We start from the raw sequence: 56,784 nt of genomic DNA on the forward strand, positions 1-56,784 counted from the left end.
AAATGATAATTTTGTGACATTAGAGTTAAAATATGATATAATTAAGGTATAATTTATTAAGGAGGAATAATTATGGATGATATCCCTATTGTTTTAGAGGATTTTTTAAACTATTTAGACACTATTAAAGGCAAATCAAAAAACACTATAAAAGAATATTATTATGATCTCAGAACATTTTTAAGATTCATTAAAAAGAGATATGAATTAGTAGATAAAGATATAGAGTTTAACGACATAGACATTAGTGATTTAGATATAGCGATAATAAGAAAGATAAATTTACAAGATTTGTTTTCTTATATTTCCTTTGTAGATAAAAAAAGAAATAACTCTACAAACACTCGTGCACGTAAAATTGCAAGTATTAGATCTTTTTTTAAATACTTACATAATATAGTTGAATTAGTAGATGTAAACCCAACTATAAATTTAGAAACACCTAAATTAACTCAAAGACATCCCTCTTACCTTACTCTTGATGAATCACTTGAATTAATAGAAAATATCGAAGGTGAATTCAAAGTTAGAGATTATGCTATAATAATGATATTTTTAAATTGCGGCCTTAGGCTTTCAGAACTTGTTAGCATCAATATAGATAAAATAAAAAATGATACTTTAACAGTTATAGGTAAGGGAGATAAAGAAAGAACCATATATTTAAATGAAAGTTCCCTAAGAGCAATAAATGAATATTTAAAAATAAGACCAAATGAAAATATAAAAGATAAAAAAGCTTTATTCTTAAGTAAAAGAAAAAATAGATTGAGTGTACGTGCAGTTCAACATTTAGTTAAAAAACATTTAAAAAATGCAGGGCTTGATACAGATGACCTATCAACTCATAAATTACGTCACACTGCAGCTACTTTGATGTATAAGCATGGTAATGTAGATATAAGAGCCTTACAACAGATATTAGGCCATTCTAGTGTATCTACTACTCAGATATACACTCACTTAGATGATGATAAATTAAGAGAAGCCGTAAAAAGTAATCCCCTATCTAAAAATACCAAGAGATTTTAATCTCTTGGTATTTTTAGAATATCTCCTGGCTTTATCCATTCATTTTCTATATCATTTACTTCTCTAATTTCATAAACTATTTTTCTTATATCTTCTCCATTGGGATTATTCTCCTTAGCAATATTCCATATACTATCACCCTTTTGTACAAACACCTTATTGTAATCCTTATATGTATCACTAGCAAAAACTATTCCTAAAACATTATTTAATAGTAAAGCAAGTACTAATGTAATTACTGATAAAAACATTGTAAACCTAACCCTATTTACTATAACTATTTTTTTATTATGCATTTTAAGCCCTCCTCGAACGTTAGTTCCTTATATTAACTTAATTATAGCAGAACGCACGTTCTTTGTCAACATAAAGTCGAACGAATGTTTGATAAAATTTATGTCTTGTGGTATAATAAATTAAAATTGACATTGTGAGGTGCTATATATGTATGAAGAACTATCAACTAAACAAAGTAATATATTAAAATTCATAAAAAAAGAAATTATGCAAAAAGGTTATCCACCATCTGTAAGAGAAATTTGCAAGGCTGTAGGATTAAAGTCAACTTCAACTGTACATGGACATTTATCTCGCTTAGAAAAAAAGGGTTATTTAAGACGTGATGCTACTAAACCAAGAGCAATAGAAGTCTTAGATAGTAAAAATGAAAATATTTTTAGTAGAAAAGAAATAATAGAGGTGCCAATAATAGGAAAAGTTACAGCAGGTATCCCTATATTAGCTACTGAAAATATAGAAGATACTTTCCCACTTTCTATAGATATAGTAAAGAATGATACAGTTTTTATGCTTTCAGTAAGCGGCGAAAGTATGAAAGATGCTGGTATATTAGATGGTGATTATGTACTAGTTAAACAGCAAAACACTGCAGAAAATGGAGATATTGTAGTTGCTTTAATAGAAGATGAAGCTACTATTAAAAGATATTTTATAGAAAAAGACCATATCAGATTACAACCAGAAAACTCTAGTATGGATCCTATAATAGTAACTGATGTCTCTATTCTTGGAAAAATAAGAGGAGTATTTAGAACTATAGATTAAAGGCCAAAGAAGGCCTTTTTTATTATATTAATTTTTCTTTTTCAAATTGAGCTAATACATTCATAAGAGCATATTTACTATGGTAATAATTCAGTCCTCCTTGAAAATAAACTACATAAGGTTTTCTTATAGGGGCATCAGCACTTAGCTCTATAGAAGAGCCTTCTATAAATGCTCCTGATGCCATAATTACTTTATCTTCATAACCAGGCATATGCCAAGGCTCTAATCTAACATGAGAGTCTACTGGAGAGGAAGATTGTATGGACCTGCAAAATTCAACTACCTTTTTTTCATCTTCCATCTTAATTGCTTGAATTATATCACCTCTCTTATCTTCCACATCAGGTATTATTTCATAACCTAAGTCTTTAAAAACCCTACCTATAAGTAGAGCACTTTTAAGAGATTCCTTTACTATCATAGGTGCTAAGAAAAATCCTTGTAAAGTATTTCTAGTAGTTCCAAAAGTAAGACCACAATCTTTACCTACGCCAGGAGCAGTGCTTCTATTAGCAATTCTTTTAACTAAATCACTTCTACCAACTATATATCCACCTGTTAAGGCTAATCCTCCACCTGGATTTTTAATTAAAGAACCAGCTATAATATCAGCTCCTACTTCAATAGGTTCTTGAGTATCAACAAACTCACCATAACAATTATCTACCATGCAAATTATATCTTCTCTGACTCCCTTTATCTTTTTTATAATATACTTTATCTCATTTATAGTAAGAGCCTTTCTAAAGCTATACCCTGTAGATCTTTGTATTAATACAATTTTAGTTTTATCAGATATGCTTTTTATTAAATTGTTAATATCCACACTATTATCACTTTTTAATTCGATTTCTTTATATCTTATTCCTCTTTCTAATAATGTTCCAGGTTCATCCCCTTCAGTCCCGATCACTTTTAATAAAGTATCATAGGGACTACCCACAGCAGATATAAGTTCATCTCCTTCTAATAATATCCCTGATAGTGTAAGAGATAAAGCATGAGTGCCAGAAACTATAGTTGGTCTTACTATTGCATCTTCAGCACAGAAAACTCTTTTATAAATATCTTCAACTTTATCCCTGCCTATATCACCATAGCCATAGCCTGTAGTCCAATTAAAATTTGTAGAATCTAAACGTTCTTCTTGCATAGCATTTAATACTTTAATTTGATTGTATTCACTTATTTCATCAATTTCAATAAATCTACCTTTTAATTTATCTTCAGCATTTTTAACCTTTATAATTATATCTTTGCTTATATTTTGTTTACATAATATTTTTTCTGTTAACTCATTCATAATTTCACCTTCTTAGAGTATTTAAAAAATTAAAAAGCATTCTATCCGAAGAAGAATACTTTTTAATCAATTATAGTATTACTTTTCTGTTAAATCAACATTTTTTGCTGGTATCATAGTAGATATAGCATGCTTATAAATAATATTTTGAGTCCCTTCATTTTCTAAGGCAATAGTATAATTATCAAAGCCTTTTACTATACCTTTGAGCTGAAAACCATTTACTAAAAAAAGTGTTACTGGAACGTGTGCTTTTCTTAACTTATTTAGAAATACATCTTGCAGATTAATGTTGCTTTTCATAAGCTATACACTCCTTAACAAATTTTTATTTATAACAGAAACCATAGTTTCAATTATATCATTTTCGCTTTCAAAATCTACTTTATTTAACCAATTAATTCTCTCATCTTTCTTAAACCATGTAATTTGTCTTTTAGCAAACCTTCTGGTATCTCGTTTTAAAAGTTCTATAGCTTCTTTTAAACTATATTTACCTTCTAAATACCCTATAATTTCTTTATACCCCAAACCTTGCATAGAAATTAAAGATTTATCATATCCCATATCTAATAAACTTTTAACTTCTTCAACCAATCCATCTTCTAACATTATATCTACCCTTTTATTGATTCTTTCATATAGTTTATCTCTATTCATAGTTATTCCAAATATAATTAAATTAAAATCAGTGTTTGGTTTTCTAAAATCATCGTAACTATCACTCATTGCTTTACCAGTCTCATAAAAAATTTCAAGTGCTCTAACTATTCTTTTAGTATCATTTTCATGTATTCTAATATATGATTTGTAATCAACTTCTTTTAATAAGTCATGTATATACTTGTTACCATGTTGTTTTGCCAAATCATAGTATTTATCTCTTAATTCATTATTGGATATAGCTTTTTTAAAATCTAAATCATATACTAATGAATTAATATATAATCCAGTTCCTCCAACTACAAGAGGTAATTTATTTCTTAAATAAATATCATCAATATATTTATAAGCATTATTTTTAAAATCAGAAACACTATATTCTTCATTAGGATATTTTTCATCAATCATATGATGATTTATATCATTCATTTCCTGTTTAGAAACTTTAGCAGTACCTATATCCATGTATTTATATATTTGCATAGAATCGGCAGAAATTATCTCTGCATTAATTTTTTTAGCTAAGTCTATAGATATAGAAGTCTTACCAGAAGCAGTTGGTCCTACTATAATTATTAAATCTTTTTTCATAAAATCATCCTTAAATTATTGTATTCTTTTAAACATCTTTTCAATTTCATATCTAGTTATTTTAATTGTAATAGGTCTCCCATGAGGACATGTAAATGGATTGTTACACTTTTTTAGGTCACTTATCAAGTTGTTTATTTCAATATCACCTAAAAAATCACCTGCTTTGATTGCATTTGTACAAGCCATTTTTATTATCTTCTCTACCCTTAATTCATATTTATTACTTAAATCATTATTTAAATTATCCAAAATATCAATAAACAAATCGTTATCATTAGGTAATCCAAATAACATAGGAACACCTCTTAAAAGTATACTATTATGACCAAAATCAGATATATCAAAGCCTAAACTTGTAAATAAATCCATGCTTTCTTTAACTAGTTCATAATCATAGTGATTTAAATTAATAGTTCTAGCTACAAGCAAAGGTTGAACTACAACTTCTTCTTTTTGAAATTGTGTTCTAAATTTTTCATACATAACTCTTTCGTGAGCTGCATGTTGATCTATCATATACATAGAATTATTAATTTTATCTTCTCCAATTATATAAGTATTAAATATCCTACCTACTATATTTAAATCAGGGAATATTTTAGAAACTTTTTGTTCTTGTTTTTCCTCATGCTTTTCTTTATTATAATCTTTTTTTTCTTTAGTATAATTATTATTGAATTTATCACTATCATTATTTAAGTTTTCATTTACTAAGTCTATATTCTTTTCTTTTTTTCCCTTATAGAGTGTATTATTTATATTTATATTTTCTTTTGTATTGTCATCTATTATATCTATAATATTTTCTTGTTTTTCTTCATTCTTCTTTTTATTAAAGTTTATTTTAGGTATTAAATTTTTTTCTAGTAATTTTTCTCTGATTATGTTTTTAATTATAGATATAATTTCTAAATCATTATTGAATCTAACTTCAATTTTTGAAGGGTGGACATTTACATCTATATTTTTAGGATCTATATTAATATATAAATAAGTTATTGGATATCTGTTAACAGTAATAAGAGAGCTATATGCATCCTCAATAGCTTGTGATAATGATATACTACTAACATATCTACCGTTTATAAAAATTAATTCATTGTTCCTATTACCTCTAGTAAAATTAGGCTTTGAGATGTATCCTGTTAATGAAAAGTCTTTGTTTTTAAAATTAATATCTATTAAAGATTCTATATGTTCTTTACCATAAATGCTAAATATTGTTGACTTAATATCATTATTTCCAGGAGTCTTTAATACACTTTTATTATCCTTTATATAATTAAAAGATATATGTGGATTTGATAATGATAATTTATTAATTATATTTGATATATTAGCAGTCTCTGCAGAGATGGATTTTAAAAATTTACGTCTTACAGGAGTATTATAAAAAATATTTCTGATTATAACTGTAGTTCCATCAGGGGCACCTACTTCAGCTTCTTCTTTTAGGACTCCTCCATGTATTTCAATCATATTTCCTATGTTTGTATCATTTGTTTTTGTGATTAATTCTACCATAGATACAGATGCTATACTTGCAAGAGCCTCTCCCCTAAAGCCTAAAGAGTGAATTGTCATTAGATCATCAGAATTATTTATTTTACTAGTAGAATGTCTCAAAAATGCTAGCTGTATATCATCTTTATAAATTCCATCACCATCATCAGTGATTCGAATATAATTTTTACCGCCTTCTTTTATTTCAATTGTAATATTTTTTGAATTAGCATCTATAGAATTTTCTATTAGTTCTTTTACTATAGAAGAAGGTCTTTCAATAACTTCACCAGCTGCTATTTTATTTATAGTATTGTCATCTAAAATATTTATTTTATTTGCCATTAAACCACCTAAATTTCCTTTGTTTTATCTATCAAATCATTTAATAAGTTCATGGACTCAAGAGGAGTTAAATTTATTAAATCTATATTTTTAATACTTTCTATTATTTCTTCTTTCTTAATATTAAATATATCTATTTGATTGCTATCTTCTTTAACTTTTTCTATCTTAGTGGATTTTGCTTTATTTTTATAATTTATATCATTTTTTTCAAGATTATCTAAAATTTCTTTAGCTCTAAGAATCACCTCTTGTGGTACTCCTGCTAAATTGGCTACTTCTATTCCATAGCTTTTATCAGCTTCCCCTCTTACAACTTTCCTAAGAAATATTATGTTTTCACCAGATTCTTTTACAGTTATCTTATAGTTTTTTACACCTTCTAAACTACCTTCAAGTTCAGTTAATTCATGATAATGAGTAGAAAAAAGAGTTTTGGCTCCTAATTTATTTTTATCACTTATATATTCAATAACAGCCCAAGCTATACTAAGTCCATCATAAGTACTAGTTCCTCTACCAATTTCATCAAGTATTATTAAACTATTTTTAGAGCTATTATTAAGGATATTTGCAACTTCATTCATTTCTACCATAAAAGTACTTTGACCAGAAGATAAATCATCACTTGCTCCAACCCTAGTAAATATTCTATCAACTAAAGATATATTTGAATATTCTGCCGGTACAAAACTTCCAATCTGAGCCATTAATGAAATTATAGCAACTTGTCTCATATAAGTAGATTTACCTGCCATATTAGGGCCTGTAATTATATTTAACCTATTGTCATCATTATCTAAAAATGTATTATTTGGTATAAATATCTCTTCCTTTAGCATATTCTCCACTACAGGATGTCTCCCATTTTTTATATTAATTATATTTTCATTATTAATATTTGGTTTCACATAATTATTTTTATATGCGACTTGAGATAATGAGTTTAAACAATCTATAGAAGCAAGGGTTTTTGCTGTTATTTGCATTCTTTTTATTTTATCCTTTAACTTCTCTCTTACTTCATTAAAAAGCTTATACTCTAGTACAACGCTTTTTTCTTCAGCTCCTAATATTTTATCTTCCATCTCCTTTAATTCAGGAGTGATGTATCTTTCAGAGTTAGATAAAGTTTGTTTCCTTATATAGTTATCAGGAACAGAATCTATATTAGATTTTCTTATTTCTATATAATACCCAAAAACTCTATTAAATCCTATTTTTAAAGATTTTATACCTGTTCTTATTTTTTCATTACTTTCTAATTTATTTAACCAATTTTTACCTTCATTGGATGCATCAATTAAATCATCAAGTTCTTTATTATAGTTTTTCTTTATTAGCCCTCCATCCCTTGTTTGCATTGGAGGGTCTTCATTTATAGATTTATCTATGAGTTCATAAACATCTTTTAGTAAATCAATATTGTCTGATAATTCATTTAAAAAATTAGAATTAGAATCAAACAATATCTCTTTTATTTGTGGTAATACAAAAATTGAATTTTTAAGAGCTATCATATCTCTGGCATTACAACTTCCATATGATATTTTACCTATTAACCTTTCAATATCATAGACCTTATCTAGTTCTTTTTCTATTTCATCCATTAACATTATATCTTTAAATAAATTTTCAATTGCATCCAATCTTTTATCAATCATTTTAATATCTAAAAGTGGTTCTTCCAACCACTTTTTTAACATTCTAGCTCCCATTGCTGTTGATGTTTTATCTAATATCCAAAGTAAAGATCCTTTTTTTGAATTATCTCTTATAGTCTCAGTAATCTCTAAATTCCTTCTTGTATTTATATCTATTACCATAAAATTTTCTATATTATATTTAGATATTTTATTTATATGACTTAAAGATGTTTTTTGAGTTTCATTTAAATACTCAAGTAAAGAACCACAACTCTTTATAGAATAATCATCATATGATAATCCAAAACCTTCTAAATTTAAAATATCAAATTGTCTTTTTATTACTTTTTTACTTTCATCAATATTAAATATCCAGTCTTGTGATATATCAATAAAAATATTAAATCTATCTTCAATAATTTTTGATATATTATTTTCTTTTAAGTATTTATTAGAAATGATTTCTTTAGGTTTTATTTTAGCTAATTCATCCATTAATACTTTTAAAATATTTTTATTATCATTATCTACTTTTTGAGTAGTATAAAATTCCCCAGTAGTTATATCCACATATGAAATACCTACACCTTTTTTATCTAAAAATATGCTTGCTAAATAATTATTATTATTTTCATCAAGCATATTAGAATCCGTTATTGTTCCTGGTGTTATTATCCTGACAACATCTCTTTTTACTATTCCTTTAGCTTCATTTGGATTTTCTACCTGTTCACAAATAGCAACTTTATAACCCTTATTAACTAATCTTGCTATATAACTATCAGCTGAATGATAAGGGACCCCACACATAGGGGCCTTTTCCTTTTTACCACATTCTCTACCTGTTAAAGTAATTTCTAATTCTTTGGAAGCAATAAGAGCATCTTCAAAAAACATCTCATAAAAATCTCCTAATCGAAAAAACAATATTGATTCTTTATTTTTATTCTTTATTTCCATATATTGTTCCATCATCGGTGTTAACTTAGACACATAAATTCCTCCCACTAAAACTAAATAAATAGACTAAGATTTACTTTATCCTATTTGTTACATCCTTTATTGCAACCACCACAATTAGATTCTTCACTTATACCTGTATAGTATTCTAAAATATTATTAATATTTTTCATTGTTTTTTTTATATTTGATTTAGAGTTAATATATTCTAAATAGGTTTTTTGCTCCATTAATTTTTCATTTAATTGTTTTATTTCTATATTTAGTAAATCAACCTTTTCTTCATCAGATTTAGCTAATGACTTTTTATATAATTTATTTTTTTCATCTAATTCTTCTTGTATATTTAATGCTTTAGAATCATTTTCATAATCTGCTTCTTTTTTTAAAAAATCCTTATATTCATATGAATCTTTAATGTTTTTACCAAGTTCCCTAGCTATATCTAATATTTCTTTATTCAACAAGTTCACCTTCTAATGTCCAAGTTTTAGCATCAATTACACATACATCAACAATTTTTCCTATTAATGATCCATCACCTTTAAAATGAATAAGTTTACTTGTATCAGTTCTACCAGATAATTTACTCGAATCATTTTTACTAATATCTTCCACCAAAACTTTAACCTTTTTACCTATTAAGCTTGTATTTCTTTCCAAACTAATAGGTTTTAAAGTATCAAGTAATTTATCAAATCTCTTATGCTTAACATCATCAGGTACTTGCTCTTCATCTTTAGCAGCAGGAGTTCCTTCTCTTATTGAATAGAGGAAAGTAAACGCAGAATCAAACTTAGATTTCTTCACTACATCAATAGTTTCTTGAAAATCTGCTTCAGTTTCACCTGGAAATCCTACAATTATATCTGTAGTAAGAGCTATATCAGGTATTTCAGTCCTTACTTTTTCTACTAGATTTAAATATTGTTCTTTATTATATTTTCTATTCATTTTTTTTAGTATTCTATTGCTGCCTGATTGGAATGGTAAATGAAGATGATTACATACCTTATCACAATCTTTCATTGCACTTATAAGCTCATTTGATAAATCTTTAGGATGTGATGTCATAAATCTTATTCTTTCTAAACCTTCCACATCATTTAACATATATAAAAGTTCTGGGAAAGTAGTTTTATCTTCTAAATTTTTGCCATATGAATTAACATTTTGGCCTAGTAATGTAATTTCTTTATATCCTTCTTTGCTTAATTTTATAGCCTCTTCTAAGATATCTTTAGCTTCTCTACTTTTCTCCCTACCTCTAGTGTAAGGAACAATACAATAAGTACAGAAATTATTACAGCCATACATAATATTTATAAATGCTTTAAAATCATATTTTCTTTTAGTTGGTAAATCTTCAATTATTTCTTTGCTATCTTCCCATACATCAATTAACATATTTGTTTTTTGATCATGGTCTAAAATTAGTTGTGGTAATTTATGAATATTATGAGTTCCAAATATTATATCTACATGAGAATATTTTTTCTTTATAACATCTCTTACCTCTTCCTTTTGCATCATACAACCGCATACAGCTATTATTAAATTTGGATTTTCTCTTTTAAGCCTTTTTAATTCTCCTAAATTTCCATAAACCTTTAATTCTGCATTTTCCCTAACTAAACAAGTATTATATATAATTAAATCAGCTTCTTCTTTATTAGAAGCTTCTATATATTCTAAAGAATTTAATATTCCTTCAATTTTTTCTGAATCATGCTCATTCATCTGGCAACCCCAGGTTTGAATAAGGTATTTTTTTTCTTTATTCATATGTCTTACCTCCTATTGTATCAATCCTTTCTATTATATCAAAATTATAGGCTTTTGTTAAATAAATAGAATTAATATTATATTTTAAAATATAATATTAATTCTATTTATTAAGAATAGTAAGAAATATATATACATTTCAACTTGAATTTATGATATTATGAAATTATACAAAATATATTTTTAGGGGGAATACAATGAAATTTTCTAAAAGAATTATTGATATGCAGGAATCACCTATACGTAAGTTAGTGCCTTTATCTGAAGAGACTAAAAAAAATGGTAAGAAGGTTTATCATCTTAATATAGGTCAACCTGATATTAAAACACCAACAGAATTTATGGATTCAATTAAAAAGTATGATGAAGAAGTTTTATCTTATTCTTTTTCTGAAGGTTTACCTGAGTTAATTGATAGTTTTATTAGTTATTATAAAACTTATGATATTAACTTTGAAAAAGATGAGATTTTAATTACCAATGGAGGTAGTGAAGCTATATTGTTTTCTATTCTTGCAATCAGTGATGATGGTGATGAAATTTTAGTGCCTGAGCCATTTTATACTAATTACAATGGATTTAGTAGCTCAGCAGGTGTGAATGTTGTACCAATAACTACAAAAGCTGAAAACGGATTTAAATTGCCAACTAAAAAAACTGTTCAAAGTCTGGTTACAGATAAGACAAAAGCAATTTTAATATCTAATCCAGGAAATCCTACTGGAACAGTTTATACAAGTGAAGAAATGAATATGTTAAGAGATATTGCAAAAGAAAATAATTTATATATAATTGCTGATGAAGTATATAGAGAGTTTATATATGATGGGTTCGAATATAGAAGTTTTGCTACCTTTGAAGACATAAAAGATAGAGTTATATTAGTAGATAGTATATCTAAAAGATATAGTGCATGTGGAGCAAGAATTGGTATGATTGGATCTAAAAATAAAGACTTAATTAAACAAATATTAAAGCTTTGTCAGGGAAGGCTATGTGTTCCAACTTTAGAACAAATAGGTGCTGCAAATCTTATAAATGTAACTCCAAAGTATTTTAACGAAGTAGTAGCAGAATATAAGAAGAGGCGAGATGTGGTATATAATGCTCTTTCTAACATGGAAAACGTTATATGTAAAAAACCTCATGGAGCATTTTATATCATAGCAAAATTACCTGTAGATAATGCCGAAGACTTTGTTAAATGGTTGCTTACAGATTTTGATGTAGATGGAGAAACTATAATGCTTGCACCAGCCGAAGGCTTTTATTCTACAAAAGGTTTAGGAATTGACGAAGTAAGAATTTCTTATGTTTTAAATGAAGAAAGTTTGAAAAAGTCCATGAAGATATTAGAATTAGGTTTAAAGAAATATTCATAAAAAAATAACACCCTAAAGGTGTCTACTTAAAAAATACTTATTAGAGGAAGTTTTTCTTCCTCTTTTTATTATGTTTAATGTTCTTGAGGTAACATTCTTTCATATATTTCGCATTTCTCAACATTACAATATCCATCAATATTTTGAATACAAGTTATAGCACCGCATTTTTTAAGTCTACTAACTTGCTCTCTTTTATTTATAACATTAATATTTTCATTCATATCAATTCCTCCTATTTAATTTAATTATACCACTTATTTAAAATTTCTGTCAATGGTAATTTCAGAATTATGCAACTATATATTATATATTATGCACTATACTAGTATTATATTACATATACCCATAAATATTGCATGATAAACATAGTGAAGTTGCAAAAAAATGAAGTAGAATTTTTATCCTACTTCATGAAATCATTTATTTTATATAGACCATATTTTTTTCAAATAATAATTGAATTATTTTATAAATTATCATTTCTTCATCCATTATTATTTTCATACTTTTATTGTCTTTAATTGATTTATTTATATAAAACTCTATTTCATTATTTATATTTTTAGAGATAGTTAAAATTCCTTTTTCAAATAATTTTAAATTTGCTAAAACTAAAGTTGGCAAATTAATATTTTCAAAATTTTCCTCATCAATATTATTTAATTCAAATTCACTAAATTTAATTAATAAGATTATTAATTTATTTAATGTATCTTCTGGTATATAAGAAGTTGTAAAATTTTCTGATTCAATAATATTAGTAATATATTTCTTTATTGATAATCTTGGATATATTATCAAATATTTTTCATTAATATTTATGGGTTTAAATATGTCATAAAACTTATTTATTAATTTTATAGTTAAATATATTGATTCTTTATCTATTTCAAAATTTTTATTTATATTTTTTAGATATTCTGAGCAAACTAATTGCAATAATTTAGAAATATCTCTTTGTTTATACAAGGTATTAAAATATTTATCTTTTTCTATATATAGTGGTGGTATATTATTTAAAATTGAAATCAACTTATTGAATTCATAAATATCTTTCCTTATAATGTCTTGTTCATAGTTATTTAATGAAAAATATAATTCTTTTTTATATTTAATATTAGTATTCATTTAATATCCTCCTCTAATATTAGTATTTGTATCTTCAAAATAAATATAGTATTAGAATAATTCTATATTTACTTTAAAATATTAAATAACTCAAATATTACTATACATATATATGTATAGTAATATAAAAGAAAGGATTTGATTTATATTTTTTTCATGAAAAAAATGCACGTCTTAATGAAAAGCACAAAACTTTATAAATCATTAATTATAATAATAAGTTGTATTATCATTTTATCATTAGCATTTTATCTTTTTGAATTAGAAGAAAATTCAAAAATAGATAACTTAACAGATGCACTATGGTGGGGATTTATTACTAGTACTACAGTAGGATATGGAGATGTATTTCCAATAACTTTTTTTGGAAGAATAATAGCTATATTATTAATATTAATAGGGATAGGAGTATTTGGTTTTATAACTGCTTCATTTGCCTCAATATTTGTTGAGAAAAATTTCAAAAAAGGGATGGGACTTATGGATGTGTATTTTAAAAATCATATAATTATTATAGGTTGGAATTATAAATCTAAATCTATAATTGAAGAATTAATTAATGAAAATAATGAAATGAAAATAGTAATAATAGATAATATAGAACAAAACCCTTATGACAATAAAAATATTTCATATATAAAAGGGAACCCTTGGAGCGAAGTAGTTTTAAAGAGGTCTAATATTGACTACTCTAAAACTATAATGATACTTGCAGATAAAACTTTAGATGATTTAGAAATGATGGATGCTAAATCTATACTTACCTGTTTAGCAATAAGAAGGTTAAATAAAGAAATATATATTATATCTGAAGTAGTAAACCCAGAAAACTCAGATAACTTTTTGGAATTAAATGTAGATAATATAATAATAAGCAATCAAATAGAAAGTAAGGTTTTAGTTAGAAGTATATTATATAAATCTATAAATAATACAATAAATGAACTTATAACAAATTCTAGTGGATCAGAATTATATGAAATAACTGCACCAGAAATTTATATCAATAAAAAATTTATAGATATATCTTGTGATTTTTTAAATAAAAATATAACTTTAATAGGAATTAATAGAAGCGGAACTATAAATTTAAATCCAGAAAAAGATACTATAATAAATGCAAAAGATATATTGATTTATATATCTAAAAATAAATATTACAATCCAAAATAATTTATAGGATGATTAAGAGTTTTATTTGAATTATCTTTCATAAATTCTTCTATGAATTCAAATAATATAAGTATTGATTTTCCAATATTTTCCAATTCAATTGAAGATATGTTTATACGAAAATATTCCGTATCATTATTATTGGCATAAAATATACTTCCAGAATATATTAACATTTTCCTCTTTCTTAAATATTTTTCTAGTTTTTTAGAAGAATAACCATCAGGAAGAGAGAACCAAAAATTTAAACCTCCTTCTGGTCTATAATATCTTAATCTTAAAGGTTTATATTTTTTAATATATTCTTTTGTTAGATTATATTTTTTATTATATATATTAGTGATTTTATTTATATGATTATCCCACATTTTTTCTTTTAAATACAGTTCAAATATTCGTTGGATAAATCCAGACGTGGATATATCAGAAAATTGTTTTCCAAGTAAAAATTTTCTTTGAATTTTTATAGGCAATATAGCAAAACCTAGTCTAATACCTGGCATAAATGTTTTAGAAAAGCTTTTTAAGTATATTACTCTATTATTTGTATCTAAACTTTTCAATACATTTACTTTTTTATTGTTAAATTCAATATCACTTATATAATCATCTTCTATAATATAAGTATTATATTTTTCAGCAAGCTCTAACACTTTTTTCATTGTTTCTATTGAATATGAAAAACCAGTAGGATTTTGATAATTAGGCATAGTATAGATTACCTTTGGTTTTAAATTTTTAATTTTTTGTTCCAATATAGTAGTATCTATACCATCTCTATCTACTGGTATCTCAATAATTCTTGATGATCTTGACTTAAAGGAATATAAAGCGCCTGAATATGTTGGAGATTCTGTTATTACTATATCTCCATAGTCAAGTATCGTTTTAGTTAATATATCAATTCCTTGTTGGGTACCGGATATTATTTGAATAGAATCTAAAGAAGTAAAAATATTTTTTTCTTCTAATTGTTTCTTTATAGCTTTTCTAAGAGGTAAATATCCTATACTTTGCTGATAATCAAATGTAGTTCCCTTATCTCTATCTATAACTCTATTCATTAATTCTTTAAATTCATCTATAGGAAATAAACTAGAATCTGTAGTTGCATTTGTAAAATCATATAATATATCTGAATTAATAAATTCAATATCAACTATATCATTATCTATTTTCTTTACAAATGTACCACTGCCTGCTCTTTTATATACATAACCTTCTTTTTCTAATAATTTATAAGCACTTACTATAGTGGAGTTATTTACTTTTAATAAATCAGATAATTCTCTAATAGATGGTAATTTGTAATCACATTCTAATTTATTAAAAGTAATTAATTGTTTAATTTCATAATATAATTGTTTATAAATAGGTGTTTTTTTACCCCTATCTAACCTTATCTCATTAAACACTCTCATAGTAAACCTCCACTTATTTTTTATATTTCAAATTTATTTTTCAATACTTCTTTAAGTAATCTAATAGAGTTTAATACATCCTCCTTATATACAGTTTCATTAGAAGAATGTATATATCTTGTTGGTATAGATATTACTCCAGAAGGTACACCTTCTCTATTTAAATGAATACTTCCTGAATCAGTTCCACCATATTCTAATATTTCCAACTGATACTTAATATTATTCACCTTTGCAGAATCTATCATTATATTTTTTATTTTAGGATGAACTATAATAGATTTATCCATTATTTTTATAGCCGTACCTTGGCCAAGACTTACTGCTAATCTTTTAGCTTTAGGTGTATCACCGGTAAGAGTTACATCTACTGCTATACCTATGTCAGGATTTATTTTATAACTAGCTGTTTTAGCGCCTCTTAAACCCAACTCTTCTTGTACTGTAAATGTAAAAAACAAATCATGATTTGTTTTTTCTAATTGCTTTAAAGCCTCTATCATAACAAAGCAACCAACCCTATCATCTAAAGCCCCACAAGTAACCTTTTTATCATCTTCATAGAAATTACTAATATACACACAAGTATCACCAATAGTTATCTTTTCCTCTGCATCTTTCTTATCTTTTGCACCAATATCAATATAAAGATTATCTAATTTTAATTTATTCTTATCATCTAAATCTTCATTTGATATTATCCCTACTATTCCATTTTCAAAAATTACTCTTTGATTTATACTTAAAAAAGGAGAAATTCCTCCAATATTAGTAAATCTTAAAAATCCTTTTTCATCTATATCTATAACCATTAAACCAATTTGATCCATATGTCCTGATATCATTACTTTTTTACCAGAACCTTTTTTTCTTGCTATTACATTACCTAAGACATCAATATTTATTTCATCCACATAATCTTTAATTTCATCTATAATTATTTCTCGCACTTTTTCTTCATTTCCAGATGGGGAAAAAGCATTTGCTAATTTTTTTAATAACTCACTATTGAATTCCATTAATTGTTCACTCCCTTAAATATATTTTCTATAAATGCATCTAATAATTTCTTAGTATTATTATAATCAGATTTACTCATTACACTAATAGGAGAGTGAATGTTTCTACAAGGAACAGATATAGTCGTAGTCTTCACACCTTCCTTTGATAAGTGTATAGAACCTGAGTCATTACCTCCAGCACTGGTCTTTCTAAACTGATAAGGTATATTATGTTCTTTAGCTGTACTTATAAGTAAATTTCTTAAATCTTTATCAAAATAAGTAGAACTATCCATAAGAGAAATTACAGGCCCTTTACCTAGCTCAGTAGCTTTTTTATGATTGTCAACATCTTCTAAATCAGCGCAAGTTGTACCTTCTAAAATGATTGAAATATCTGGCTCCATCCTATAACTTGCAGGCCCAGCTCCTCTAAGTCCAACCTCTTCCATAACTGTAAATGCAGCATATATATCATATTTTATATCTGATTGTAATAGTTCTATTAATAAAGAACATCCTATCCTATCATCTAAAGCCTTAGCTTTTATTAAATTATCACCAAATTCTCTATAATCGCTATCAAAAGTAATATAATCACCTATTTGTACTTTTTTATCTGTTTCATCTTTTGAATAAGTACCTATATCTACATATAGTTGATTTATATCTAGAGATTTCTTTCTTTCATTGGCTTTCTGAAGATGAATTGGTTTAGCACCTATGACACCTGGTATTTTATTTACACCTATCCTTACAGTTTTAGATACCAATACTCTTTTATCAATTCCTCCTACAGTCATAAATTTAATTAAACCCATATCATCAATATCAGATACCATTAAACCTATTTCATCCATATGAGCTGCAATCATTATCTTTTTAGAATCCTTATTCTTTCCCTTTTTATGAACAATTATATTTCCAAGTTTATCGATTTCATAATTATCCACATGATTTTTTATTTCATTTATAATTATATCTCTTACTTCTTTTTCATTGCCAGAAATCCCACTAGCTTGTGTTAGTTTTTTTAATAACATAGATATCCCTCCAAGTTTTCACTAGTAATCTCTGATATAAATCTTGCTATAAGTTTAGCAGAGTTTATAACATCATCCATATTAATAGTTTCAACAGAAGTATGCATATATCTTAATGGTATAGATATAACTAAAGTAGGAACTCCACATCTAGATATTTGAATGCTTCTACCATCAGTGCCAGTAGGTCCTGGATCTATTTCTGTCTGATAAGGTATATTGTTTTCTTTAGCTACACTAATGATTTTCTTTCTTAAATTTGGATGAATATTTCCACCAAGAGTTACAGCAGGCCCTTTACCCATATCTATAGAGTCAGCCTTTTCAAGTTCAGGTGTCTTACCAAAACCTACATCTATAGCAATACCAATATCTGGATCAATCTTATAAGTACTTGTCATAGCGCCTCTAGTACCTACTTCTTCTTGTACTGTAGCTACAAAATATACATCAGATTCATGCTTTAATTTTTGAAGTTCTTTTGCACATTCTAAAAGTGTTGCTACTCCTGCTTTATCATCTAATGACTTTCCTGTAACTGTTTTTTTATCCAAATCTTTGCTATTCCTATGAATAGTTATAATATCACCTATTGAAATCATATTACGAACATTATCTTCCTTATAACCTACGTCTATATATAAATCATCCATTTTAAAAGCATTATCTCTAGAAGACGCATCTTGTAAGTGGGGAGGCATAGTACCAATAACTCCAAAAAACTCTTTATTTCCATGAATAATCACTTCCTGAGCTACTAATGTTCTTGGATCTATACCCCCAATAGAAGTAAACTTAATTGTTCCATTTTTCTTTATATCTTTTACTATTAATCCTATTTCATCCATATGAGCTGCTAACATAATTTTAATATTTTTATTGTTGTTCTCACCATTTTTTATTGCTATTAAACTTCCTAATTTATCATAAGTAATAATATCTGTAAAATTAGTAAATACACTTTCAATATATTTAGAAATTTTTTCTTCATATCCAGATACACTAGTAGTATCTGATAATTTTTTCAAGAATTCTTTAGTATCCATTATATACCTCCAGTTTTATATATATTATAGCATAAATTTTCTAAAAATTATGTGTTTTCTTACTATAAAAGAATGTTTTTATTGATTCCAAATTATACTTATGAGGAAATATAATTTGTTCAGTACTACCTACAAACAACACACCTTTATCATTTAATGAATCATGAAATTTATTATACATTATAGATTTTGCATCTTCTGTAAAGTAAATCATTACATTTCTACAGAAAATCAAATCACAATCTTTGGGATACTCATCCTTTAATAAATTCATATTTTTAAATTCAACTTTATTTTTATTATTTCTTTTATTCTATATGTATTTTCTATTTTTTCAAAATATTTATTTTTAAATTCCTTAGGTAATTCCTTTAAACTTTTATCAGAATATACACCTATTTTAGCTTTATCTATAGCACTCTTATCTATGTCAGTAGCTAAGACTTTAATATCTTTAAGTTCCATAAATTTAGATAAAAGCATAACCATTGAGTATGGTTCTTCACCTGTAGAACACGCACTGCTCCAAATCTTTAATTTTTTATTATTTTTAAGTAGTTTAGGAATAATGTGTTTTTCTAGGACATCCCATTGTTCTTTGTTCCTATAAAACTCTGATACATTAATAGTAAGATAGTTCATAAACTCATTTAATAATTTTTTATCACTTTTTAAAGCTTTAAAATAATCATCAAAATCATTGAAATTATTTCTTGAGATTAAAGAAGATATTCTTCTTTTCATTTGTTTTTCCTTATAACTAGATAAATCAATGTTTATTAATTTATAGATATTAGTTTTAAAAACCTCATAACTATTCAATTGATTTCTCCCTTCTTTAATATATTAAAACAAGGAAGGAAGACCTTCCTTGTTTATATTAATTTTACTTATCTTCTTTTATTATATCTCCTACAGTTAATTCTGTGTCTCCTTCATCCTTATAACTAATTTCTTCCTTTTCACCAGTTTCTTTAATGCTTAAACTCAATCTATTTTTTTCTTCATCAATATCTAATATTTTAACATTTACATCCTGGCCTTTTGAAAGTACTTCTGATGGATTAGCAACATGATCATGAGATATTTCTGATATATGAACTAAACCATCTAATCCTGGTGCTATTTCTACAAAAACACCAAAGTCAACTAATTTAGCAACCTTACCTTCAACTATATCACCAATTTTATATTTATCCTTTATATCTTTCCATGGATGAGATGTAGTTTGTTTATATCCTAAAGATATTCTTTCTTTTTCTTTATCAAAATCAAGTACAATTACTTCTACTTTATCCCCAACACTTACTATTTCTGAAGGATGATTAGTTCTTCCCCAAGATAATTCAGATATATGAACTAAGCCATCCATTCCTCCTATATCAACAAAAGCTCCAAAATTCGTAAGTCTTTTTACTTCACCTTCTATTTTCATATCTTTTTCAATACTATTCCATAATTCATCTTTCTTTTCTTGTAGTTCATCTAATTCTACTTTTTTTCTAGATAAAACTAATCTCTTTTTAGAAGGATCAAACTCTATTATCTTTAAAGATAGTTCTTTATCTAAAAATTCATTTAAATCCTTTACAAAATTTGAAGAAATATGAGATGCAGGTATAAATCCTCTTATACCTTTTACTAGGGCTATAACTCCACCCTTTACTACTTCTACAATTTTCCCATCTACTAAATCTTCTTCTTTATAAGTATCTTCTAAATCATGCCATCCTTTAATATCTTCAACCCTTTTTTTAGATAATAAAACATTACCTTCACCATCATCTAATTTTAAAATATAAACTTCAATTTTATCTCCTGTTTGAAATTTAGATTCAATATCTATATTACTATCATTAGATAATTCATTTTTTTTGATTATACCATCTGATTTATAACCTATGTTAACCATAACTTCATCTTTATTAACTGATATAATAGTACCTTCTACAATGTCCCCTCTATTCATTTCCACTAAAGTTTTTTCGATTTCTTCCATCATTTTATCCATTTCATTATTTACATCACTCACTATATTTACAACCTCCTTGATTATCCAGTCAGGTGTTGAAGCACCTGCTGTAATACCTACAATATTATATTTTTTAAATTCTTCTAAATTTAAATCATCAATAGTCTCTATATGATAAACATTCTTACACATTTCTTTGCTTATTTCTACTAATTTTTGAGTATTTGAACTATGATATCCACCTATTACTATCATAGCATCTACTTGAGATGAGACTTCTTTACATGAACTTTGCCTCAATTTGGTGGCATTGCATATAGTATTAAATTTTAATACTTCTTTTGCATTTTGGCTTATTATTTCTGATAATAATTTGAATTTTTCTTCATTCATAGTAGTTTGTGATACAATACATATTTTATCATATTTTTTATCTTCTACAATATCTTCTTTGCAATTAATTATATCAGCATTATTTTCACACCAACCATTTATACCTATAACTTCAGGATGATTGGGGTCCCCTATTATTATAATTTTATATCCTGTATTATAATACTTTTCTACTTTTTTTTGAATTTTTCTTACAAAAGGACAAGTTAAGTCCAAAGTTTTCATTTTCTTTAAATCTATAGAGTCATGAATATCTTTAGGTACACCATGAGATCTAATTATTATAGTTCCAGATTCAACATCGTTAATACTATTAATTGTATTAAGTCCTTTTTTATTTAATTTATCTATAACTTGTTTATTGTGTATTAAAGGTCCTAAAGAACTAACATCTTCTTTAGTATTAATAGCATCTAAAGTACTATCTATAGCCCTTTCTACACCAAAGCAAAACCCAGAATTTTGGGCTAGAATTATTTTCAATTTTTAACCTCCTTATGAATTTCTTTTAATGCATAAATTTCTTGAAGAATGTTATCACTTAGTTTCTTATATTCCTCTAATGTTATCTTACCTTTTTTCTCTGCAGATAAAAAAATAGGCTTTCCTATATATACATTTACTTTGCTAAAGATTTTATAGTTTGTATCTATATAAACAGGTATTACTGGAGATTTAGATTTTACTGCTATCATAGCAACTCCAGGTTTAGCCTCTGACTTACGATCTTTTATAACTCTAGTACCTTCAGGAAATATTCCTAATACTTTATCTTCCTTTAAGATTTTAAGAGCCTTTTTTATAGCACTTAAATCAGCACCCTCTCTATCTACAGGGAAAGTACCTAATTTTCTTATAAATGCCCCTATTGGCTTGTATTTAAATAAACTTTTTTTTGCCATAAAATGCAAATGTCTTTTATTAAAAGCTGTAGCTAAAATTATGGGATCAAAATAGTTAGTATGATTAGAACATACAATCATTTTTGAATCTTCAATTATATTTTCTTTGCCAAAATAATTTACCCTATAAATTATTTTCAACATGCCACCTATTAAATTTTTAAAAAAATGATAAAAATTCATAATTCCTCCTTAATTCTCAACAAAGCTATTTATTGTTTTTTATATAATTTATTATTATTTCAACCACTTCTTCAATACTTTTACTTGTAGTATCTATTTCTATAGCATCTTCAGTTTTAATCAATGGAGAAATTTCTCTTGTACTATCTATCTCATCTCTTCTTTTCATATCAGAAATAACATCCTCTAAAGAAACATTTGTATCTTTTAATTCTTTATACCTTCTAATTCCTCTTTCCTTAGCTGTTGCATTAATATAAAATTTAAAATTTGCATCTTTTAATACGTGACTTGCTATATCTCTCCCATCCATAATAACATCTTTGTTTTTTGCAATATTTCTTTGTATATCTACAAGTTTCAATCTAACTTCCTTTAATCTAGAAACATTAGAAACATTTTTGTTGATAATATTTTTCCTGATTTCATTATCTATTATCTTACCATCTAAATATATATGATTATCTTTAAAATCAATATTTGTATTCTTCAAAAGATTTTCTATTTCTTTTATATCAGTTAATTCTATATTGTTTTTTAATATTTTATGAGTAATTGCTCTATACATAGCACCAGTATCTATATAATTTATATTTAATTTCTTTGAAATTAATTTTGCAATAGTACTTTTACCCGCACCAGATGGACCATCTATTGCTATTACTAAATTATTCAATTATTTTCTTCCTTCCATAGATATTATTCTAAAGATTATTCCTTAGACTACTTGCTCCCTTAAGATAAATATTTTTTACATCATCTTGACTTGTATTAGAATTTAATAGAATTAAAATCCTAATACATTTATTTAAGCTATTTTTCACATGCATTTCTTGAAAACATAATAAACTACATTTTAATAATCCCAATTTTCTTGCAGCTTTTGCAGGATATTCTTGATCTAAATCTCTTGTAGCAGTAAAAAGTATGGAGATTATATCACTTTTTTTAATGTTATTTAACTTCATTATTTCTTCAAGTAATAATGAAGTATTTTTCAATATATTAGAAGAGGTATTTTCTTCTACTGTTATTGCACCTCTTATACTTATAATATTTATAAATATCACCTCTATTTATATTATATCTTAATTTAATATTATGCTCAACTTTAAAATTAACAGCTAAGACCTGCCAGATATCCAGTGGAATATCCAATTTGTAAATTAAATCCTCCAGTATATGCATCTACATCTAATACTTCTCCACATAAAAATAAATTTTCAACTATATTCGATTCCATAGTAGAAGGATTTACCTCATTAATATCTACTCCTCCGGATGTAACATATGCTTCCTCAATAGATCTAAGCCCCAAAACTTGAAAATTGATATCTTTAAATGTTTTAACAATCAACTTTCTCTTTTCTTTTGTTAAATTATTAGCTTTTAGACTATCATCTATTTTAAGTATTTTAAAAATAAATAGTAATAAGTTATTTTGAACTATTGAATTTAATATGTTAATTATATTTTTATTAGGATTACTATTTAATAAACTTAATATTTTTTCATCTAACTCCTTGATATTAAGATTACTAAATAAATCTATAGTAATATTTAAATTATCATTATATCTTATAAATCTATTATTCCTACAGGTTAAATTAAATATAGCTGGACCAGATAAACCAAAGTGAGTAAATATAATGTCACCCATTTCACTATCAACTAATTTGTTTTTCTTTTTTAAAGAAAGTTTAATATTTTGAAGACTTATACCTCTAACATCTTCTATAGATTTTTCTTTTAAGTTAATTGGAACTATGGAAGGAATTAAAGGAATTATATTATGTCCTAATTTTTCTGCAAATTTAAACCCATCTCCTGTAGAACCAGTAGAAGGATAAGTTTTTCCTCCTGTAGCAATTATTACTTTATCAGCTAGCAAAGTATTTTTTATATTTTTATTACTATAATTTATTATAAAATTTTCTTTTGTTTTTATAACTTCATCTACGTTTGAATTTAGAAATAAGGAAACCTCTTGATCTAATAAATATTTTTTTAAAGCCTCTATTACATCCATAGCTTTATCACTTTTAGGAAAACATCTCTTATCTTTTTCTGTCTTTATTTTAACACCATAATCTTCTAATATATTTATAATATCATTATTTGAAAAACTATAAAATGCAGAATATAAAAATTCCTTATTCCTAGATACATTATCAATTAATTCATCTATTTCACATGCATTAGTAACATTGCATCTTCCATTACCGGTTATAAGCATCTTCTTACCTATAAACTCATTTTTTTCAATTAAAATTACATTATTACCATTTTTACTTGCTGTAGCCGATGCTATAATACCCGCTGGACCAGCTCCAATAACAACTACATTGTTTTTCATCATTTCACTCCAAACTTATTTTAAATAAAAAAAGTAGCTTAAGCTACTTTTTTTATTCTTCATCATATATATCATATTCTCTCCATAAATTTTCTAGCTGGGAAAGATATGTACTAACATCATCATGGTTTTTTATACCAACACCAATAATTAAAGCATTTATTATACTAAGAGGTGCTACCAATGAATCTACAAATGAAATCATATTGCTCTTTACCTCTAAGTTATAATCTGACATCTTAGATACAGGAGATAGATTGCCATCAGATATTCCAACTATAGTAGAACCTTGCTCTTTTACATATTTAAGAGCATCTAAAGTTTTTTTAGAATACCTTGGATAACTAATTCCTATAACAACATCATCTTCAGATACTTTAAGCAATTGTTCAAATATATCACTCATACCAAAACTAACCACTTTTACATTTTCAAGAATAAAACTTAAATAAAATCCTAGATAACCTGCTAAAGCTGTAGAACTTCTAAGACCTAAGATATAAACTCTTTTAGCATTTGAAATTTCATCTATTATTTTATAAAAAATTTCATTATCTAAATTTTCTAAAGTATCTTTCATATTATTAATATCGGTTCTGACTACTTGCTTTATAAGATTTTTCTTATCAGAAAAATCTTCCATTCCTAATCTTTGAACAGTAGTTAATTTATTTTTAATAAGCTCTTGTAATGATTCTTGTAAACTAGGGTATCCAGAAAAGCCTAAAGCGTTAGCAAATCTAACAACTGTAGATTCACTAACGCCAACTGTATCTCCCAATTTAGCAGCAGTCATAAATGCTGCTTTATCATAATCAGAAGTTATATATTCTGCTATTAACTTTTGTCCCTTACTTAATTTCGTATAATTTAATTGAATCATTTTTATTAAATCATTTTTATTTTCATTCATTCAAATCGTCCTTATTAAAAAATATTTAGTCCATATTCATATGCTTTTTCATTTTTTTCTTCAGTTCCTGGCGGTACTCTATTTAATATGGCCTTCTTTAATTCTTCTTTATCAACTATTTTTGTTATTCCATTTATAGCTCCTAAAGCAACAATGTTAGATACCATAGAACTTCCTATATCATTTTTTGCTCTTTCAAGTATAGGTACATGATAAATTTTTATATCATCTCTTTCAGGAATTTTAACAGTATCATCTATAATAAGAATACCATCTTTTTTCAAAGAATCCAAGTACTTATCACAAGATTTTTGAGTTAAACTTAATAATATGTCACATTTATTTATTTTAGGATAGTTTATATCAGTATCACTTATAATAACTTCTGCTCTACTAGCGCCTCCACGAGCTTCCGGTCCATAAGATTGAGTTTGGATAGAATTTTTTCCATCATTTAAAGCTCCCTCTGCTAAAATTATACCTGCTAAAATTAATCCTTGGCCTCCTGAACCACTTAATCTTATTTCAACTTGAGAATCCATACTATCTCTCCTTTTTAAACATATCTATGATTTTTTGATATTTCTCAGTATACTCATTTTCCATACTACTATATAGCTCTCCTATAACTATTTTATCTTTAATGTCAGCTTTAGGAAGTTTATTAGCAGCTTTTATATTTATTGAGTTATCCTTTAAATTTTTCATCATATCAGGAGAATCACCTTTTTTGTTTTTCCTACCATAATATGTAGGACAAATACTAATGGCCTCAATAAAAGAAAATCCTTTGTTCTCAATTCCTTTTTTAACTAAATCTGTAATCATTTTAGCATGATAGGCAGTAGCCCTACCTGTATAAGTAGACCCTGCTGCTTTAGCAAGTTCACATAAATCAAAATTTTTATCAATATTTCCATAAGGAGCAGTACTCCCTTTATCATTAGTAGGTGTAGTAGGAGAATATTGTCCTCCTGTCATTCCATATATATTATTATTAAATACTACAGTAGTAATATCTATGTTTCTCCTTGCGGCATGAATTAAATGATTTCCACCTATAGCAGATGAGTCACCATCTCCTGTTACTACTATAACATGTAATTCTGGATTTGCCATTTTAATTCCAGTAGCAAATGCAAGCGCTCTTCCATGTGTAGTATGAAGAGTGTTGAAATCCATATAACCAGGAGCTCTAGAAGAACATCCTATACCTGAAACTATACATACTTTATCCTTTTCTAATCCAAGACTATCTATAGCCTCAACTACAGATTTCATAATAGTACCATGACCACATCCCGGACACCATATATGAGGTAATTTATCCATTCTAAAATATTGTTCTACTAATTGACTAGGCATATATATCCTCCTTAATTTTATTAAGAATTTCATCTGGAGATATTAACTTGCCATTTATTCTATTATAACTATAAACAGTTGAATTCTTATCTGCAATTCTTTCAACTTCTATTAGATATTGACCAAGATTCATTTCAACAACTAATATTTTATTTACTTTTTTTGTTAAATTCTCTATTTGTTTACTCAAAAATGGCCAAATGGTCATAGGTCTAAATAATCCTACTTTAAGTCCATTTTCCCTTGCCATTTGTACTGCAGATTTAGCAGATCTTGCAGTAGAACCATATGCTATTATAGCTACTTCTGCATCATCTAGCATATATTCTTCAAAATTAGCTAAATCATCTACATTATCTTCTACTTTATTTACAATTCTATTAACAAGATTTTCAGCAATAACTGAATCATTACTAGGAAAACCTGTTTCATCATGAACTAAACCTGTTACATGATATCTATAACCATCTCCAAACGAAGCCATCTTTGGAACAATATCATTCTCTTCTAATCCATATGGTTTATAATCATTAGGATCACAAGATGGTTTTACTCTATCTATAATTTCTATATTTTCTTTTTCAGGAATTTCTATTTTTTCTCTTAAATGTCCTATAACTTCATCCAAAAGCAATATTACAGGAGTTCTATATTTTTCTGCATAATTAAAAGCTTTTACAGTTAAATCAAATGTTTCTCTAACAGAAGAAGGAGTAAGAGCAATAACAGGATGATCACCATGTGTTCCCCACTTAGCCTGCATAACATCACCTTGTGATGGTGATGTAGGAAGACCTGTACTTGGACCTGCTCTTTGAACATTGACTATAACACATGGAATTTCAGTTATAGCAGCAAAGCCTATGTTTTCTTGCTTTAAGGAAAAGCCTGGTCCACTTGTAGCTGTCATAGATTTGAGGCCAGCTAATGATGCACCAATTGTTGCAGCCATACCCGCTATTTCATCTTCCATTTGTATAAATTTTCCACCTATTTTAGGAAGTCTTAAAGATGATATTTCTGCAATTTCTGTAGAAGGAGTAATAGGATAACCTGCATAGAATTTCATACCTGCTGCAAGAGCTCCTTCTACACAAGCTTCATTTCCTTGCATAAGTTTAATATTAGATTTCATCATCTTCCTCCTTTTTTATATATATAGCATAATCCGGACATCTAAGTTCACATAGTCCACATTTGATGCATAATTCTTCATCTTCAACATTAATGACACCGTTTTCCAAGGTTAAAACACCCTTAGGACATAACTCCACACAAATTCCACAACCTTTGCACCAATCTTTGCTAACAACTAATTTTTTACTGCTTTTGGCGGTCACCATAAAGCCCCCTTTAATTATTTATTAACTAAATACTATCAAAAATAATACAGTTTTGCAAGTTTAATTTCATTTTTTTGATTTGTTTGTTAATTTTGCAAGTTTAATTTCATAAAATGCAAAACAGTATAAAATTATTTAAAATATAATTTATAAAACTCATTTATTAGGGATTTAACACAATTTATAACTTTATATAAATATAATTCTGCAAGTTTATTTTTCATAATTTCATCTAGTTTATATTAAAAAAACAAAAAGACTTAAATTTAAGTCTTTTTGTTTTTTATTATACTACTGGATAAGTATTATCTTCTTTATTTAATAAATCACTATCAATATTATATTTTTGAGCTTGGCGATATTTAAAATATTTTATAGCAACTTGAGGAAATAAAGCATATGATAAAACATCTTCTTCCTGTTCAATATATTCTTTTATTTCCTCTCTATAATTTTCTAATTCTGGTTTTAATAAATCAGCAGGCCTACCAGTATAAATTTCTTCATCTCCTACTATTTTTTGTTTTATTTCATCCTTTATAGGAATTGTAGGCTTTCCATATAATCCTTTAACATAATTTTTAATCTCTGTAGGAATCATTTTATATCTTTCACCTAGTACAACATTAAAAACAGCTTGAGTTCCTACCATTTGACTCATAGGAGTTACAAGTGGTGGATATCCTAAATCTTCCCTAACCTTTGGAACCTCTTCTAATACCTCTTCAAATTTATCAATAGCTCCTTGCCCCTCGAGTTGAGATACAAGATTTGACAGCATGCCTCCAGGAACTTGATATATCAAAGTTTTAGTATTTACTCCAAGTACCTTACTATTTATTAATCCTTCTTTTTCATATTTATTTCTTAAGGTAGTGAAATATTCAGCTATTTCATTTAAATTATTAATATCATAATCAGGTTCTCTTCCCGACCCTTTTAAAGAAGATAACATTGGTTCAGTAGCAGGTTGACTTGTTCCATTACCTAGAGGTGATAGAGCTGTATCAATAACATCTACTCCTGCTTCTACACCTTTCATATATGTCTGATTTGCTATACCACTAGTGAAATGTGAGTGTAATTGTATAGGTATACTTATAGTTTCCTTCATTTTGGTTATTAATTCATATGCATTATAAGGCAGTAGTATACCAGACATATCTTTAATACATATTGAGTCTGCACCCATTTCTTCCATTTCTTTAGCTAAGTTTAAATAATAATCTATGTCATGTACAGGACTTGTAGTAAATGATATAGCCGTTTGAGCATGACCTCCTGCTTCTTTTGTAGCTTTTAAGGCAGTTTTCAAATTTCTAGTATCATTTAAAGCATCAAATATTCTTACTATATCTATACCATTTTCTATTGATTTTTTTACAAATTCAATAACTACATCATCAGGATAATTTTTATATCCTAATATATTTTGTCCTCTTAATAGCATTTGTAGTTTAGTATTCTTAATTACTTTCTTTAAACTTCTAAGCCTCTCCCATGGGTCTTCATTTAAAAATCTTAGGCAAGCATCAAAAGTAGCTCCCCCCCACATTTCTAAAGAATGATATCCAACCTTATCAAGTTTTTCAGCAATTGGTAACATCTCTTCAGTTTTCATTCTAGTCGCCATCAAAGATTGATGCGCATCTCTTAAAATTGTTTCAGTAAACTTTACATTTTCCATTGTATACCTCCTCAAATTATCTTTTCTATACAAAATAAAATCGGTGGACTATTAATTTGATTTAAAAAATTCATTTTTAAAACTGTGAATTTTTTTTGATCTAATTTTTCCAAATAATTTTCTAATTCTTCTTTTTCTTCTTCTCCTCCAAGATGTCCATAATATGATACTATAATCAGTATACCGTTTTCATTCAAATATGACAATACTGATTCAATTGCTTTTAAAGTTGATTTTGCTTTAGTTATAATAGAATGATCACCTTTTGGCAAATACCCCAAATTAAATATAACTAAATCTAATTTTTCATTAATATATTTCAATATATTTTCATGGGAATCTTTAATTAATTTAACCCTATTATTTAAATTATTATCTTTTAAAGTTTTTAAAGTGTTTTTTATAGCTATGTCTTGAATATCAAAACCATAAACTTTGCCACAATCCCCTACTTTTTTTGCTAGAAGTAAAGTATCATTTCCATTACCTACAGTAGCATCAACAGCTATCATACCTTCTTTTAATTTTAAATCTATTAATTGATGGGATATAAGTCTTGAGTTTTTTAAAAATCTGTTTTTCATATTAATGTCACCACTTTTTTAAATCTTTTTATCTTCTTTATGTGATTTTTTAAGATAAGTTAACTCTGTTTTAGTTAAGCGTCTATAATTACCTTCTTTTAAACCATTTAAATCTATAATTCCAAATTTTATTCTTTTTAATTTTAAAACAGGATGGTTGATTTTTTCACACATTTTTCTAACCTGTCTATTTTTACCTTCATGTATAGTAATTTCTAATAATGATTTAGTATTATTTTTCTCTATAATATTGATTTTTGCTTTTGATGTTACATAATCTTCAATAGAAAGTCCATTTCTAAAGTTATTTAGTTGATCTTCACTAGGTATGCCTTTTACTTCCGCTAAATACACCTTTTCTACTTCATGACTCGGATGAGTCATTTTATAAGTTAAATCACCATCATTAGTTAATAATAGTAGTCCTGAAGTATCATAATCTAACCTTCCAACAGGGTAAACTCGCTGTTGGATATCTGGTAGTAAATCCATAACTGTTTTTCTATCAAATTGATCTGAAACACTAGTAATATAATTTACAGGTTTATTCAATAATATATATATCTTTTCTTCTTCTATATATATTATTTTATTATCTACTTTAATGATATCTTTATCAGGATTAATTTTAAATCCTAATTCTTTTATGATTTTATCATTAACCATTACTCTTTCATCTAAAATTATCTTTTCTGATTTTCTTCTAGATGCTATACCTGCTTTTGCCATGAATTTTTGTAATCTCATATTAATCAACCTTTTCATTATATTATATATATCATAACATAAATTATAATAATTATAAATTTATTCACAAAAAAAGGACTTATTTTATTTAAAGCCCTTAAAAAATACTTTTAATTTTTTCTTTTACTTTTTGAGAAATTGGTTTTTCCTTTATTTTATTATTTAATAGAATTTTATTTTTATAAATAATTTTATCTTTAAGTTTCACATCAATATTAGCAATATTATATCCTTTTTCTATAGGAGCTATCAATTTATCTCTTGTTTTAATTGATATATTTATATCCTTTAACTCATTCTTTGTAAGGGGATAAGTAAACTTTTTATCAGTAATAATAGGGATTTTTTCTATATTACTATTTTCTATATATAAATTCTTTATGAAGTTATTTCCTCTAATTATTGTAGTATTTTTAAAGTTCTCAAAACCATAATCAAATAATTTATAACTGTCATTAAACCAATTACCATCATTTAAAACAATAGCAATAAGTTGCATGTCTTCTCTAGTTGCACTTGCAACTAAACATCTACCGGCTACTTTAGTATATCCTATCTTAACACCATCTCCACCATCATATTGATTTAAAGTCTTATTCTTATTATAAAAAATCTGAGGATTTTCTCTCATAGAAGTATAATCATTAGTTTTTGATATTTCTCTAAATATTTTATTTTTCAATGCTTCTCTAGTTATAAGAGCAAGGTCATATGCTGTACTATAATGTTCATCTGAATGTAGTCCATGAGGATTAATTAAATTTGTATTCTTAGCTCCTATTTCTTTAGCTCTTTTATTCATTAATACAGAAAAATTATCAACACTTCCAGCTATTTCACACGCAATAGCAACTCCAGCATCATTACCTGATCTAAGCATCAAGCCATAAATCAAATCTTTTAATTTTATTTTTTCATTAGCTTTTAAATATATGCTTGAACCCTCAATATCTGTCCACTCTTTTTTTATAGTTACAATCTTTTCTAAATCACCTTTTTCAATAGCTATTAGAGCAGTTAATATTTTAGTAGTACTTGCAATTGGCAATTTTTCAGAGATGTTTTTAGCATAAAGAATCCTTCCACTATCTCTTTCAATAAGTATAGCACTCTTTGCACCTATATCATCATTAAATGCAAAAACAGTTGAATTAAAAAATATAGACAATAATAATATTAATAAAATTAATACATTTATTTTTTTAAACAAAATATCACCTCTCATATTATATTAAATGATATTAATCTCTTTCTACATTTACATTTATATCTTTATTGTTTTTAGTTTTAGTTTTAAATGAACTACTTATTTTAGGTATCATTTCCATTATACTACTTAATATATTTGCACCTTGATCTACAGGTAGTAGTTTCATTTGTCTATTACCTGCAACTATAAACGCTACAGGTTGAACTGAAACCCCTGCACCTGATCCACCACCAAAAGGCATTTTAAGATTATTATCTTTATTTTCAGTTGATTCATTTTGAATTTTTCCAAATTCACTTCCACCAGAAGCAAATCCTAAAGAAACTTTAGATATAGGTATTATAACCAATCCATCAGGTGTTTCAACCGGATCTCCAACTATAGTATTTACATCTACCATATCTTTTAGTGATTCCATGGTAGAACTCATTAATCCCTCAATAGGATGATTAGCCATCTTATTCACCTTCCTTTAATTTAAGTAATGTTATTAATATTGATTCGATTACATGGAAAATTTTTATTTTTACAACTATTTTATATTCAAATTCAAAAATATTTGCATTATAAATAGTATTTACAAAATAGTTATAATTTATTATATTAAATTTGGAATTTAAATAATAAATTATATTAGATTTTAATATTTGTAATATCCCATAAAAAATAGCTGTTATATGTGCATCTTTATATCCTATTTTAGTATTTAAAGTTAAATCTTTTATTGTTATTTTTTTACATATATTTATTATAAATATTTTATAAGCATTTTTATTAATTAAATCTTTAATGTATTGAATTATATAATTTAATTCTAAAGTTTTATTTTTATTTTTCATAATTTTTTTTCTTATTTTAATATTATGTTTAAATTTAATATATATTTTTTCATCTTTATCTAAATTCACATTTAAAAAAGGAATTTTTATAGTTACAATATTAATTCTTTTTATTTTAATATAAATACAGATAGTATTTGTATTATTTATTCTACATACATAAATATGAAATATTAAATTTAAATTAATCAAAAATAATATCAAAATAAAAAAGAATAATAAAAGATACAAATAATTCACTCCATTTTATATTATTCTTTACATAAAAAAAGAAAATAATACATTAATCCGTATTATTTTCTTCTAAATCTTCATCTTTTAATTTAGGTAACTCATTTATATCTTTAAATCCAAAATGTTTTAAAAAATTATCAGTAGTACCATATATAATTGGCTTACCTGTCCTATCTAATCTTCCCTGTTCTTCAACCAACCCTTTTTCTATTAAAGTAGTGATTGACTTATCAGATTTAACACCCCTAATATTTTCAATTTCTACTCTTGTTATTGGTTGTTTATAAGAAATTATAGATAGAGATTCAAGAGCTGCATTAGATAATCCCTTATTACTTTTTTTAGGTATTAATTTTTTTATATATTCATAATGAATAGGTCTTGTAGCAAGTTGATATCCATCTTTTATTTTAACTATTTGAAGTCCTCTATCATTAGAATTAAATTCAATTATCATTTCATTCATTATATTTTTTATATCATTCTTATCTATTTCTAATATTTCCTTTAAAGAAGATACCGATAGTGGATCTCCCCATATGTATAATATACCTTCAATTATGCCCTTTATTTCTTTTTTATTCATTTTATCACCTTTGATTTCTTTCTTATACTAATATCAGTAAAATTATTATCTTGAACTATAGTCACCTTTTTTAATTTAAGTAATTCTAAAACAGATACAAATATAGATACAATATTTGATCTTGTTATTGTACTTTCAAAAAGTTTATTGAATTTTATAGAATCTGAATTTTCTAATCTTTTTTCCACAAAATTCATTGCTTGTTCAATACTCATTTCTTCTCTTTTAACTTCATGAAAATCAATTTCATTATTTTCTACTTTATTATTTTTAATAATATTATCAAAAGCTTTAACTAAGTCTTTCAATTTAATATTACTAATAACTATATTTTCATCACCATCAATATCAATTTCTTCCCTAGGCTTATAAAAAACTTTTCCATATTTATCAAACCTAGATTTAAAATCTAAAGCTGCACTTTTATATTTTCTATAAGTTATTAATCTTTCTATAAGTTCTTCTCTAGGATCAGCACCTTCCATTTCTATTTGTTCTTCAGAATATTCATTTTTAGGAAGAAGCATTTTTGATTTTATTTCTAATAATGTAGCAGCCATCAATATGAATTCACTAGTAATATCTAAGTCAAGTTCCTTCATCTTAGATAAATACTCCATATATTGCTCAGCAATTTCTGCTATAGAAATATCATAAATATCAACTTCTGATTTTTCTATTAAATGATATAATAGATCAAATGGCCCTTCAAAACTATCAAGTGTAATATTGTATTTCATCTAAAATCCCCCTAACATACTAAAAAACCCTATATAAAAATGAAATGCTAAATATATTTTATAATTTTTATGTAAAAATTACAAATATATTTAGCACAATTTAAATCATTCTGCAACTAAATTTTCTAATAATTTAGTAAACATAGTTATAACATTTGCTTTTTCTATATTTTTATTAATAATTAAATCTTCTTTTTCTAATATTTCATCTTCGGATTTTATTACTATCTCTCCTATTTTTTGTCCCTTTATTATAGGTGCTTTTATTGTGTCTAATATTTTAATTTCTTTTTTAAATTTTTCTTTTGAATCTTTTTTTGCTAATAAATTAATATCATTTTTCACTATTATTTTAGCTTCTTCTTTTTTTCCTTTTTCAATTGAAATCTTATCTATTACATCTCCTTTTTTATTTATAGCAATAGATTCATAATTGGAAAATCCATAATCTAATAATTTTTTAGAGTCTGCATTTCTTATTTTAGAAGACTTTGAACCCAATATCACAGATATAAAGGTAGTCTCATCTTTAGTAGCAGAAGCAGCTAAACAATATCCAGCATCTTGTGTAAATCCAGTTTTTATTCCATTAGCCCCAGGGTAAAATCTAATCAGTTTATTTGTGTTTACAAGATCTTGTATTACATCTCTATCTTTCCCTACTTTTATAGATGTAGTCCACATAGAAAGCCATTTATGAACTATTTCATGTTTTAAAAGTTCTCTGCCCATAAGAGCAATATCATATGCACTGCTAAGATGGTCTGGATCAGGTAATCCAGTAAGATTTTTAAACTTTGTATCTTTCATCTTTAATTCTTTTGCCTTTTTATTCATATCCTTTAAAAATGCTTCTTCACTTCCTGATATATGCTCTCCCATAGCTACAGCTGCATCATTTGCAGATCTTAGACATATTGCTTTAAATAATTCTTCTACAGTATTACTTCCACCAGCTTCTAAATATACTTGACTTCCACCCATACTGGCCGCATTTTCACTTATTAATACGGAATCTTCTAATTTAATCTTACCTTTTTCTAGAGCTTCACTTGCTAGTATTAAAACCATTATTTTAGTTATACTAGCGGGTTCTAGTTTTTCATTAGAATTTTTTTCATAAATAACTTTTCCTGATTTAAAATCCATTAATAAAGCAGATTTTCCATCAATTTCAAAAGGTTCATCGGCATAAACACTTATTGGTAATATTGATATTGTTATTAATAATATTAATATTATATTAAAGATTTTTTTAATCATCTAAATCCTCCTTGTATAATTATATTTTCCAGATAAAATATAATTATACAAGGAAAACTGCTAATATATTAGCAGTTTTTAATATTATATCTTTTTAATTCCATCTTTATCTACCATACCATAGATTAATTGTTTTTTTCCTATATTATTCTCAGATATTTTTATGATTTTTTCCATTCTATTTATCGCTTCATTTAGTTTTTTATCATTATTTCCATGTAATGAAGCTATAGTTTCACCTTTTTTGACTTTATCATATTTCTTTTTACTTAATACTATTCCAGCAGACATATCTATTTTACTTTCAATGGTTTTTCTACCTGCACCTAATATTAGAGCACACCTTCCAATTTCTTCAGCATTTATTTCACTTATATATCCATTTTTTTTTGCTTTAAAGTCTACAATTTTTTCCGCCTTAGGTAAAAGTTCTGTGTTTTCTATTTGTTCAATATTCCCACCTTGAGTTTTAATAAATTCTTTGAATTTTTCAAAAGCATCACCATTATCTATAACTTTCTTTAACATCTCCCTCCCTTTTTCTATAGTTTCTACTTTTTTACCTAATAATAATAATCTAGAACCCAGTGATAAAGTTAATTCCAATAAATCTTCTGGTCCATTGCCTTTTAGAGTTTCTATTGATTCTTTTACTTCAAGAGCATTACCTATGGCATATCCTAAAGGTTCATCCATATCAGAGATTATAGCTATAGTATTTCTTTTCATGCCATTTCCTATATCAACCATTTCTTTTGCAAGTTCAAAAGCACTATCTAAATCTTTCATAAAAGCACCACTACCTATTTTAACATCTAAAACAATAGCATCTGAACCTGAAGCTAATTTTTTACTCATTATACTACTAGCAATAAGAGATATATTATCTACTGTAGCTGTAACATCTCTTAAAGAATAAAGTTTTTTATCAGCAGGAGCAATATTTGCAGTTTGACCTGCTACAGCAACTTTGATGTTATTTACATTTTCTATGAATTCTTCTTTAGTTAGATTTATAGAAAAGTTTTCAATAGATTCTAATTTATCTAAGGTTCCACCAGTATGACCTAAACCCCTACCCGACATTTTAGCAACAGGTAATCCACATGCAGCAACCATAGGTGCAAGCACTAAAGTAGTTTTATCTCCCACACCACCAGTACTGTGCTTATCAACTTTAATTCCATCTATAGAAGAAAGGTCTATTTGTTCACCAGATTCTAACATAGCTTTAGTTAAATTTAAGGTTTCATCTTTATTCATTTTTTTAAAGAATATAGCCATTAAAAGTGCTGAAGCTTGATATTCAGGTATATCTCCATTAGTATAGCTATCTATAAAGTATTTTATTTCTTCCTTATTTAATTCATATCCATCTCTTTTTTTCTTTATTATTTCATACATATTCATTATACTGATACCTCACTTAATATCCCTTTAATTAATTTTATAAATTTAGGACGAGTTTTATTTGCAATTTCTACTACTTGTGCATGATTTATTGATTGTATTTCTTCAGCAATAGCCATATCTGTAACACATGAAATACCTAAAACATTAATCCCGCTATGCTTTGCTACTATAACTTCTGGCACTGTACTCATACCAATAGTATCTCCACCAATAGCTCTAAGCATTTTTAATTCTGCTCTTGAAAAATAATATGGACCACTTATAGCTGCATAAATACCAGATTTAAGTTCTATGTTTAAATCTTCTCCAACCTTTTTTGTTATATTTATCAAATCTTTATCATAAGCATGAGACATGTCAGGGAATCTTGGGCCTAATTCTTCAAAGTTTTTACCTATCAAAGGATTATCTCCCATAAAGTTTATATGATCATTAATAATCATAAGTGCTCCAGGATATAATTCCTTATTCATACCACCGCAAGCATTGGTTACTATTATAGTCTCTACACCTAAAGCTTTCATTATTCTTACTGGAAAAGTAATTTCATTCATAGAATAACCTTCATAATAATGAAACCTTCCTTGCATAGCTATAACTAATTTCCCTTCCAATTTCCCTATAACTAACTGTCCTTCATGACCTTCTACAGTAGAAATTGGGAAATTAGGTATGTCTTCATATTTAATCTTTACAGGATTTTCAATCTCGTTTGCAAGTGTACCAAGACCTGAACCTAGTATTAATCCTATTTTAGGTTCAATATTTATTTTCTCTTCTATAAAATCTTTAGTTTGCTTTATATTTTTTAATAAATTATTCAAATTAATTTCCTCCTAAATTTCTTTAATTATATTTTTTACCAACTTTATAAATTCATCTTTTATATTTTGTGTAGTTTCAATGACTTCTTTATGGTTTAAAGGTTGATCTAATATACCTGCGGCCATATTGGTTATGCAAGATATTCCAAGGACTTTTAATCCACCATGAACCGCTGTTATAACTTCTGGTACTGTACTCATCCCAACTGCATCAGCGCCTAGAATCTGAGCCATCTTAACCTCTGTTGGCGTTTCATATGTAGGTCCTGTAAAAAACATATATACACCCTTTTTAAGGTTCATATTTAAATTATTAGCAACATTTTCAGTTAATTTAATTAATCCTTGATCATAAGCATGAGACATATCTGGAAATCTTGGACCTAATTTTTCAAAGTTTTTACCCATTAATGGATTATCAAAGGAGAAGTTTATATGATCATTTATAATCATTAAATCTCCAGGTTTAAAATTAGTATTACTTCCTCCAGCAGCATTTGTTACAATAATATTTTCAATACCTATTTCCTTCATAACTCTTACTGGAAAAGTAACATCTTTCATAGAATAGCCTTCATAATAGTGAAATCTTCCTTGAAGAGCTATGACATATTTATCTTCTAATTTACCTATTACTAATTTTCCACTGTGACCTTCAACTGTAGAAGTTGGAAAATGAGGGATATCTTTATACTCTATATTTATAGGATTAACTATTTCATCTGCTAAAATACCAAGGCCTGATCCTAGTATCAATCCCGTCTTAGGCTCATTATTTATTTTTTCTTTTATAAAATTGGATGCTTCTCTTATTTTATTTAAATAATTCATTTTTTCCTCCTAATATTACATTTTTAAATTCTTTATTATATATACCCTAAATTAAGCTCTTGGATGCGCATTATTATATACTTCATTTAATCTTTTTTTATCTTCTTGCATATATATTTGAGTAGAAGATATATCTGCATGACCTAGCATAGCTTGTACAGATTTTAAATCTGCACCATTATCAATTAAATGAACAGCAAATGAATGTCTCAAGGTTCTTGGTGTGATTTTTTTTTCAATACATGCTTTTTCTTTATAGTATTTAATAATTTTCCAAAATCCTTGTCTTGTAAGTTTTTTCCCTTGATAATTTAAAAAAATCGAATTATCTTTAGCTTCCTTTACAAATTTATTTCTATATTCATCTAAATATAATTTAATTGATTTTATAGCTGTCTTACCAATAGGTATAACCCTTTCATTTGAAAGATTTTTAGATGAAATTACTATACCTAAGTTTAAATCTATATCTTCTAAGTCTAATGACAATAGTTCACTCACCTTAAGACCTGCCGCATATAATAATTCTAACATAGCCTTATCTCGTACGCCCTTTAAATTCGTCGTATCTGGTTGATCTAATAACATATTAATTTCATTAGAAGTTAATATTCCAGGTGACCTTTTTTTGTTTTTAGGAGATTTTAAATTTAATGTAGGATCTTTTTTAATCAGTCCTTCATTTAATAAATATTGATAAAAAGATCTTATAGAAGCTAGATTTCTAGATATTGTAGAGGGTGCCTTGCCTTGTATTTCTAAATAAAACATATATGAAATGATATTTGTTTGAGATATTTCTTCTAGTGCTATGTTTATATTATTTTCATCTAAATATTTTATAAATTTATTTAAATCTCTTTTATATGATTCTATTGTATTTGATGATAATTCTTTGTCCCATTTTATGTAGTTAATAAATTCAGATTTTATTTTTCCCATTGTTTGCTCCTCTAATACTTTTCTCTTTATATATAATATTCTACAAAAAACTATATTTATTTATTTCAAATATTAAAATAAAAGTATATAATCTTTTTAAAATAATATATTAAATTACTTTTACTATATTTATAAGAGAATACTAATATTGAATTTGTGGTAGGAGGTTGTATTAGCTGATTATTATAATTATATTCTTCAATAAATATTTGTAATAATATTAAAAATATAATTATAATAATCATTATTTTAAATAGTTTAATTGATTTATCTCTCATATTAAATTTACTCCTTATCTAAATTATGAACTTTATAAGATAAGGGGTAATGTATGCTTCTATTAACCCTCCTATAACAAAGCATACTAAAGTTAATAATGAGAAAAAAGAAAAAGGTATTATTTGTTTTAAAATACTTTCTCTTTTAAGATTTTTTCTGGATTTTATAACATTAATACTATGACTAGTAGACAAAGAAGCTAAAATTATAAATCCCGGTATTATAAAAATATTTTGAGGAGTTAATGCTAAAAATGATAATAAAAATCCTTTAAAACCAAAATTACTGATAATAAACCCTATAGAAAACCCGATAGTAAAACCTCTAAATAAAATCAAAGTAAAAGTTACAGGCACGCCTATAACGATAATACCCATAGCCCATATCACAATACCAGTTTTAAAATTATTTAAAATAGAATTTTTTAATAAAGCTGTATTTTGAATCTTTTGCTTATCAATAATTTTGAAAAAGTCACTCAAAAAATTTGATATTTCACTTCTTTGTGCTTGACTCATTATTTTTATGGTTATAACACCTGCAGATATTCCAATCATAATTATAATAGTAAGTGCTAAATAAATAAATATATTATTTTTAACATGTTTTATAAATTCATTTTTTAAGTTAAACAATAAAAATCCTCCTTTATACAAGCTATACAAAATATTATGCTTTTAGAGAGGATTTTATTACTTATTTATTTTTATTACAAATTACCCTATCAATCAATTGAATGCCAATAATAGTTTTGCTATCACTTATTTCTCCTATATCTATCATGTGTAGTAATGCCTCTAATGAATATTTTTCTACATCAATATGCTCATCTATATCTGGACTTGCAATACCTTCTTCTAAATCTCTTGCAAAAAACAAATGTATTTTTTCATTACAAAAGCCAGGTGAAGAATAAAACTCTATTACATACTCATAGTTATTAGCACTTAATCCTGTTTCTTCCTTAAGTTCCCTTATAGCACATTCCTTAGGTTCTTCTCCTATTTCTATCTTACCTGCTGGAAGCTCTAGTATTTCTTTATCTATTGCCTTTCTATATTGTTTAACTAAGTATATTTCATTATCAGAAGTTATAGGCACAACGCATACTGCACCAGGATGTTCCACTATCTCTCTTTTTGAATATTTTTTATCTGGTAATTCTACAGTATCTATTCTTAAATTCAATACCTTTCCTTCATATATTTTTTCAGACTTCATAGTCCTTTCAATATAACTCATCAAAAACCTCCTAAAATAATAAGAATATTTCATAGACATTTACATACACTTAACTATATTATATATTTTTTAAAAAATTTGTAAAGTGTGGAGGTAATATTATGTATAAATTAGTTGCTAATAAACAGTTATTATTAGTTGGTACCATGGAAGAAGTATGTAAAAAATTAAAATATTATTCTTTGAAATTTGATATATTAGAAGAATTAATTTCTTATTTATCTTAATTATTATCAATTATGATAAGATTATTTATGATATTATAAATAAAAAAAGAACTAAGTTCTTTTTTTATTTAATTAGTTCTTTCCAATCTTAACTTGTCAGCGACCATTGCAATAAATTCACTGTTTGTAGGTTTTCCCTTGTGATTTTCTACAGTATATCCAAATAAATTATTTATAGTATCAACCTTACCTCTACTCCATGCAACTTCTATTGCATGCCTAATTGCTCTTTCTATCCTACTAGGTGTAGTATTAAATTTCTTTGCTATTTCAGGGTATAATTCTTTAGTTACAGCACTTAATAAATCTACCCTCTCTACTACCATGCCTATACCTTCTCTGAGGTACAAATACCCTTTTATATGAGCAGGAACACCTATTTCATGTATTATATGTGTTATGTTAGCTTCTAAGGTTTTAGCTTGGTTATAAGTATTCTTATTTATTATGCCATTAGATTTACTTGCATTTATATTTCTTTTATTAGAATCATCCATGTTTCCAGTTAATTGTCTAATTCTTTTCATGAAAACCTCAAAATCAAAAGGTTTCACTACATAGTAATCTGCACCTAACCCAATTGCTCTTTGAGTAATCTTATCTTCACCTACAGCTGATAAAACTATAATCTTAGGATATTTTTCTAAATTAATTGTGTTTAATTTTTCTAACACCCCTAAACCATCAAGATACGGCATTATAATATCTAATACTAATACATCTGGAACCTTTTCTGATATCATATCTAGAGCCTCTAAGCCATCATTTGCCTTTCCTATTACATTTACATCTTCTTGTGTAGTTAAATATTCTGTAAGTATATTACAAAAATCCCTATTATCATCTGCAATTAAAATGTCAATCTTTGAATTATTCATCAATTTACCCCCATATATATACTAATTTTTATTCTCTTATACTATTTCGACAAAAATGTAATAATACCTCTTTATTTTCAGTATTTTATTTAACTTTTTTCTTACAATTTTCAACAAAAAAATAAGGGATATCCCTTATTTTTTGCTTTCCTATGTCGTTTTTTAATATATTTGATTCTTCTAACATCCATTCTATATATAAACCATAACCTTTAGTTGGATCATTTACAAATACATGAGTAACTGCACCTATAATTTTTCCATCTTGTATTATTGGACTACCACTCATTCCTTGAACTATTCCACCAGTCTTTGATAATAAGTCTTTATCGGTAATTTTTATAGTCATACTTTTTGGGGCAATATTTGCTTGGGTTTCTTTTTTTATTATTTCAACTTCATATTTATTTACCTTTTTTTCTCCTATAGTTGATAATATATATGCTTTTCCTTCTTTAACTTCGTGTTGTAAAGCTATAGGTAAAGATTCTTTTAAGAAGGTGTTGCTAATATTATTATTCATCTTTCCATAAATACCGAGTTCAGTATTTTTTTCAATATTTCCAAGAAGATTTTGTGATTCAAAAAACATTCCCTTTAATTCACCAGGATGCCCTTTTGTACCTTGTTCTATAGATGAAATACTAGCTTCTAATATTTCCCCACCACTTATATTCATTAGTTTTCCCGTATCCATATCTGAAATACCATAGCCAAGAGCTGCAAACTTTTTTGTTTTTTCATGATAAAAAGTAAGAGTTCCAATACCAGCGGTTTTATCTCTTACCCAAAGACCTATTCTAAAAGTTCCATCTTCTTTACTTTCTACAGGCATTATTTTTTTTATAATTTTTTCATTATCTCTTTTAACCTTTAATTTAACCTCATGATTTTCTATATTATTTAATAAATCAATAACATGGTATGAATCTTTAATTTTTGTATCATTTATTTCTAAAATTGAATCTCCAATCTTGAGCCCTGATTCTTTTCCAGGTATATAAACTTTATTATCCTTCCCTTTTATTTCAGATAATGCAACAATTAAGACACCTTCAGTTTTTAACTTTACACCAATTGATTGTCCTCCTGGCATTAATTTAACCCTATTTACTATATTAACCTCCATAGTTTTTACAGGAAATAATCCTAAAAGCTTAATATCTATACTTGTTTTACCTCTTTTAGTACTTTGTAAGCTATATTTATTTTTAGTTTTAAAGCCTAACTCTCTTTCTTCATTTTGTATTTTAACTATCTTATTTTTTGATTCTAAATCAGTAATAGTAAAGGGTAATAATAGATTTATATGCTTCTTTCCTCCTTCAAATATATTAATTTGAGAAGGTAGTGAATATAAATTTATTAATTGTAAAAAATATATAAAACTTAATGTTATAATAATATACAATATTGATTTGTTTTTATTTCTTTTATTTGAATTCAAAGAACATCACTCTCCAAATCCCACTTCTCAATATTTTATATATTTTATTTTTTCATCTTTATATATTAATTTTAGCCTATTTCACAATAAATATGCTATCTAATAACTAAGTAAATTGTAAACAAATTATTAAATTGCATAAAAAAAGAAGTATAAAATATACTTCTTTACTTATATTTTTTTGACATTTTTATCATTTCTTGTGCGTGAAGTCTAGTTGTTTGAGTTACATCAACTCCTCCAAGTAATCTAGAAAGTTCTTCGATTTGTTCTTTATAATCTAATTTTTTTACAATAGTTTCAGTATTGTTATTATTTTCAGTTTTAAAAATCCTATAATATGAATCTGCCATAGCAGCAATTTGTGGCAGATGAGTTATACATAAGACTTGATGATGTCTTGATATATTTACTATCTTTTCACCCACTACTTGAGCAGTACGTCCACTTATACCACTATCAATTTCATCAAATATCATTGTTGAAATATTGTCATTTCCACCAAGTATAGATTTAAAAGCTAGCATTATTCTAGACATTTCTCCACCGGATACTATTTTTGAAAGCCTTCTAAGTGGTTCTCCTAAATTAGTAGATATTAAAAACTCTAATTTATCAATTCCATTAATATTTGCTTCTTCTAATATTTCATGCTTTACTTTAAACTTTATATTTTTCATATTAAGTTCTTGTAATTCATTTGTCATGTTCTTTTCAAACTTATCGATAATTTTCTTTCTTTTTTCTGAAAGTAATTTAGACCTTTTAAAAATATCATTATTTATGACTTTTATTTGTTCTTGTAATACTTTCATCTGTTTTTCATTATCTATTATACTGTCTAATTGACCCTGGATATTATCTCTATATGCTAATATTTCTTTTATTGTCTTACCATATTTTCTTTTTAATTTATTTATTAATTCAATCCTATCTTCTAATATGGTTAACTCTTCCATATTGTAGTCAATGTTTTCATAATAATTTCTTATATCTCTTGATAAATCTTGTACTTGATAAATAACTTCATTTATATTGTTTTCATATTTCATAATATTATCATCAAATTTAGAAATATTATGAAATAATTTAGAAATATTATTTAAATTATTAATTATTGATAGATCATCATAATCATTGGAATCCAAAATATTATATACAGAATTTAAAGTTTTAGATATTTCCTCAGTGTTAGATAACTTAGTATATTTATTCATTATTTCTTCTTCTTCATCTATTTTTAAATCACTAGAATTAATTTCATCTATTTGAAATTTTAATAAATCTATCTTTCTTTCTTTTTCCATTTCATCTGTAACTATTTCAGACAAATTATTTTTTAATTCTTTTAAATCTAAATATTTATTATGAATTACATTTTTATAAGAATGTAATTTCTCATCCCCTAATGAATCTATAAGTTGTAGATGTTTATCAGAATCTAAAAGGGTTTGATGTTCATGTTGACCATATATATCAACTAGTGAATAACTTATTTTTTTTAGCATGCTTAAAGTAATAGTATGTCCATTAATTCTAGAAAAACTTCTCCCATTCTTATGAATTTCTCTAGTTATTAAAAGAGAATCATCAACTTCATATGGTATACCATAGTTTTCTAATAATACTTTTATCCTTTCGGGTCTTTCTAAATAAAATACCGCTTCAATTACAGATTTATCGTGTCCAGTTTTAATAAAATCCTTATTTGATCTATCACCTAGAATGAGTCCTACAGCATCTATTATTATCGATTTACCTGCCCCTGTTTCTCCAGTAAGTACATTAAATCCTTTAGTAAAAGAAATTTTCAAATTATTTATTATAGCAAAGTTTTTAATATTCAATTCTAAAATCATTATTATCCCCCCCACTACTCTAGCATTTCATAAAAAGTATCTAAGATATAGTTAATTTTATCTATATCTGAAATAGCAACAAAAATAGTGTCATCACCTGCGATAGTACCTATTACTTCTTTGATATTTAAATTATCAATAGCAGATGCTGATATCTGAGCAGCACCTGGTATTGTCTTTAATACTAAAATATGTCCAGCTACCTTTATAGATATAATTGAATTCTTAAAAATATTAGAAAGTCTTTCTGTTATGCCATCTTGATTTTGATTCATAGATGCATATTTATACTTTCCTGTTTTTCCCATCACCTTTACTAGTCTAAGTTCTTTGATGTCTCTAGAGACAGTTGCTTGGGTTACTTCTATTCCTGAATCTCTTAAGAAATTTGCTAATTCCTCTTGAGTTTCTATTTCATTATTATTTATAACATCTATTATCTTACTTTGTCTAACATACTTTTTCATTATTGCCCCCTAAGAATTTCACATTTCATGAGATTCATTTATAATTTCTTTTATTTTTTTATCTATATCAAAAGCAGGAGATTTGTAAGTAATATAAGCTAAGAACTCAATATTTCCATCCCCACCCTTTATAGGTGAATAATAAATATCAGTTAAGTATAAATCTAAAGTCTTTAAGTAATCCTTAATTTTAATAATTGATTTCAAATGAATTTTTTTATCTTTTATAATACCATTTTTACCAACAAATTCTTTGCCTGCTTCAAATTGAGGCTTTATTAAAGCAAGTATTTCTCCATCTTTCTTTAATATTTCTTTTGCCACAGCTAGTATCTTAGTAAGAGAAATAAAAGAAAGATCAATAGAAATAAAATCAAGTTTTTCTTTGATTTTATCAGTATCTAAATACCTTATGTTTGTTTTCTCCATATTTATAACTTTAGAATTTTTAATTATATCACTATCCATCTGATTATATCCTACATCTACTGCATAAACTTTTTTTATGTGATTGTTAAGCATACAATCAGTAAATCCTCCGGTTGATGCACCCATATCCATAGCTATTTTATCTTTAAGATCAATATTAAAATAATCTATAGCCTTTTCTAATTTATAGCCTGCACGACTCACATATTTTAAAGGAGGATTAATTAACTCAATATTTGAATCTACTGGTATTTTTAATGATGCTTTTTTTACTATATTATCATTATATTTTACTAGCTTTTTGGATATAGCAACCTTAGCTAGTTCTCTACTTTTTACTAATCCTTTTTCTTTTAATAAAATATCTATACGTTTAAATTCCATTTTACCACCTATTGTTTAATGCTTTTTAAGATAGTATTATAAATACCATCCGAATCCAATTTATGTTTTTTAAATAATTCATTTGTATCACCATGTTCAATAAATTCATCAGGTAGACCTATATTTATAATTTCACCTGCATAATGATTTTTGATTAGTTCTTGATTTACAACTGTTCCAAGTCCACCATTTATTACATTATCTTCTATGGTTACAATAGTACTATATTCTTTAATTAATTTATTCAATAATATAGAATCAATTGGTTTTAGAAATCTCATATTTATAAGAGAAGGATTAATTCCATTATTATTTAATTTAATTAAAGCATCATATCCTATTTCTACCATCTTTCCAATAGCTATGATAGCAATACCACTACCCTTTTTTATATATTCGCCCTTACCATATTCAATTTTATTATTTGTTTTTAATTTTTCTCTTACAACACCATTACCTCTTGGATATCTTAAAGCAATTGGTCCATCATTATATTGATAGCTAAACTCTATCATCTCTTCAAACTCTTCTTTATCTTTGGGTGCCATTATTGTAAGATTTGGTATATGACTTAAATAAGAAAAATCAAATACCCCATGATGTGTTTCTCCATCATTCCCTACAAGACCTGATCTATCTATTGCAAAAACTACAGGTAGCTTTTGTAAAGCTACATCATGTACAATTTGGTCATATCCTCTTTGAAGAAATGTAGAATATGCAGCAAAAAATGGTTTAAGGCCTTGTGATGCCATACCCGCTGCAAGAGTAACAGCATGTTGTTCTGCAATACCAACATCAATAAAGTTCCTAGGTAATTTATTTTTGAATTTTTCAAGCCCTGTACCATCAGGCATAGCTGCAGTTATTGCCATTATTTCTTTATGTTTTAATGCAAGTTCATATAATTTATTTCCAAATACATTAGAATATTTTATTCCATTAGATTTTTTTAAAGATTTACCTGTTTCTAGGTTAAAAGGAGAAGCCCCATGAAATTTATCCGGATTTTCCTCTGCATATTTATAGCCTTTTCCTTTTTTAGTCATTACATGAACAATTACAGGACCATTGACAAGTTTTGCTCTATTTAGAGTAGTTATAAGTAATGGTATATTATGTCCATCAATAGGTCCTAAATAAGTGAATCCTAATTCTTCAAAAAAAGCACCTGGTATAATAAAATATTTGAATGTATCCTTTGCTCTTTCAGCTGTTTTAAATACAGTTTTCCCTATGGCAGGTATACTATTTAAAATGTTTTCTACATCACCTTTCATCCTACCATAAGTTGGAGCAGTTCTTATTCTATCAAGATATTTAGAAAGACCACCTACATTTTCAGATATGGACATTTCATTATCATTTAATATAACTATCATTTTACTTTTGCTATCACCTGCATGATTTAAAGCTTCAAAAGCTATACCAGCCGTCATAGATCCATCACCTATTACAGACACAACTTCATTTTTTTCTCCCTTAATATCTCTTGCTATAGCCATGCCAAGCCCTGCAGAAATAGAAGTTGAACTGTGGCCAGTTTCAAATGTATCATGAGAAGATTCACATCTTTTAGGAAATCCACTTAATCCACCTAATTGCCTTATAGTAGAAAGCTTATCTTTTCTTCCAGTTAAAATCTTGTGTATATAAGATTGATGACCTACATCCCATATTATTTTATCTTCTGGACTATTAAATACTTTATGAATTGCAATAGTCAGTTCTACAACCCCTAGATTGGATGCCACATGACCCCCAGTTTTTGATATGTTTTTTAACAAATATTCTCTTATTTCCCTGCTTAGTATATTTAACTCAGTATTACTCAGCTTTTTTAAATCAGATATACAATTTACATTTTCTAATATCTTCATAGGAGTCACTCACCTTCTATTTTATTTATCTAGTACCTTCAATTTCAATTTTTCATCAAAAAACATTACTACTCTTCCTGTATAATACATTATATTTTCAGAATATGTTATTGCAACTTCCTTACCTATAGCTTTTCCACCAACAGTCATGGAAGCTATAAATCCACTCATAACTACACTTACTATAGTTAATTGTCTAATATCATATATGTTTGTTATTTTAATTACAATTATAGCACCAGCAGCTCCACTTATAATTCCACAAATATCACCTATAACATCGTTGCAAAAATTTGAAACTATTCCTGCATTTTTAATCAATTTTATAGAATATTTGGCAGCTTTATTTTTCTGTGCAGCCATAGAGTGAAAAGGTTTCTCTCTCGCAGCAGCAACAGCTATACCAATTGTATCAAAAAATACTCCCAATAAAATAATTAATATCAAAGTTATAAAAGCAAACAATATATCAAAATTTCTCATTACATTTTCTGCAAGTAAACTTACTATAATTGCTAGAAAAAAGGTGACTATAGTTATTATTATAATCCATCTATAATTTACTTTCTTTTTATTTCTTTTGTTTTTATTCTTTTTGGACAAAATATACCTCCATATTTCTATGCTGTAAGCCTTACTTAAATAAATATTTAAATAAAGCTGACAGCATAGAAGCTATCAGCCTTAGAATGGTAGTATATTAAGTAAATTTTGCGGCTTAAGGTCTGGCAGGATTTCCCGATTGAGAGCTGCATGTCGCCATAACAGAGGTTACCCTTTAATCTCATCCTATCTATTATAGATAGAGCCAGATTGCCATTTAGTCCGCACTGCAATCCTCAACATACTTACAAAGAACAGTCTAGGAGTTTTCCTCGACAGTCATGCCAATCCCTAGCCTCTTTTGCAAAATAGGTTTCAATAACAAAACTACTCATTTTCAGGGCCCCTCAAATTTATAGCTACAACTATTATCCACCTATTTCACTCAAGGCAGGCTACGCTGCACTTAGCTTTCACCACATTGCAGGTTATCCTAATATTAGGTCTCCACGGAGGCAGGGTCAACGCCCACATGCCGTTGTGGATCGCCCCATCCTCCTTAACTCCCAGAAATGACCCCTGACTGGGCGTCACAAGCCATAACCAGGAACTTCATCGATATGCCCTTTGACGGATTTTTAGCCCCGCCTTCAGGATTGGCTGCTCTGACTAGAATACTGCACCATTCTTAGCAGATTAATTATATCATATGAATTTTCAATATACAAATATTAGTTAACCCTTTTAGTAAGGTATTGTGCTAAGTCTATAAAGAAATTTGACTCTTTAGAATTAAATTTTTTCATTATATTCGTTGACTTTTCCTTATACCCATTTAAATCATCTATAGCTTTATCCATCCCATGAATAGAAACATATGTAGTCTTATCTCTTTTCATATCACTACCTATATCCTTGCCTAAAAGCTCACTATCTCCTATTATATCCAATATATCATCTCTTATTTGAAATGATATACCAATACATCTTCCATAATCATTTAACAACTGTATTTCTTCTTTAGTTGCTCCTCCTATTATAGCACCAGCAACTAAAGAAGCCTCTATTAATTCTGCTGTCTTATTTTTATGAATAAAATATAAAGTTTCTTCATCTACTTTTTTATTCTCTGAAAGAATATCAACTACTTGTCCACCTATCATTCCTTTATATCCTGATGATTTTAAAATTCTTTCCATAGCATCAATATAATTCTTTGAATAATTATTTTTTATTACTTCATCTATCATTATTTCATAAGCAAAGTTTAAAAGAGAGTCTCCTGCTAATATAGCAATAGATTCTTCAAACACCTTATGATTTGTAAGTTTACCCCTTCTATAATCATCATCATCCATGGCAGGTAAATCATCATGGATTAAAGAATAAGTGTGTATCATTTCCATAGCTATGGCAAATCTAATTGCCTTTTTTATATCTCCACCAACTAATTCACAAGATTTAATTAAAAGTATAGGGCGAAGTCTTTTTCCACCAGAAAGGAGGCTGTATTCCATTGATTCAATTACCTTTTTTTGAGGTAAATCTTTTTCCATGAAAATATTTTTAAGTTCATCTTCAATTATATTTTTATATTTTTTTAATTCTATATTTAAATCCAAAATATCTCTCCTATTCTGTCATTTCAAAATTAGATTCTTTTATCTTTCCGTTATTATCTTCTAATATTAATTTTATTTTTCCTTCTGTTTCTTCAATTTTTTTATAACATTGATTATATAGTTTTATTCCTCTTTTAAATTCATCTATTGCATTGTCTATGTTTAAATCTCCAATTTCTAATCTATCAATTATATTGTCTAATTCTGTAATAGCTTCTTCAAATTTAATTTCCTTATCAGCCAATTATAATTCCTCCTTTAATAGGATTTTTGTAACTTTAGCTTCTATCTGTCCATCTTTAAGATTAATTTTTATAATATTTTCTTTATTTATATCATTAATTGACTTTATTATATTTTTGTCTTTATCCTCTACATAAGCAAATCCTCTATCTAATATAGTTAAAGGATTCAGAGAATTTAATTTTTCTCTTCTATTATTTAATTCATTTTTGTTTTTATCTAATAAATTCTTTTGTGCATTAAATAAATTTTTAAATTCAAAATCAAGCCTTTGTTTATATTGATCTATATAGTATAAGGGCTCAGTAAAGAGCCTTGTTTTTTTATAATTTAATAATTTGTTTTTTTTATCTTCTATAAATCTATTCATTGAACTTATCAAATCATCATTTATATTGATAAGTCTTTCTTTCAAAACATCTATATCAGCTACAGCCAACTCTCCTGCTGAAGAAGGTGTTGGTGCTCTTAAGTCTGATACAAAGTCAGAAATAGTAAAATCAGTTTCATGACCTACTGCAGAAATTACAGGTATAGTTGAATTGTATATCTCTTTAGCAACAATTTCTTCATTAAAAGCCCATAATTCTTCAATAGATCCTCCACCTCTACCTATTATTATTGTATCAATATCTATCCTACTATTGAAGTATTTAATACCTTTACATATTTCATCCTTTGCATATATACCTTGAACACGTACAGGATATATAATTATGTTAACATTAGGATTCCTTCTTTTAATTACAGTAATTATATCTCTTATAGCAGCACCTGTAGAAGAAGTTACTACACCAATATTATCTGGATTAGTATTTATATTTTTTTTAATTGAATAGTCAAATAAACCTTCAAGCTCTAGTTTTTTCTTCAACTCCTCATATTTAATATATAAATCTCCTATTCCATCCTTTTTTATCTTTTTAACGTATAATTGATAACATCCATCTCTTTCATATATAGATATATATCCTTCTGCTATTATTTTCATCCCATCTTCTAAATTAAATAAAAGTAATTTATTATCACCATTAAACATTATACATTTCACTCTACTTTTATTGTCTTTAAGAGTAAAGTACATATGTCCACTATAATGGTGTTTAAAGTTAGAGATTTCTCCTTCAATTTTTATATTATTTAATATAGGATCACTTGATATTATTCTTTTCATATAAGACGTGAGCTCTGATACCTTTAATGGTTTTAGTTCTATTTAAATCACCCCCACATATAAATATAATTATTAATACCCTACTTATAATTATTTCAACATATTAATGCTTGCTTATTTATCTTGATTTCTAACAAATGATCCAAGAACACCATTTATAAATTTACTCGATTCTTCAGAGCTATATTTTTTGCTTATTTCTATAGATTCATTTATTGATACTTGAGTAGGTATATCATCCCTATATAATATTTCATAAACTGCTATCCTAAGCATAGCTAAATCTACCTTAGATAAACGTTCTTTTTTCCACCCTTTAATATATTTTTCTATTGTTTCATCAATAGTAGTTATATTTTCTTCTATATTATCAACTGTATTTTCTATATACAATTTTTCATCTTCTGTGAATTCATTCTCTTCAAAAAAAACATCTATAATATCCTTATCAAATGATTTATTTAACTCTAATTGATACAAAAGTTTCATAGTAGATTCTCTCGCAATTCTTCTTCCCATGTTTTTCTCCCCTTATTTTATCTTATACTTTTAAATTTGACTTTAAACAAATTTTTTATACAATATATTTATCCCTTGTAAGTAGAAATTAACCCTCTACTTAAATTAGAGGGTTAATTGTTTTAAAATATTGTATTTTAAGAATTTTTCTCTTCTTCTAATTCTGCTTCCTTAAGCTCTACACCTTGAACATGAATATTAACTCCAACAACCTTAAGTCCAGTCATATTTACAATAGCATCTTTTACAGCTTCTTGTATTTTCCAAGCCACATCAGGTATCTTTGATCCATATTTTACAATTATATATAAATCAACAGATGCTTCTTTTTCTCCAACCTCAACTTTAACACCTTTAGATAGATTTTTTCTACCAAGTATATCTGATATACCACCTGTAAAACCACCGCTCATGGCATATACACCCTCTATTTCTACAGCAGCAAGACCTGCAATTGTAGCTACTACTTCATCAGAAATTTTAACCTGACCATTATCATATTCTTTACCTTCATTTATATCTGTCATTTTATACCTCCATATTCACCCTAAATTATAAAATAATTATATCAAATTAAACGAATCTTTACAAACATTAGCTATTTTTATTTATTATTTTAATATTACTAGCTTTAAAATCAGTTTCAGATGTTACAATTTCAAGAATTTGAGATACTTCCTTTTCTGAAAGATTGTCATTTTCTATAACTATACGTACATCACTTTCACCTATAAATACTAGAGTATTTTTAAATCCTTTAGAAACAAGTAATCCTTCTATAAAAAGTTCTTTTTCAGATATTTTACCTATTTCTATTATTTCTTCTTGAGCTTTAGCCATTACCTCTTTACTACTTTTATCATTTTTAACTATATCATTTAACCTATCAACTAATTCTCCTCTCATTTTGTCTCTAGATAATCTATGTTCTACAAAGTAATTACTTTTTTCTATGTTCTTTTCACTAGATATAGCCTTGCCTATATCTTTATTTGTTTCTTTTGAAATATTCTCTACTTTATCATCTTTACTATCTACAATTTCAGCTTTTTCAGCATTATCATTTACAACCTCAACTAATTCACTTTCTTCATTGACTACCTCCACTAACCCCTCTTCATATTTTTGATAATCATTAGATGACTCTGTTATTGACCCTTTTGATACTTGATGATTCACAAAACCTAACATAACTAAACCTACTATTAATGCAGATAGATAGATTGTTTTTTTTCTAATAATCATAATTAATCCTCCCTTATTTTTTAACATAAATTTCCACCTTATTTCCACTAAGATCTAATGCAGTTTTCACCGCATTGTATACATTTTCCTTTATTTTAATATCTTCTGCTCCTTCTGCCGCTACAATAACTCCTCTTATTTCAGGTTTTATCTGTTTTATAGTTATCATTTCTCCTCCACTCCCATTAGTAACTATTTGTTCTGTACTTTCTTCTCTTATCACATCCCGAATGCCACCTTGTGAATCATTTTCTTTAGTCGTTTCTTTGTTGCTTGTTTTGTTTATAGCTGGGACACTTTCTGTAGTTTCAACTAAGGTTATCATTACCTCTACATCTCCAACCCCTTTCATTTCACTTAAAATTTGCTTTAATTTTATTTCTAATTTATTAGAATAATCATCAATGCTATTTGAGGCCATTTCTTTTTCCTCTGAAATACTAGTATCTATTTTAAGATTTGAATCTTCATTTTCAACAAAAACACTTATTCCTATTAATAAAATAATTCCAGTCGAAATTATAAGAGCTAAATTTGTATATTTTTTATTACTTGATATTTTTTCTATTAAAATATTTATATGCTTTTGTAGCTTCATATTATCCTCCTAACTAATAGTTATATGTATTTTTTCATATTCTATATTGAACTTATCTTTTAAATGTTTTTTTAAATCTTCATACTCTATCTTGTTTTCATTTTCATCTTCATCATAAGCTATATTGCTTATTTCTATTTTCTTTATATTTATATCATTTTTACTATCCTGCTTTGATTTTTTTTCTTTATTTAAATGTATATTTAAACTTTCAATTTCACCCTTAAACTCATCACTCTCTAATAATTCAATATCTATTTTTTCTACATTATAATCAAATTCTTTTTCTATAGATTCATCTATAGCTATTGATAAATTTTCTATATACAACTTTTCTACTTGATTATTATTATTTGAAACACTTGTTTTTTCATTATAATAATAAGTTTCATCACTTTTATCTAGCTTTGAAAAAACATCTTTACCTATATTTATGTCATTAGATAGTAGATTTATGAAAGGATTTATTAAAGCAATTATAATTAAGAAACCTCCTATCATTTTTATATAAGATTTAAAACTATTATTTGGAATTATAGCTTCTAATATAGCAATGAATATTGATATTATAACTATATTGATTATCCATCCCCTTAAAAAATCAATCATAAATTCACCTACCTCATCATAAGAGTAATATTTCCTGCTCCAACTATTATAGTTATAGATATAATAAACATGACCGTAACAGTTAAAAGCAAGCCTAAAAGTATAATTATAGATTTACTTGTTTCTATAAGACCATCCACTATTCTTTCATCTGATATAGGTTCAATTATCGCTACAGCTAACCTATAAACAAAGATTAATGATAATAATTTTAATGCTGGAATTATTATTATTAAAAATAAAACCACAACCCCTATAATACCTATAGAATTTTTCAAAAGTAATGAACAACCTAAAACAGTATCCATAGCATCAGATAAAAATCCTCCTACAATTGGTACAAAGTTATTAATAGCAAATTTAGCTGTCCTAATAGTAACTCCATCTAATTGAGAAGAGCTTACACCTTGAATAGTCATAACACCCATAAATATTGTCAAAGAAATACCAATTGTAATTATTGCTATCTCCTTTAAAAGAGATACTATCCTACTTACTTGTACCTTATCAGTTAGCTTATTAACTAGGCTTAGTATTGTAGAAAAAAAGATCAAAGGTATTATAATTTGCTTTATTAATGTAGAAAATATTCCTATTGAAGCAAGTATTAAAGGATGTAATAAGGAAGATGATGCTAGTCCTCCCACTGCCATTAAAAGTGTCATTAATATAGGTAGTAAAACTTGCATAAATATGACCATATTATCTATAGCATC

The 56,784-nt window shown here is 26.4% G+C and carries 60 protein-coding genes and 1 pseudogene; 5 read left to right on the top strand and 56 right to left on the bottom strand.

The genetic code is table 11. The features are described 5' to 3' along the window. Positions 1-72 precede the first annotated feature (72 nt). Positions 73-1,032: a tyrosine recombinase XerC gene (locus ACTHUW_RS05215; RefSeq protein ID WP_442212755.1), complete on the top strand. Its 960-nt coding sequence runs from the start codon at positions 73-75 to the stop codon at positions 1,030-1,032. Here the strand turns inward: ACTHUW_RS05215 and ACTHUW_RS05220 are convergent. Continuing rightward, a complete protein-coding gene (locus ACTHUW_RS05220) occupies positions 1,029-1,328 on the bottom strand; it encodes a LysM peptidoglycan-binding domain-containing protein (RefSeq protein WP_442196426.1) in 300 nt (99 codons plus the stop codon). The two genes, ACTHUW_RS05215 and ACTHUW_RS05220, sit on opposite strands and share 4 nt — an antisense overlap. Positions 1,329-1,476: 148 nt before the next feature. On the opposite strand from ACTHUW_RS05220, the gene lexA reads away from it, so the two are divergent. After that, a complete protein-coding gene (gene lexA, locus ACTHUW_RS05225) occupies positions 1,477-2,097 on the top strand; it encodes a transcriptional repressor LexA (RefSeq protein WP_442196425.1) in 621 nt (206 codons plus the stop codon). A gap of 22 nt (positions 2,098-2,119) precedes the next feature. Here lexA and ACTHUW_RS05230 read toward each other — a convergent pair whose 3' ends face one another. The 7 genes from ACTHUW_RS05230 to miaB form a co-directional block, all read right to left on the bottom strand. After that, a complete protein-coding gene (locus ACTHUW_RS05230) occupies positions 2,120-3,403 on the bottom strand; it encodes a methionine gamma-lyase family protein (RefSeq protein ID WP_442196424.1) in 1,284 nt (427 codons plus the stop codon). 78 nt (positions 3,404-3,481) lie between these two features. Beyond that, positions 3,482-3,706: an RNA chaperone Hfq gene (gene hfq, locus ACTHUW_RS05235; protein WP_442196423.1), complete on the bottom strand. Its 225-nt coding sequence runs from the start codon at positions 3,704-3,706 to the stop codon at positions 3,482-3,484. A gap of 3 nt (positions 3,707-3,709) precedes the next feature. Then, positions 3,710-4,657 carry a tRNA (adenosine(37)-N6)-dimethylallyltransferase MiaA gene (miaA, locus tag ACTHUW_RS05240; RefSeq protein WP_442196421.1) on the bottom strand — a complete coding sequence of 316 codons (948 nt, stop codon included), beginning with the start codon at positions 4,655-4,657 and terminating at the stop codon, positions 3,710-3,712. 15 nt (positions 4,658-4,672) lie between these two features. Next, positions 4,673-6,508: a DNA mismatch repair endonuclease MutL gene (gene mutL / locus ACTHUW_RS05245; protein ID WP_442196420.1), complete on the bottom strand. Its 1,836-nt coding sequence runs from the start codon at positions 6,506-6,508 to the stop codon at positions 4,673-4,675. 8 nt (positions 6,509-6,516) lie between these two features. Further along, positions 6,517-9,147 carry a DNA mismatch repair protein MutS gene (gene mutS, locus ACTHUW_RS05250; protein WP_442196419.1) on the bottom strand — a complete coding sequence of 877 codons (2,631 nt, stop codon included), beginning with the start codon at positions 9,145-9,147 and terminating at the stop codon, positions 6,517-6,519. Between the two features lie 50 nt (positions 9,148-9,197). Further along, complete coding sequence (locus ACTHUW_RS05255; RefSeq protein ID WP_442196418.1) at positions 9,198-9,578, bottom strand: YlbF family regulator; 381 nt, start codon at positions 9,576-9,578, stop codon at positions 9,198-9,200. Further along, positions 9,571-10,899: a tRNA (N6-isopentenyl adenosine(37)-C2)-methylthiotransferase MiaB gene (gene miaB, locus ACTHUW_RS05260; RefSeq protein WP_442196417.1), complete on the bottom strand. Its 1,329-nt coding sequence runs from the start codon at positions 10,897-10,899 to the stop codon at positions 9,571-9,573. The genes ACTHUW_RS05255 and miaB overlap by 8 nt, the downstream gene beginning before the upstream one ends. A 197-nt stretch (positions 10,900-11,096) precedes the next feature. Here miaB and ACTHUW_RS05265 point away from each other — a divergent pair, with 197 nt between their 5' ends. Further along, positions 11,097-12,281, top strand: coding sequence for a pyridoxal phosphate-dependent aminotransferase (locus ACTHUW_RS05265; protein WP_442196416.1), 1,185 nt, complete (start codon positions 11,097-11,099; stop codon positions 12,279-12,281). Positions 12,282-12,355: 74 nt separating this feature from the next. Here the strand turns inward: ACTHUW_RS05265 and ACTHUW_RS05270 are convergent, their stop codons facing one another. Together ACTHUW_RS05270 and ACTHUW_RS05275 are read right to left on the bottom strand one after the other, a co-directional pair. Continuing rightward, a complete protein-coding gene (locus tag ACTHUW_RS05270; RefSeq protein ID WP_442196415.1) occupies positions 12,356-12,505 on the bottom strand; it encodes a hypothetical protein in 150 nt (49 codons plus the stop codon). A 199-nt stretch (positions 12,506-12,704) separates the two neighbouring features. Beyond that, positions 12,705-13,412, bottom strand: coding sequence for a hypothetical protein (locus ACTHUW_RS05275; RefSeq protein ID WP_442198967.1), 708 nt, complete (start codon positions 13,410-13,412; stop codon positions 12,705-12,707). Positions 13,413-13,589: 177 nt separating this feature from the next. Here ACTHUW_RS05275 and ACTHUW_RS05280 point away from each other — a divergent pair, with 177 nt between their 5' ends. After that, a complete protein-coding gene (locus tag ACTHUW_RS05280) occupies positions 13,590-14,585 on the top strand; it encodes a potassium channel family protein (protein ID WP_442196413.1) in 996 nt (331 codons plus the stop codon). On the opposite strand, the gene pdxR is transcribed toward ACTHUW_RS05280, so the two are convergent. From pdxR to ACTHUW_RS05430, 30 genes and pseudogenes are all read right to left on the bottom strand, one after another. Next, on the bottom strand, positions 14,570-16,006 hold the full coding sequence (gene pdxR, locus ACTHUW_RS05285) for a MocR-like pyridoxine biosynthesis transcription factor PdxR (RefSeq protein ID WP_442196412.1): 1,437 nt from the start codon (positions 16,004-16,006) through the stop codon (positions 14,570-14,572). The genes ACTHUW_RS05280 and pdxR overlap by 16 nt on opposite strands. A 20-nt stretch (positions 16,007-16,026) precedes the next feature. Then, positions 16,027-17,025 (bottom strand): M42 family metallopeptidase, encoded by a 999-nt coding sequence (locus ACTHUW_RS05290; RefSeq protein ID WP_442196411.1) that lies wholly within the window; start codon positions 17,023-17,025, stop codon positions 16,027-16,029. Next, the gene (locus tag ACTHUW_RS05295) at positions 17,025-18,050 is read right to left on the bottom strand and encodes a M42 family metallopeptidase (RefSeq protein WP_442196410.1); all 1,026 of its coding nucleotides are present in this window, start codon (positions 18,048-18,050) and stop codon (positions 17,025-17,027) included. The genes ACTHUW_RS05290 and ACTHUW_RS05295 overlap by 1 nt, the downstream gene beginning before the upstream one ends. Then, positions 18,041-19,096: a M42 family metallopeptidase gene (locus tag ACTHUW_RS05300; protein WP_442196409.1), complete on the bottom strand. Its 1,056-nt coding sequence runs from the start codon at positions 19,094-19,096 to the stop codon at positions 18,041-18,043. Before ACTHUW_RS05300 ends, ACTHUW_RS05295 begins: the two co-directional genes overlap by 10 nt. A 40-nt stretch (positions 19,097-19,136) precedes the next feature. After that, positions 19,137-19,918 (bottom strand): annotated as a pseudogene (locus ACTHUW_RS05305) (CheR family methyltransferase). 64 nt (positions 19,919-19,982) lie between these two features. Further along, complete coding sequence (locus ACTHUW_RS05310; RefSeq protein WP_442196407.1) at positions 19,983-21,944, bottom strand: bifunctional 4-hydroxy-3-methylbut-2-enyl diphosphate reductase/30S ribosomal protein S1; 1,962 nt, start codon at positions 21,942-21,944, stop codon at positions 19,983-19,985. Beyond that, complete coding sequence (locus ACTHUW_RS05315; protein ID WP_442196406.1) at positions 21,941-22,546, bottom strand: lysophospholipid acyltransferase family protein; 606 nt, start codon at positions 22,544-22,546, stop codon at positions 21,941-21,943. Before ACTHUW_RS05315 ends, ACTHUW_RS05310 begins: the two co-directional genes overlap by 4 nt. A gap of 25 nt (positions 22,547-22,571) precedes the next feature. Further along, the gene (cmk, locus tag ACTHUW_RS05320; RefSeq protein ID WP_442196405.1) at positions 22,572-23,222 is read right to left on the bottom strand and encodes a (d)CMP kinase; all 651 of its coding nucleotides are present in this window, start codon (positions 23,220-23,222) and stop codon (positions 22,572-22,574) included. Between the two features lie 28 nt (positions 23,223-23,250). Then, complete coding sequence (aroH, locus tag ACTHUW_RS05325; protein WP_442198969.1) at positions 23,251-23,616, bottom strand: chorismate mutase; 366 nt, start codon at positions 23,614-23,616, stop codon at positions 23,251-23,253. Between the two features lie 47 nt (positions 23,617-23,663). Next, positions 23,664-24,902, bottom strand: a complete 1,239-nt coding sequence (locus ACTHUW_RS05330; protein ID WP_442198970.1) for an NAD(P)/FAD-dependent oxidoreductase — start codon at positions 24,900-24,902, stop codon at positions 23,664-23,666. Positions 24,903-24,954: 52 nt separating this feature from the next. Beyond that, positions 24,955-25,815, bottom strand: coding sequence for a MurR/RpiR family transcriptional regulator (locus ACTHUW_RS05335; protein ID WP_442198971.1), 861 nt, complete (start codon positions 25,813-25,815; stop codon positions 24,955-24,957). Positions 25,816-25,829: 14 nt separating this feature from the next. Further along, the gene (locus ACTHUW_RS05340; protein WP_442198972.1) at positions 25,830-26,357 is read right to left on the bottom strand and encodes a 2-oxoacid:acceptor oxidoreductase family protein; all 528 of its coding nucleotides are present in this window, start codon (positions 26,355-26,357) and stop codon (positions 25,830-25,832) included. Between the two features lies 1 nt (position 26,358). Continuing rightward, a complete protein-coding gene (locus ACTHUW_RS05345) occupies positions 26,359-27,180 on the bottom strand; it encodes a 2-oxoacid:ferredoxin oxidoreductase subunit beta (RefSeq protein ID WP_442198973.1) in 822 nt (273 codons plus the stop codon). Continuing rightward, positions 27,173-28,315, bottom strand: coding sequence for a 2-oxoacid:acceptor oxidoreductase subunit alpha (locus ACTHUW_RS05350; protein WP_442197512.1), 1,143 nt, complete (start codon positions 28,313-28,315; stop codon positions 27,173-27,175). The genes ACTHUW_RS05345 and ACTHUW_RS05350 overlap by 8 nt, the downstream gene beginning before the upstream one ends. Continuing rightward, positions 28,305-28,523 carry an indolepyruvate ferredoxin oxidoreductase subunit alpha gene (locus tag ACTHUW_RS05355; RefSeq protein ID WP_442212758.1) on the bottom strand — a complete coding sequence of 73 codons (219 nt, stop codon included), beginning with the start codon at positions 28,521-28,523 and terminating at the stop codon, positions 28,305-28,307. The genes ACTHUW_RS05350 and ACTHUW_RS05355 overlap by 11 nt, the downstream gene beginning before the upstream one ends. Before the next feature lie 286 nt (positions 28,524-28,809). Beyond that, positions 28,810-30,210: an oxaloacetate decarboxylase subunit alpha gene (locus tag ACTHUW_RS05360; protein ID WP_442198974.1), complete on the bottom strand. Its 1,401-nt coding sequence runs from the start codon at positions 30,208-30,210 to the stop codon at positions 28,810-28,812. 11 nt (positions 30,211-30,221) lie between these two features. Further along, positions 30,222-30,794, bottom strand: a complete 573-nt coding sequence (locus tag ACTHUW_RS05365) for a class I SAM-dependent methyltransferase (protein ID WP_442198975.1) — start codon at positions 30,792-30,794, stop codon at positions 30,222-30,224. A gap of 18 nt (positions 30,795-30,812) precedes the next feature. Continuing rightward, entirely contained in the window at positions 30,813-31,541 is a 729-nt protein-coding gene (locus tag ACTHUW_RS05370) for a pseudouridine synthase (RefSeq protein ID WP_442198976.1), read from the bottom strand. Between the two features lie 97 nt (positions 31,542-31,638). After that, a complete protein-coding gene (locus ACTHUW_RS05375) occupies positions 31,639-32,751 on the bottom strand; it encodes a D-alanyl-D-alanine carboxypeptidase family protein (RefSeq protein ID WP_442198977.1) in 1,113 nt (370 codons plus the stop codon). Positions 32,752-32,782: 31 nt separating this feature from the next. Then, a complete protein-coding gene (ytfJ, locus tag ACTHUW_RS05380) occupies positions 32,783-33,208 on the bottom strand; it encodes a GerW family sporulation protein (RefSeq protein ID WP_442197518.1) in 426 nt (141 codons plus the stop codon). A gap of 1 nt (position 33,209) precedes the next feature. Beyond that, positions 33,210-33,821: a DUF2953 domain-containing protein gene (locus tag ACTHUW_RS05385; protein WP_442198978.1), complete on the bottom strand. Its 612-nt coding sequence runs from the start codon at positions 33,819-33,821 to the stop codon at positions 33,210-33,212. 52 nt (positions 33,822-33,873) lie between these two features. After that, positions 33,874-34,410, bottom strand: a complete 537-nt coding sequence (scpB, locus tag ACTHUW_RS05390; protein ID WP_442197520.1) for an SMC-Scp complex subunit ScpB — start codon at positions 34,408-34,410, stop codon at positions 33,874-33,876. Then, entirely contained in the window at positions 34,407-35,150 is a 744-nt protein-coding gene (locus ACTHUW_RS05395) for a segregation and condensation protein A (RefSeq protein WP_442198979.1), read from the bottom strand. The genes scpB and ACTHUW_RS05395 overlap by 4 nt, the downstream gene beginning before the upstream one ends. A 105-nt stretch (positions 35,151-35,255) precedes the next feature. Next, positions 35,256-36,413, bottom strand: coding sequence for a D-alanyl-D-alanine carboxypeptidase family protein (locus ACTHUW_RS05400; RefSeq protein WP_442197522.1), 1,158 nt, complete (start codon positions 36,411-36,413; stop codon positions 35,256-35,258). 84 nt (positions 36,414-36,497) lie between these two features. Continuing rightward, a complete protein-coding gene (locus ACTHUW_RS05405) occupies positions 36,498-37,823 on the bottom strand; it encodes a pyrimidine-nucleoside phosphorylase (RefSeq protein ID WP_442198980.1) in 1,326 nt (441 codons plus the stop codon). Then, a complete protein-coding gene (locus ACTHUW_RS05410) occupies positions 37,823-38,650 on the bottom strand; it encodes a purine-nucleoside phosphorylase (RefSeq protein ID WP_442198981.1) in 828 nt (275 codons plus the stop codon). Before ACTHUW_RS05410 ends, ACTHUW_RS05405 begins: the two co-directional genes overlap by 1 nt. Positions 38,651-38,662: 12 nt before the next feature. Then, the gene (locus tag ACTHUW_RS05415; RefSeq protein ID WP_442197525.1) at positions 38,663-39,481 is read right to left on the bottom strand and encodes a purine-nucleoside phosphorylase; all 819 of its coding nucleotides are present in this window, start codon (positions 39,479-39,481) and stop codon (positions 38,663-38,665) included. A gap of 51 nt (positions 39,482-39,532) precedes the next feature. Then, entirely contained in the window at positions 39,533-40,423 is an 891-nt protein-coding gene (xerD, locus tag ACTHUW_RS05420) for a site-specific tyrosine recombinase XerD (RefSeq protein WP_442210270.1), read from the bottom strand. 296 nt (positions 40,424-40,719) lie between these two features. Further along, positions 40,720-41,337 carry a stage II sporulation protein M gene (spoIIM, locus tag ACTHUW_RS05425; protein ID WP_442197527.1) on the bottom strand — a complete coding sequence of 206 codons (618 nt, stop codon included), beginning with the start codon at positions 41,335-41,337 and terminating at the stop codon, positions 40,720-40,722. Positions 41,338-41,398: 61 nt separating this feature from the next. Then, positions 41,399-41,944 (bottom strand): NUDIX hydrolase, encoded by a 546-nt coding sequence (locus tag ACTHUW_RS05430; protein WP_442197528.1) that lies wholly within the window; start codon positions 41,942-41,944, stop codon positions 41,399-41,401. A gap of 101 nt (positions 41,945-42,045) precedes the next feature. Here ACTHUW_RS05430 and ACTHUW_RS05435 point away from each other — a divergent pair, with 101 nt between their 5' ends. After that, positions 42,046-42,171 carry a hypothetical protein gene (locus tag ACTHUW_RS05435; protein ID WP_442197529.1) on the top strand — a complete coding sequence of 42 codons (126 nt, stop codon included), beginning with the start codon at positions 42,046-42,048 and terminating at the stop codon, positions 42,169-42,171. Positions 42,172-42,239: 68 nt separating this feature from the next. On the opposite strand, the gene spo0A is transcribed toward ACTHUW_RS05435, so the two are convergent. From spo0A to spoIIIAE, 16 genes are all read right to left on the bottom strand, one after another. Beyond that, complete coding sequence (gene spo0A / locus ACTHUW_RS05440; protein WP_442197530.1) at positions 42,240-43,049, bottom strand: sporulation transcription factor Spo0A; 810 nt, start codon at positions 43,047-43,049, stop codon at positions 42,240-42,242. Between the two features lie 85 nt (positions 43,050-43,134). Next, entirely contained in the window at positions 43,135-44,496 is a 1,362-nt protein-coding gene (gene spoIVB / locus ACTHUW_RS05445) for a SpoIVB peptidase (RefSeq protein ID WP_442197531.1), read from the bottom strand. A gap of 167 nt (positions 44,497-44,663) precedes the next feature. Continuing rightward, a complete protein-coding gene (gene recN / locus ACTHUW_RS05450) occupies positions 44,664-46,355 on the bottom strand; it encodes a DNA repair protein RecN (protein WP_442197532.1) in 1,692 nt (563 codons plus the stop codon). Between the two features lie 14 nt (positions 46,356-46,369). Then, a complete protein-coding gene (locus ACTHUW_RS05455; protein WP_442197533.1) occupies positions 46,370-46,822 on the bottom strand; it encodes an arginine repressor in 453 nt (150 codons plus the stop codon). Positions 46,823-46,840: 18 nt separating this feature from the next. After that, the gene (locus tag ACTHUW_RS05460) at positions 46,841-47,635 is read right to left on the bottom strand and encodes a TlyA family RNA methyltransferase (protein ID WP_442197534.1); all 795 of its coding nucleotides are present in this window, start codon (positions 47,633-47,635) and stop codon (positions 46,841-46,843) included. A gap of 8 nt (positions 47,636-47,643) precedes the next feature. Continuing rightward, entirely contained in the window at positions 47,644-49,515 is a 1,872-nt protein-coding gene (dxs, locus tag ACTHUW_RS05465) for a 1-deoxy-D-xylulose-5-phosphate synthase (protein WP_442212760.1), read from the bottom strand. Positions 49,516-49,536: 21 nt separating this feature from the next. Further along, entirely contained in the window at positions 49,537-50,118 is a 582-nt protein-coding gene (locus ACTHUW_RS05470; protein ID WP_442197536.1) for a hypothetical protein, read from the bottom strand. A gap of 671 nt (positions 50,119-50,789) precedes the next feature. Beyond that, a complete protein-coding gene (locus ACTHUW_RS05475; RefSeq protein WP_442198985.1) occupies positions 50,790-51,680 on the bottom strand; it encodes a polyprenyl synthetase family protein in 891 nt (296 codons plus the stop codon). Positions 51,681-51,690: 10 nt separating this feature from the next. Continuing rightward, positions 51,691-51,924, bottom strand: coding sequence for an exodeoxyribonuclease VII small subunit (locus tag ACTHUW_RS05480; protein WP_442197538.1), 234 nt, complete (start codon positions 51,922-51,924; stop codon positions 51,691-51,693). After that, positions 51,925-53,139, bottom strand: coding sequence for an exodeoxyribonuclease VII large subunit (xseA, locus tag ACTHUW_RS05485; protein ID WP_442197542.1), 1,215 nt, complete (start codon positions 53,137-53,139; stop codon positions 51,925-51,927). It lies immediately after the preceding gene. 72 nt (positions 53,140-53,211) lie between these two features. After that, positions 53,212-53,616 (bottom strand): transcription antitermination factor NusB, encoded by a 405-nt coding sequence (gene nusB, locus ACTHUW_RS05490; protein WP_442197539.1) that lies wholly within the window; start codon positions 53,614-53,616, stop codon positions 53,212-53,214. Positions 53,617-53,753: 137 nt separating this feature from the next. Then, positions 53,754-54,143 carry an Asp23/Gls24 family envelope stress response protein gene (locus ACTHUW_RS05495; RefSeq protein WP_442197540.1) on the bottom strand — a complete coding sequence of 130 codons (390 nt, stop codon included), beginning with the start codon at positions 54,141-54,143 and terminating at the stop codon, positions 53,754-53,756. Between the two features lie 67 nt (positions 54,144-54,210). Further along, complete coding sequence (locus tag ACTHUW_RS05500; RefSeq protein WP_442198986.1) at positions 54,211-54,861, bottom strand: SpoIIIAH-like family protein; 651 nt, start codon at positions 54,859-54,861, stop codon at positions 54,211-54,213. Between the two features lie 13 nt (positions 54,862-54,874). Next, positions 54,875-55,459 carry a hypothetical protein gene (locus ACTHUW_RS05505; protein ID WP_442198987.1) on the bottom strand — a complete coding sequence of 195 codons (585 nt, stop codon included), beginning with the start codon at positions 55,457-55,459 and terminating at the stop codon, positions 54,875-54,877. 9 nt (positions 55,460-55,468) lie between these two features. Continuing rightward, entirely contained in the window at positions 55,469-56,068 is a 600-nt protein-coding gene (gene spoIIIAF / locus ACTHUW_RS05510; RefSeq protein WP_442198988.1) for a stage III sporulation protein AF, read from the bottom strand. Positions 56,069-56,076: 8 nt separating this feature from the next. Beyond that, the coding region (gene spoIIIAE, locus ACTHUW_RS05515) for a stage III sporulation protein AE (protein ID WP_442212762.1) at positions 56,077-56,784 on the bottom strand (708 nt) is incomplete at its 5' end.

Source organism: Senegalia sp. (in: firmicutes), from assembly GCF_052088025.1.
Taxonomy (GTDB): domain Bacteria; phylum Bacillota; class Clostridia; order Tissierellales; family SIT17; genus Anaeromonas.

Excerpts from the sequence above, each read along its gene's own strand:
- ACTHUW_RS05270 (WP_442196415.1), bottom strand. The coding sequence starts at position 12,505 with ATGAATGAAAATATTAATGTTATAAATAAAAGAGAGCAAGTTAGTAGA.
- ACTHUW_RS05455 (WP_442197533.1), bottom strand. The coding sequence starts at position 46,822 with ATGAAAAAGTATGTTAGACAAAGTAAGATAATAGATGTTATAAATAAT.
- ACTHUW_RS05415 (WP_442197525.1), bottom strand. The coding sequence starts at position 39,481 with ATGAATTATTTAAATAAAATAAGAGAAGCATCCAATTTTATAAAAGAA.
- ACTHUW_RS05355 (WP_442212758.1), bottom strand. The coding sequence starts at position 28,523 with ATGGTGACCGCCAAAAGCAGTAAAAAATTAGTTGTTAGCAAAGATTGG.
- spo0A (WP_442197530.1), bottom strand. The coding sequence starts at position 43,049 with ATGAATAATTCAAAGATTGACATTTTAATTGCAGATGATAATAGGGAT.
- ACTHUW_RS05290 (WP_442196411.1), bottom strand. The coding sequence starts at position 17,025 with ATGGAATTCAATAGTGAGTTATTAAAAAAATTAGCAAATGCTTTTTCC.
- lexA (WP_442196425.1), top strand. The coding sequence starts at position 1,477 with ATGTATGAAGAACTATCAACTAAACAAAGTAATATATTAAAATTCATA.
- spoIIIAF (WP_442198988.1), bottom strand. The coding sequence starts at position 56,068 with ATGATTGATTTTTTAAGGGGATGGATAATCAATATAGTTATAATATCA.
- ACTHUW_RS05370 (WP_442198976.1), bottom strand. The coding sequence starts at position 31,541 with ATGAGATTACAAAAATTCATGGCAAAAGCAGGTATAGCATCTAGAAGA.
- ACTHUW_RS05215 (WP_442212755.1), top strand. The coding sequence starts at position 73 with ATGGATGATATCCCTATTGTTTTAGAGGATTTTTTAAACTATTTAGAC.
- ACTHUW_RS05365 (WP_442198975.1), bottom strand. The coding sequence starts at position 30,794 with ATGAAAAACAGATTTTTAAAAAACTCAAGACTTATATCCCATCAATTA.
- miaB (WP_442196417.1), bottom strand. The coding sequence starts at position 10,899 with ATGAATAAAGAAAAAAAATACCTTATTCAAACCTGGGGTTGCCAGATG.
- ACTHUW_RS05340 (WP_442198972.1), bottom strand. The coding sequence starts at position 26,357 with ATGGATTCTCAAGTTGAAATAAGATTAAGTGGTTCAGGAGGCCAAGGA.
- mutL (WP_442196420.1), bottom strand. The coding sequence starts at position 6,508 with ATGGCAAATAAAATAAATATTTTAGATGACAATACTATAAATAAAATA.
- ACTHUW_RS05300 (WP_442196409.1), bottom strand. The coding sequence starts at position 19,096 with ATGGATACTAAAGAATTCTTGAAAAAATTATCAGATACTACTAGTGTA.
- ACTHUW_RS05295 (WP_442196410.1), bottom strand. The coding sequence starts at position 18,050 with ATGTTATTAAAAAAACTAACACAAGCTAGTGGGATTTCTGGCAATGAA.
- ACTHUW_RS05400 (WP_442197522.1), bottom strand. The coding sequence starts at position 36,413 with ATGATTAAAAAAATCTTTAATATAATATTAATATTATTAATAACAATA.
- ACTHUW_RS05345 (WP_442198973.1), bottom strand. The coding sequence starts at position 27,180 with ATGCCTAGTCAATTAGTAGAACAATATTTTAGAATGGATAAATTACCT.
- miaA (WP_442196421.1), bottom strand. The coding sequence starts at position 4,657 with ATGAAAAAAGATTTAATAATTATAGTAGGACCAACTGCTTCTGGTAAG.
- xerD (WP_442210270.1), bottom strand. The coding sequence starts at position 40,423 with ATGGGAAAAATAAAATCTGAATTTATTAACTACATAAAATGGGACAAA.
- ACTHUW_RS05335 (WP_442198971.1), bottom strand. The coding sequence starts at position 25,815 with ATGAATGAAAATAAAAATGATTTAATAAAAATGATTCAATTAAATTAT.
- ACTHUW_RS05350 (WP_442197512.1), bottom strand. The coding sequence starts at position 28,315 with ATGAAATCTAATATTAAACTTATGCAAGGAAATGAAGCTTGTGTAGAA.
- ACTHUW_RS05330 (WP_442198970.1), bottom strand. The coding sequence starts at position 24,902 with ATGAAAAACAATGTAGTTGTTATTGGAGCTGGTCCAGCGGGTATTATA.
- recN (WP_442197532.1), bottom strand. The coding sequence starts at position 46,355 with ATGATTTTAGAATTGAATATTAAAAACTTTGCTATAATAAATAATTTG.
- ACTHUW_RS05230 (WP_442196424.1), bottom strand. The coding sequence starts at position 3,403 with ATGAATGAGTTAACAGAAAAAATATTATGTAAACAAAATATAAGCAAA.
- ACTHUW_RS05280 (WP_442196413.1), top strand. The coding sequence starts at position 13,590 with ATGAAAAGCACAAAACTTTATAAATCATTAATTATAATAATAAGTTGT.
- ACTHUW_RS05360 (WP_442198974.1), bottom strand. The coding sequence starts at position 30,210 with ATGGAAAATGTAAAGTTTACTGAAACAATTTTAAGAGATGCGCATCAA.
- scpB (WP_442197520.1), bottom strand. The coding sequence starts at position 34,410 with ATGAATAAAAAAGAAATAAAGGGCATAATTGAAGGTATATTATACATA.
- ACTHUW_RS05275 (WP_442198967.1), bottom strand. The coding sequence starts at position 13,412 with ATGAATACTAATATTAAATATAAAAAAGAATTATATTTTTCATTAAAT.
- ACTHUW_RS05405 (WP_442198980.1), bottom strand. The coding sequence starts at position 37,823 with ATGAATATGTATGAAATAATAAAGAAAAAAAGAGATGGATATGAATTA.
- hfq (WP_442196423.1), bottom strand. The coding sequence starts at position 3,706 with ATGAAAAGCAACATTAATCTGCAAGATGTATTTCTAAATAAGTTAAGA.
- ACTHUW_RS05495 (WP_442197540.1), bottom strand. The coding sequence starts at position 54,143 with ATGACAGATATAAATGAAGGTAAAGAATATGATAATGGTCAGGTTAAA.
- dxs (WP_442212760.1), bottom strand. The coding sequence starts at position 49,515 with ATGAAGATATTAGAAAATGTAAATTGTATATCTGATTTAAAAAAGCTG.
- ACTHUW_RS05505 (WP_442198987.1), bottom strand. The coding sequence starts at position 55,459 with ATGAAGCTACAAAAGCATATAAATATTTTAATAGAAAAAATATCAAGT.
- ytfJ (WP_442197518.1), bottom strand. The coding sequence starts at position 33,208 with ATGGCTAATCATCCTATTGAGGGATTAATGAGTTCTACCATGGAATCA.
- ACTHUW_RS05395 (WP_442198979.1), bottom strand. The coding sequence starts at position 35,150 with ATGAAATACAATATTACACTTGATAGTTTTGAAGGGCCATTTGATCTA.
- pdxR (WP_442196412.1), bottom strand. The coding sequence starts at position 16,006 with ATGAGAGTGTTTAATGAGATAAGGTTAGATAGGGGTAAAAAAACACCT.
- ACTHUW_RS05500 (WP_442198986.1), bottom strand. The coding sequence starts at position 54,861 with ATGATTATTAGAAAAAAAACAATCTATCTATCTGCATTAATAGTAGGT.
- ACTHUW_RS05315 (WP_442196406.1), bottom strand. The coding sequence starts at position 22,546 with ATGAATTTTTATCATTTTTTTAAAAATTTAATAGGTGGCATGTTGAAA.
- ACTHUW_RS05460 (WP_442197534.1), bottom strand. The coding sequence starts at position 47,635 with ATGGAATTTAAACGTATAGATATTTTATTAAAAGAAAAAGGATTAGTA.
- ACTHUW_RS05435 (WP_442197529.1), top strand. The coding sequence starts at position 42,046 with ATGTATAAATTAGTTGCTAATAAACAGTTATTATTAGTTGGTACCATG.
- ACTHUW_RS05430 (WP_442197528.1), bottom strand. The coding sequence starts at position 41,944 with ATGAGTTATATTGAAAGGACTATGAAGTCTGAAAAAATATATGAAGGA.
- ACTHUW_RS05265 (WP_442196416.1), top strand. The coding sequence starts at position 11,097 with ATGAAATTTTCTAAAAGAATTATTGATATGCAGGAATCACCTATACGT.
- ACTHUW_RS05220 (WP_442196426.1), bottom strand. The coding sequence starts at position 1,328 with ATGCATAATAAAAAAATAGTTATAGTAAATAGGGTTAGGTTTACAATG.
- nusB (WP_442197539.1), bottom strand. The coding sequence starts at position 53,616 with ATGGGAAGAAGAATTGCGAGAGAATCTACTATGAAACTTTTGTATCAA.